The following is a 57,018-nucleotide window of genomic DNA, read 5'->3' as shown; positions in this document are numbered from 1 at the left end:
GGTCGGCCTCGGCATCGAGCTGCCCTTCGAGCAGGGCCTGAACCCCTACGTCGACATCGGCCTCAACTTCCGCTACTTCTTCGTCCGGAAGATGATGTTCGTCAAGTACGCGCAGGGTTTCGTCGTCCTCCCGGGCGGCCTCGGCACCCTGGACGAACTCTTCGAGGCCCTCACCCTCGTCCAGACCCAGAAGGTCACCCGGTTCCCGATCGTCCTCTTCGGCACCGAGTACTGGGGCGGCCTGGTCGACTGGCTCAAGAACACCCTGGTCGCCCAGGGCAAGGCGGCGGAGAGGGACCTGCTGCTCTTCCACGTCACGGACGAGGTCGAGGAAGCGGTGGCCCTGGTGTCGAAGGAAGCGGGCCGCTGACGGTCCGCGCGTGACGGGGGCCGGCGCCCTACGCCAGCCCCCGGCGGGCCACCGCCGGGGGACGGTGACCCGCGATCGACGCCACCATGTCGAGCACCTGACGCGTCTCCGCCACCTCGTGCACCCGGTACACCTGTGCACCCAGCCAGGCGGAGACGGCGGTGGTCGCCAGCGTCCCCACCACCCGTTCCTTCACCGGCTTGTCCAGCGTCTCGCCCACGAAGTCCTTGTTGGACAGCGACACCAGCACCGGCCAGCCCGTGTCGACCATCTCGCCCAGCCGCCGGGTCGCCTCCAGGCTGTGCCGCGTGTTCTTCCCGAAGTCGTGCCCGGGATCGATCAGCACCGACTCCCGGGGCACCCCGAGCGCCACGGCCCGCTCGGCAAGACCCAGGGTCACCCGCAGGATGTCGGCCATGACGTCGTCGTACGACACCCGGTGCGGACGGGTCCGCGGCTGCGCGCCCCCCGCGTGCGTGCACACCAGCCCCGCCTTGTACCGGGCGGCGACCTCCGCGAGCCGGGGATCCACCCCGCCCCACGCGTCGTTCAGCAGATCGGCGCCCGCCTCGCACACGGCCTCGCCGACCTCCGCCCGCCAGGTGTCCACGCTGATCACGACGTCCGGGAAGCGCCGACGGACCTCCGCCACGAACCCGACGGTCCGGCGGGCCTCCTCCGCGGCGCTCACCTCGTCACCGGGCCCGGCCTTCACACCGCCGATGTCGATGATCGCGGCCCCCTCCGCCACCGCGTGCTCCACGCGCGCGAGGGCGGGCTCGTCGCGGAAGGTCGCCCCCTGGTCGTAGAAGGAGTCCGGGGTCCGGTTCACGATCGCCATGACCACCGGCTCGTGCGCCTCGAACTCCCGCCTGCCCAGCCTGAGCATCCGCTGTGACCTCTCCTAGTACGACCTGGGTGTTCCGGCCTTTCGGCCGCCTGTGACCCTAACTGTCAGAGTCGCATGGCACGATCGGACCCTGACACATCCAGCTTCCGTACATCGAGCATGGGGACCACAGCGATGGTTATGTTCTTGTTCCTCGTCGTCGCTCTCGCCGTCGTGGTCGCCGCGGTGACACTGGCCGTGGTGGGCGGCGGGGAGGGCGACGGACCGCTGCCCGAGGTGGCCCCCGAGCGGCTGCAGGACCCCCTGCCGCCGGACCGCCCGGTCGACCGCGCGGACGTCGACGCGCTCCGCTTCCCGCTCGCCGCGCGCGGCTACCGGATGGCGGACGTCGACGACGCCCTCAACCGCCTCGCCGCCGAACTCGCCGAGCGGGACGCCCGGATCGCCGACCTGGAGTCCGCGCTGGCGGGCGCGCAGGCGGCGGCCCACCACGTCTCCATGGAGAAGCCGGGGCACGGTCAGGAGGGCCACCAGTGACCGACGGCGCCGCCATCACCGGCCCGGACGGAGCGCTGCGCTGCCCCTGGGCCCTGTCCACCGAGGACTACGTGGCCTACCACGACGAGGAGTGGGGCCGCCCGGTCCACGGCGACGACGCGCTCTACGAACGCCTCAGCCTGGAGGCCTTCCAGTCCGGCCTGTCCTGGATCACCATCCTGCGCCGCCGGCCCGGCTTCCGGGCCGCCTTCGCCGACTTCAGGATCGAGAAGGTCGCCGCCTTCACGGAGACGGACCGCGCCCGCCTCCTCACCGACCCGGGCATCATCCGCAACAGGGCCAAGATCGACGCGACGCTCGCCAACGCGCGGGTGCTGGCGGAGTGGGCGCCGGGCGAGCTGGACGGCCTGATCTGGTCCCACGCTCCGGAGCCCGGACCGGTGCCGAAGACCCTGTCGGACGTCCCGCCGGTCACCCCGGAGTCGACGGCCCTGTCCAAGGCGCTGAAGAAGAGAGGCCTGCGTTTCGTGGGACCGACCACGGCGTACGCCCTGATGCAGGCGTGCGGCCTGGTCAACGACCATCTTCAGACGTGTGTCGCGAGACAGGGCTGATCCTCAGCGGCCCAGGTACTTCGGCTTCTCCTTGTTGACGAACGCCTGCACCGCGATCATGTGGTCCTCGGAGGACCCGGCCCGGGTCTGCAGCTCGTCCTCCTTGTCCAGCGTCTCGTCGAGGGAGTGCGTCAGGCCGTACGCCATGGCCTCCCTGATGGCCGCGTAGGCGACCGTCGGCCCCTCGGCCAGCGCCCGCGCCACCTTCGCCGCCTCGGCGTGCAGCTCTCCCGCCGGCACGAGACGGTTGGCGATCCCCAGCTCGTACGCCTCCTGGGCCTTGATGCTGCGCGGGAAGAGCAGCAGGTCGGCGGCCCGGCCCGGCCCCACGACCCGCGGCAGCGTCCAGGACATGCCCGAGTCCGCGGTCAGGGCGACCCCGGCGAACGACGTGTTGAAGGCGGCGGTGTCGGCCACGATCCGGTAGTCGGCTACCAGCGCCAGCCCGAATCCCGCCCCCGCCGCGACCCCGTTCACCCCGGCCACGACGGGCTTCGCCATCCCGGCCAGGGCCCGCACGATCGGGTTGTAGTGCTCACGCACCGTGCTCATCGTGTGCCCGGATCCGGTCTCCCGGTCCTGCGCCAGCAGCCCGATGTGCTCCTTGAGGTCCTGCCCGACACAGAACGCCCGCTCCCCGGCGGCCGTCAGCAGCACGGCCCGTACGGCCCCGTCGCCCGCCGCCTCCTGGACCGCCTCCCGCAGCGCGACCTTCGTCGCGATGTTCAACGCGTTCATCGCCTCGGGCCGGTTCAGGGTGATCGTCGCGAGCCCGTCGGCCACCTCGTAGAGCACGGTGTCGGCCATGGTCTGTCCCCTCCGTTGGTACGACCGGTCAGTACGCCATCGTTACGTAGGACAGCATGACGGAGATCGCCGCTCACGCACCGGACCGGACGTGTGACCTGCGTCAAAGAATTCCCGTCGGTTTCCGGTGCGCGGAAGTCCGTGCGGCCGCGCAGTATCGCAGTCACATCGCCGAATTGGGTGGTTTTGCTCGCGCGCGTTGCCCAAGCGATGCCGACTGATGTTGGTCATCGGGTCCTGAGATGCGGGATAATGGCTTGGAAGCAATGTGTTCGATGCCGGTGTCGCGTGTCCAAGTCCCACGCCTGGACCGCGCGTGCCCTCCAGGGCCGTCGGCTTTGACGATGAGCTGGTTTCAGGAAGGGGAACGAGCATGGCGGCCATGAAGCCGCGAACGGGTGATGGCCCGCTCGAGGTGACCAAGGAGGGGCGGGGCATCGTCATGCGCGTTCCGCTCGAAGGCGGCGGTCGGCTCGTCGTCGAGCTGACCCCTGACGAGGCCGACGCGCTCGGCGACGCCCTCAAGAAGGTCGTCGGCTGACGCGGAAGCGACCATACCCTTTCGGCAACCCCGGCATCCAAGTGGTGCCGGGGTTGCTCTGTGTGGGCCTCGTCACCGCCCCGGCGGCGTCACCGTCAGTGGCCGGTCAGCGCTTCACGGCGCACAGCAGCCCGTCGCCCACCGGCAGCAGCGACGGCAGCAGCTCCTGGCTCTCCCGCACCGCCCGCAGCAGCTCCCGCAGCCGCAGCACCTCCGTCGGCTGGGGTCCCGAATCGACCGTGCGGCCGTTCGCGAAGACCCCCTCGAAGACCACCAGCCCCCCCGGACGGAGCAGCCGCAACGATTCAGCGAGGTAGTCCATGACCTCCTGCCGGTCGCCGTCGCAGAAGACCAGGTCGTAGCCGGCGTCCGCGAGGCGGGGCAGCACGTCCAGGGCGCGGCCCGGGATGAAGCGGGCGCGGTTGCTGGCGAAGCCGGAGGCGCGGAAGGCCTGACGGGCGAACTGCTGGTGCTCCGGTTCGGGGTCGACGGTGGTCAGGACGCCGTCCGGGCGCATCCCGTGCAGGAGGTGGATACCGGAGACGCCGGTGCCGGTGCCGATCTCGGCCACCGCCTTCGCGTCCACGGAGGCCGCCAGCAACCGCAGCGCGGAGCCCGTGCCGGGCGACACCGAGCGCAGCCCCGCCTCACGGGCCCGGTCGCGGGCCCAGCGCAGCGCTTCGTCCTCGGCGGCATAGGCGTCGGCGAACGCCCAGCTTGCCTGCCGGTTGCCGGTAATGACCCTCTCCTGTCCCCGTGGTTGCCTGGGCGTGACTGTATCCGTTGGGCCCGGGAACCCGCAGATGGGACCGGGCGTTTAGAGGGGTGGAGACGACGGCGGGGGGACACAGTTGGATCACGACGACGATCGGGTGCTCGAGGAACCGCGGACGCGGCGGCACGAGCCCCGACAGCCCAGATCAAATTCTCGTAAAACCGCTTATCCGGTCCTAACGGGCGAGGTGGCTATGGTAGGGGCTCCACTGGACACCACCAGAGATGACAGGGGAGGTGCGGCCGCGCCCAACGGGGACCGGGCTGGAGTGCTGCGGCGCTTCCTCGGATCAGCGGGCAGGCCGAAATCCGTGAACGACACCGCTGCTGACCCCGGCCACGCCGCTGGCCACGCCCAGACCGCGACTTTCTCCACCGACGCGGACGGGCAGGCGTGGACTCCGCCCACCTGGGAGGAGATCGTCAGCATGCACAGTGGCCGCGTCTACCGGCTGGCGTACCGCCTGACCGGTAACCAGCACGACGCCGAGGACCTCACCCAGGAGGTCTTCGTCCGCGTCTTCCGCTCCCTGTCGACCTACACGCCGGGCACCTTCGAGGGCTGGCTGCACCGCATCACCACCAACCTCTTCCTCGACATGGTCCGCCGCAAGCAGCGCATCCGCTTCGACGCCCTCGGCGAGGACGCGGCCGAGCGTCTGCCCAGCCGCGAACCCACCCCGCAGCAGGCCTTCAACGACGCCCACTTCGACGCGGACGTCCAGCAGGCCCTCGACACCCTCGCGCCCGAGTTCCGCGCCGCGGTCGTCCTGTGCGACATCGAAGGACTGTCGTACGAGGAGATCGCCGCGACCCTCGGCGTCAAGCTCGGCACGGTCCGCTCCCGGATCCACCGCGGCCGCTCCCAGCTGCGCAAGGCCCTCGCGCACCGCGCGCCGCAGACCCGGACCTCCGAGCGCCGCTCCTTCGTGCCCCGGGTGGCCGCTCTGGGAGGAGGGGGCGCGACCGCGTGAGTGGATCACGACCCGACCCCGTCGAACGGCGCCTCGCCGAGCAGCATCTGGGAGACCGACTCTCCGCCCTGGTGGACGGTGAACTCGGTCATGAGACGCGTGAGCGAGTCCTCGCCCACCTGGCGACCTGCGCCAAGTGCAAGGCGGAGGCCGACGCGCAGCGGGAGTTGAAGAGCGTCTTCGCGGAGGCGGCCCCGCCGCCCCCCTCCGAGAGCTTCCTCGCGCGGCTCCAGGGGCTGCCCGGGGGAGGTGATCCGGACGGCGATGGCTCGCCGTTCGGCGGGGGAGGATTCGCCGGCCTGTCCCCAAGACCCGGCGCCTCCGCCCTCCCCGGGGTCTTCGGCCTGAAACGCCCCGAGCGCTTCGCCTTCGACTACAGCCCCGCCGCGCCGCACACCGCCCCCACCCCGGCCCTCCCGGCCTCCGACCACGGCTTCCGCATCCATGACGTCCGCCGGCCCGAGACCGACCGCTCCGCCTCGCGCGGGAAGCGGTTCGCGTTCGTCGCCGCCGGGGCGGTCTCGCTCGCCGCGATCGCGCTCGGCGGGGTCACGACCGGCGCGGTGACGGACACGGCCGCGGACGCCCGTGGGGGCTCCGGCGCGGGCAGCAATGTGACGCCGGCGCGTACGCCGGGGACGGGGGCCGCGGCGCCCGAGAACCAGCGGCGCCGTGGCACGGGGCCCCTGCTCAGCCAGGGGCAGGGCGGTCGCACCCTCGGGGACACCCCGGTGGCCCCGACCCAGGTGTCCGCACCGCTGCTGCCGGGTGTACCCAGCCCTGCCGGGGCGGACCAGACCATGCACACGCTGACGGCACCCGTCGTGGCCGGTGCCGCGGTGATGTCCCCGCTCATACGTCCGCTCAGCATGACCTCCCCGCTGACGCCGACCTCAGGATCGGCGCAGCCGGAGGCCACGACGCCACTCCTCGCCACACCTCTCCCCGACGCGACCCCCACCGACCCCACTCGCTGACCGGCCCCTGCGCCTCGGCCCGGGAACCTGGTTGAATCCACGGTGAACCGCGTCTGCGCACTGCGTCGCGGTCACCTGTGGGGAGATCATGAACGAGGGGAAGCCCACACGGCCGAAGTGGTGGCACCGAGGGGTTCGCGAGACGGGCCCCGGCCACACGGAACCGACGCCGACACTGGCGGAGCCGGAAGGCCATGGGGACGCCGAGGGCGACTTCCGGCTGGCGCCGCCGGCCCAGGACCGTGATCACGCTGCGGCGCTCGCCAAGGGTGACTTCGAGCTGCCGCGCCCGGTGGAGGTGGGGACAGTCGACGCTCCCGCCGCGGGTACGGCCGACGCGCCTCGAGCGGCCTCCGCCGACGGCGACTATGAACTGAGCGCTCCCCGGACAGCGACCGACACGGCGGCGGCTCCGCGGGAGACGGGCGGACCGCAGCCGGAGGCGCCGGGTGAGGCCGAGGCGCAGGCGGATGCGGCAGACCCGACACTCGCCGCCCGCCCGGCCCCCCTCCACGACCCCGACCCGTACGGCACCCCGCCCTACGGCGAACCCGGCCCCTGGGCTCCAGCACCCCCGGTCCAACACCCTGCCGTCACACCGACGCAGGACACAGCGATACCGCCCTCGCAGGACACGCCGGCCTCCCACCTCGCGCCCCCGGCCGACCTCAACCCGCCACCCCCAGCCGACCCCGCCTCCACCCCCACCCCTTCACTCGAGCCCACCCCCGCCCCCACCCCCAACCCCTGGCAGAACTACGACCCCTGGGCCCCCGCCCCCTTCCAGCAGCGCGGTGTCGGTGTTGAGGACAAGGACACGCGGCGTCGGCGGGTGCGTAGGGCGCTTGTCGGGGGAGCGGTCGTGCTGGCGCTGGTTTCCGGTGGGGTCGGTGGGGTCATTGGGGCATATTTGGAGCGGGACGGGGGGATCGGGGCCGTGACGCTGCCGCAGGCCGGGAAGGAGCCTGCGGGGCGGGCGCCGGACAGTGTGGCCGGCATCGCCGCGCGGGCCCTGCCCAGCGTGGTCACCCTGCACGTCACCGGCGTCGAGGAGTCCGGCACCGGCACCGGCTTCGTCCTGGACGACCTCGGGCACATCCTCACCAACAACCACGTCGTCGAGCCCGCCGGGTCCAGCGGCAAGATAACCGTCACCTTCAACAGCGGCGACACCGCCAAGGCCACCGTCGTGGGCCGGGACAGCGGCTACGACCTCGCCGTCGTGAAGGTGACCGGAGTGCGCGGGCTCAAGCCCCTGCCGCTCGGCAACTCCGACAACGTCCAGGTCGGCGACCCCGTCGTCGCCATCGGCGCCCCCTTCGACCTGGCCGGCACCGTCACCTCCGGCATCATCAGCGCCAAGGAGCGCCCGATCACCGCCGGCGGCGACAGCACGGACGGGAGCGACGTGTCGTACGTGGACGCGCTGCAGACGGACGCGCCCATCAACCCCGGCAATTCCGGCGGCCCCCTCCTCGACTCCCGGGGCCGGGTCATCGGCATCAACTCCGCGATCCGGTCCGCCGACGACGGCTCGGACTCCGGAAGCGGTCAGGCCGGTTCCATCGGCCTCGGCTTCGCGATCCCCGTCAACCAGGCCAGGCGCGTCGCCGAGGAACTGATCAACACCGGCAGGGCCACCCACCCGGTCATCGGCGTCACCCTCGACATGAACTACACCGGCGACGGCGCCCGCGTCGGCAAGAAGGCCGCCGACGGAGGCCCCGCCGTCACCGCGGGCGGCCCCGGGGCCAAGGCCGGCATCAAGGCGGGCGACGTCATCACCGCGGTCGACGGCGTACGCGTGCACTCCGGCGAGGAACTGATCGTCAGGACGCGCGCCCACCGCCCCGGCGACCGCCTGCGGCTCACCGTGCGCCGGGGCGGCGGCGAGCGGACGATCTCGCTGGTGCTCGGGTCCTCGGACAGCAACTGACCCCGGACAGCGACTGACCTCGGACAGCAACTGACAGGAAGCTCACAGACGGGTTCCAAACTCCTGCCCCGCAAGGCAAACATCCCGGAAAACCACCACCCGGACGCACTCGGAACCCTCGGGACAGTACCGGTCGTACGGGATCGCCGGGTACCGTGGATCCGGCCCGGACCACGGAAGACCCGCACAGACCGCCGAGGGCCGAGGACCGAGGACATCGCAAGGAGCTTCAGGTGTTCAATGACATAGGACCGCTCGAGCTGCTGACGATCATTGTGCTCGCCGTGCTCGTCTTCGGTCCGGACAAGCTCCCGAAGGTCATCCAGGACGTCATGCGGACGATCCGGAAGATCCGAGAGTTCTCAGAGAGCGCCAAGGCGGACATCCGGCAGGAACTGGGCCCGGAGTTCAAGGACTTCGAGTTCGAGGACCTCAACCCCAAGACCTTCATCCGCAAGCACCTGGACAGCGATGACCTGGGGCTGAAGGAGATCCGCAACGGCTTCGACCTGAAGAAGGAGATGGCCGAGGTCACCGAGGCGGTCCAGAGCTACGACACCGACGCTCCGTCCTCGTCCTCCTCGTCGTCCGCCTCGGCCACCTCGTCCTCCTCGTCTTCCGGCGGCCGCGTCGACATGACGAAGAAGCCCGAGGAAGACGACCGGCCGCCCTTCGACGCGGACGCCACCTGAGCCGTACGGCGCGTGGCAGCCGGGAGCGCCGAAACCGTCGTACGTGACGCGTTTCATACTCCGTCGCGCCCTCGCACGGCCTGAAGCCGCCCCCCTATACGACCCACGCGCCGGTAGGTTTCCCGGCTGCCCGGAGCGGGGTGGCTATGCTGCCGAGTTGTTGTGCGGACCGGACGAGTCAGCCCGAAGGGGGGCGGGCCGCTCCGGTCCGACGAGAGCGAGGAGGCGTCCGGGCAATGGAGACGACGAGTCGGGCAGTCGCGCAGGCGCCGGCCGCGGAGGGCGGACAACAGGTCCCCTCCGCCCGGCGCACGGTCGACGGCTACCTGCAGGCGCCCTTCCCGTGGTACGGCCTCGACGAGGCCTTCACGGGGCCGCGCTGGCTGATGCAGGTCGGAACGGCGGCCGACGGTGCCGTCGAACACGGGTCGGTCGGGCACGGCGACGAGCCCTCGGTGAAGAACGAGATCGGCTCCACCGGTGAGCCGCGGGAGAAGTTCGCGGTCGTGGTGACGGTCGCGGCGAACCCCTCCCGCAGGAGCGCCGACGGCACGGGGCTGCTGGAGGCCACCTCGGTCTCCTCGGCGGCGTGGCTGGCCGGGGTGGGGCTGCTGTCGTTCACCTGGCCCGGGCAGATGGACCACAGCCTCCGGGACGACTGGCTGGAGCAGCAGACGGAGACGGCGTGGGCGCTGGCCGACGATCTCGCCGGCCCCGAGTGGTCGACGCTCTCCCTGCCGGTGGACGGCGTGCCCACTCCCTTCCACTACCGCGAGTCCGAGTTCGGCTGGGTGCTCGCGGGGTCCACGCAGGCAGGGGTGCACGTGGGGGCGTACGGGAGAGGGATGAGCGCCTACGGGCTCGGCTTCGCCATGATCAAGGACATCGGCGAGTACGCCTGACAACGACAGCCTGACGACGGCAGCCTGACGACGACAATGGGGCGACGACAATGGGGCACTGTCCCACCGGACGGCGCCCCACAGTCGTACGAAGGCCTGGAACCGGCCTAGAACTTGTTCTTCGGGGTGATCCCCAGGGACAGCCCCGAAAGGCCGCGCTGCCGTCCGCCCAGCTTGCCCGCGATGCCCCGCAGGGCCGCGCCCGCCGGGCTCTCCGGGTCGGTCAGCACCACCGGCTTGCCCTCGTCGCCGCCCTCGCGCAGGCGCACGTCGATCGGGATGGAGCCGAGGACGGGGACCGTCGCGCCCGTCGTGCGGGTGAGGCCGTCCGCGACCGTCTGCCCGCCGCCCGTGCCGAAGACGTCGACCATCTCGCCGCAGTGCGGGCAGGGCAGCCCGGACATGTTCTCGACCACGCCCACGATCTTCTGGTGGGTCTGCACGGCGATGGAGCCGGCCCGCTCGGCGACCTCCGCCGCTGCCTGCTGAGGCGTCGTCACGACCAGGATCTCGGCGTTCGGGACCAGCTGGGCGACCGAGATCGCGATGTCACCGGTGCCGGGCGGCAGGTCCAGGAGGAGGACGTCCAGGTCGCCCCAGTACACGTCCGCGAGGAACTGCTGCAGCGCCCGGTGCAGCATCGGGCCGCGCCACACCACCGGCGCGTTGCCCGGGGTGAACATGCCGATGGAGATGACCTTCACGCCGTTCGCCGACGGCGGCATGATCATGTTCTCGACCTGGGTGGGACTGCCGTCCGCGCCGAGCATGCGCGGCACGCTGTGGCCGTAGATGTCGGCGTCGACGACACCGACCTTCAGGCCGTCCGCGGCCATCGCCGTCGCCAGGTTCACCGTCACGGACGACTTGCCGACGCCGCCCTTGCCGGACGCGACCGCGTACACCCGGGTGAGCGAGCCGGGCTTGGCGAAGGGGATCTCCCGCTCGGCCTGGCCGCCGCGCAGGGCGTTGGCCAGCTCCTTGCGCTGCTCGTCGCTCATCACGTCGAGCGAGACGTCGACGCGGGTGACCCCCTCGACCCGGGAGACCGCCTCGGTCACGCGCTGGGTGATGGTCTCGCGCATGGGGCAGCCGGAGACCGTCAGGTAGACGGTCACCGCGACCGCCCCGTCCGCGCCGATGTCGACCGATTTGACCATCCCGAGCTCGGTGATGGGTCGGTTGATCTCGGGGTCGTTCACCGTCGCCAGTGCCTCGCGCACCGCGTCTTCGCTAGCCATAAGGACGATGGTACGGCTCGGTAGCCTGGCCCCGGTAAGCCCGTCACCGGTCGTCTACGTCACGTCCCCGGGACCGTTCCGCCGGGAATACGGCGTGTTCGTGGTGCCCGTCCTTGCGGTACTCCAGCTCCTTCATCAGGTCCTGCAGCTCGGAGCGGATCCAGTCGCGGGTGGCGACCTCGCCGAGGCCGATGCGCAGGGCGGCGACCTCCCGGGTCAGGTACTCGGTGTCGGCGATGGACCGCTCGTTCTGCTTGCGGTCCTGTTCGAGGTTGACCCGGTCCCGGTCGTCCTGCCGGTTCTGCGCGAGCAGGATCAGCGGGGCCGCGTAGGAGGCCTGCAGGGACAGCATCAGGGTCAGGAAGATGAACGGGTAGTTGTCGAAGCGCAGGTCCTTCGGCGCGAAGACGTTCCACGCCACCCACAGGATGATGACGACCGTCATCCAGACGATGAACCGTCCGGTGCCGAGGAAGCGCGCGATGCGCTCCGACAGCCGCCCGAAGGCCTCCGGGTCCCACTCGGGCAGCAGCCGCCGCCGCGGCGCGCGCGGCTGGTCCAGGCGCACCCGGGTGCGGGTGGTCGCCGTCGCGCCCGCCGGGGTGCGCTCACGGGTGCTCTCACGCTCAGGCGTCATGAGCGGCCACCCCCCTGGTGTCCTCGTCGCCGGCGTTCTCGCCGCCGGTCTTCCCGTCCTCGGCGTCCTCGTTCAGGTGGAACTCGGTCTCCCGCCAGTCCTCGGGCAGCATGTGGTCCAGTACGTCGTCCACGGTCACCGCGCCGAGCAGCGACCCGGCCTCGTCCACCACGGGCGCCGCGACCATGTCGTACGTCGCGAAGAACCCGGCGACGACGGGCAGCGCCGCGTCGGGGTCGAGCGGCTGCAGGTCGTCGTCGATGATCGAACTGACCAGGGTGTACGGGGGGTCGCGCAGCAGCCGCTGGAAGTGGACCGTGCCCAGGTACTTGCCGGTCGGTGTCTCGTCCGGCGGGCGGCAGACGTAGACCTGGGCGGCGAGGGCCGGGGAGAGGTCCCGGTTGCGGACGCGGGCGAGCGCGTCGGCGACGGTGGCGTCCGGCCGCAGCACGATCGGCTCGGTGGTCATCAGACCGCCCGCGGTGTGCTCCTCGTACGACATCAGGCGCCGCATGTCGGCCGCGTCGGAGGGCTGCATCAGGCTCAGCAGCCGCTCCTTGTCCTCCTCCGGCAGTTCGGAGAGCAGGTCGGCCGCGTCGTCGGGGTCCATGGCCTCCAGGACGTCGGCGGCCCGCTCCTCCTTCAGCTTGCCGAGGATCTCGATCTGGTCGTCCTCCGGGAGCTCCTCGAGGACGTCGGCCAGCCGGTCGTCGTCGAGGGCGGCGGCGACCTCGGCGCGCCGCTTGGCGGAGAGGTGGTGCAGGACGTTCGCCAGGTCCGCCGGGCGCAGCTGCTCGAAGGTGGCCAGGAGGCTCTCCGCGCCCTGTCCGTGCTCCTCCAGGGAGAACCCGGTGACGGCGGACCACTCGACGGTCAGCTGCTCGCCCTTGGCCCGCCGGAAGGCGCCGCCCTTGCGGCCCTTGCGGACGAAGACGCGGTCGACCTCCCACTCCCGGCGGGCCGGCAGCTGCTGCACGGACACGTCGAGGACGGTGACCTCCTCGCCGGTCTCGACGAGGGTGACCCGGCGGTCCAGGAGCTCCCCGAAGGCCAGCCGTTCGGTGGGGCGTTGCTCGAAGCGGCGGACGTTGAGCACTCCGGTGGCGATGACCTGGCCGGACTCGATGCTGGTGACCCGGGTCATCTGCAGGAAGATGCGGCGCCGGGTGGGCAGTTCGACGACGAGGCCGAGCACGCGCGGAGGCCGGCGGCCGACGCGCAGCATCACGACCAGGTCGCGCACGCGGCCCACCTGGTCGCCGTTGGGGTCGAAGACGGGGACGCCGGAGAGGTGCGAGACGAAGATCCGGGGGGCGGCGCCTGCCATGGTCGTGCTTCCTTTTCGTGCGGGGTTCGTAGGGCTGTGCTGTTCCGAATTGCCCGCTCGGGTGGGCTTCAGGCTAGCCCGTCCCGATCGGATATGCCCTGGTGGACGGTCCGGACGGACCGGCTCCGCCGGTGGCCGCCGACCCCTGTAGGGTGCCGAGCACCGTTCAGTGCAGCCGTTCAGAAAGGCAGCCGTGTCTGTGACTGCGAGGCCGCAGGGCCGTACTCGTCGGGCGGTGGTGACCGGGGCCGTGTGTGCGCTGGTCGTGACGGGGAGCGGGTTGCTGACGGGGTGCGGTGAGGACCCCGACGCGGGCACGAACGGGGTCGGCAAGCTGTCCGCCGGCACGATCCAGTCCAGGACGCGTACGGCCGCGCGGTCCGCGGCCGCCGTACGGCTCGCCGGAGACGTCGTCACCAATGGCCGTACGTACCGGCTCGACATGCGGTTGAAGCCCGAGGGGGCGGCCGGGTCGGTCACCTCCAAGGGGGTGGCCTTCGGGCTGCTGCGGATCGGCGAGCGGCTGTACCTGAAGGCCGGCGCGGGCTTCTGGAACCACGCCGACGGGGACCACGGCACGTCGGCGGCGGGCAAGCTCGACGGCAAGTACGTGAAGGTGCCGCAGGGCGACCCCGCGTACAAGAAGTTCAGCGGTTTCACGGACAAGGACGTCCTCCTCGAAGGGCTGCTGACCCTGCACGGTTCGCTGGCGACGGACGGGCACCACGAGCAGGCGGGTACCCGGACCGTCCGCATCACGGGTGACAAGGGCTCAGGGGGCACGCTGGACGTGTCCCTGGAGGGCAGGCCGTATCCGCTGCGCCTGCAGCGCGCGGGCGGCGCGGGCACGCTGACCTTCTCGGCCTGGGACAAGGACTTCACCCTGGCCGAGCCGGGCAAGGACGAGACGGTGGACTACGGCAAGCAGCTGCCGGCGTCCTGAGGGCTCATCGGCGTGGCTTCTTCTTTTTCAGCAGCAGCCGGGGCAGCCCCGCGGGGACGGGCCGGCGGGTCGTGGCCGGCGTCGGCAGGGGCGCCTCGGCCAGGCTGTCGTCGGGCAACGGCGTTGTCGCCCCGGTCGGTTCGAGCCGCAGCACCCGGCAGGTGCGGGCCCATCGCTCGGTCATCGCCTCTGCGTCGGGCGCGTTGAGCCGCTTGCCCTTCAGCTCGGCGACCGTCGCCTCCCACGCCTCCGTGCCGGACGTGAGCTCGACGACCTTCGCGGACCAGGAGACCAGCCGGCCCCCCTTGTCCTTGCTGCGCACGGTGACCTCGGCGGTCGTGCCGTCGGCCAGTCCCGGCAGCGGCTGCTCGCCCGGTCCGTCGCCGACGACACACGCGGCACCCTCGTGCCACACGTGCCACAGCGCGCGGGCCGGCCCGCCCGGGCCCCGGACCCACACGAGGCCGGACTTCTTGGTGGCCTCCTCGACGAGGGCCTGGCCGAGCAGCTCGCTTGTCATGGACTGAAGCCTATCCAGACGGCTCACAGCCAGCCGTTGCGCTTCAGCGCCCGGTGGATGCCGACACAGAGCACGACCGTGAGGCCGAGGACGGTCGGGTAGCCGTAACGCCAGTGCAGTTCGGGCATGTGGTCGAAGTTCATGCCGTAGACCCCGGTCACCATCGTCGGTACGGCGATGATGGCGGCCCACGCGGTGATCTTCCGCATGTCCTCGTTCTGCGCGACGGACGCCTGCGCGAGGTTGGCCTGGAGGATCGAGTTGAGCAGTTCGTCGAAGCCGACGACCTGCTCCTGCACGCGGGCGAGGTGGTCGGCGACGTCCCGGAAGTACTTCTGGATGTCGGGGTCGACCAGCCGCATCGGCCGCTCGCTCAGCAGCTGCAGCGGCCGCAGCAGCGGCGCCACCGCCCGCTTGAACTCCAGCACCTCGCGCTTGAGCTGGTAGATCCGCGCCGAGTCCACACCGCGCGCGACGCCGCCGCGGCCCGGCGAGAAGACCTCGGTCTCCACCTCGTCGATGTCGTCCTGCATGGCGTCGGCGACCGCGAGATAGCCGTCCACGACATGGTCGGCGATCGCGTGCAGCACCGCCGAGGGGCCCTTGGCGAGCAGCTCGGGGTCGTCCTGCAGCCGGTGGCGCAGGGCGCGCAGGGAGCCCTGGCCGCCGTGCCGGACGGTGATGAAGAAGTCCCGTCCGGTGAAGCACATGACCTCGCCGGTCTCGACGATCTCGCTGTTGGCGGTGAGCTCGTCGTGCTCCACGTAGTGGATGGTCTTGAAGACGGTGAACAGGGAGTCGTCGTAGCGCTCCAGCTTGGGCCGCTGGTGGGCTTGGACGGCGTCCTCCACGGCCAGCGGGTGCAGCCCGAACTCGCTCGCGATGCCGGAGAATTCGGCCTCGGTCGGCTCGTGCAGACCGATCCAGACGAAGCCTCCGTCGCGGCGCACCTGGCGCATGGCCTCGTGCGGGGTGAGCGCCTGCGGTGTCTGGACGCGGGCCCCGTCCCGGTACACGGCGCAGTCGACGACGGCCGAGGGCGTCCCGGGGGCGCGTGTCGTGTCGTACACGCCGGTGTCCTTGCGCAGGGAGATGCGGGACGGGCGGACCGCGGCACGCAGGTCACGGATCATCGACATGGCTGGCTCCTTCGTGGCAGGCAACGAAAGGGCGCCGACGACGGCTGGAACTGCCCGGAATGGGGACGTCCTGACTTCGGATGTTTGGCACGTCCACAAAGCGGGGAGCACCGCACCGTCGCGGTGGCCGGCTTCGCTGCTGGTTCAGATCAGACAGATCAGGCACAACAAGACGAAGTGCTCTTCCGCGCGAGGACGTGAGCGTGAAAGGCGGCGGTCAGCCCAGGCCGGATCAGCTGTATCAGCGGCGGGAAGAGCGAGTGGTACTGCACGGGTGACTTCGATCCATGACAGCCCCACCTCCTCCGGCCGGTCCCTCGTAAGGGACGTTCCATTCCCGTAAGGGAGTCCAACTGGTGTCGGGACTCGGTCGCGACGCCATCGCGTGCTGCCCGAACGACCGGGCCAGACTACCAGTCGCCCAAACTGTCAAGGCGCTGCTTTGCCCGGTACTGACGAGTTCTATGCTCGCCGCATGGTTGATGTTCTTCCTCTGGTCGAGGCAAGGTTGCGCACCGCGCTGGGCGAACCGGACGCCCGCGCGGCGGTCACGTTCCTCGGCACGGACCGCGTCGAGGTGCTCCGCTTCCACGAGGGCGACATCGTCCGCTACGCCACGCTCGGCATGTCCGCGCAGCCGATGAGCGACCCCACGGCGATGCTCGCAGACCCGGTGAAGGGACCTCGCGCGGAGCTGGTCCTCTCGGTGCGCGCGGGCCTCGCCGACACCGACAAGGCGCTGCGTCCGCTCGCCGTGCTCGCCGCGTCTCCGCAGGTCGAGGGGGTGATCGTGGCCCCGGGCGCGTCCCTCGACCTCGGTGAGCCGCTGTGGCCGGGCGCCCCGTTCAGCTCCGTGCTGGTAGCCGAGCCCGGCGGCCTGGTCGAGGACCTGACCCTCGACGAGCCGCTCGACCCGGTCCGCTTCCTGCCGGTGCTGCCCATGACGGCGAACGAGGCCGCCTGGAAGCGCGTCCACGGCGCCCAGGCCCTCCAGGAGCGCTGGCTGACGCAGGGGACGGACCTGAGGGATCCGTCCCGCGCGTCGGTCTCCCTGGCGTGAGCAAGCTCACCAACGGACGGCCGGCTCGCGTCAGTTGGCGAAGACGGTGACACCGTCCTCGGACGCGTGCTTCGTCTCCAGTTCCTCAGCGTCGTGGGTGAGCGCGTTCCGCCGTACGAGGACCACCAGCGCACCCGCCACGGCGGTCACGGCGGCCACCACGAACGGGATGTGGATGTCGGTCCACTCCTCGATCTTCGGCGCGAAGTAGGGAGCCGCGGCCGCCGCGAACCAGCGCACGAAGTTGTAGCCCGCGCTCGCCACCGGACGCGGGGCGTCCGAGACGCCGAGCGCCAGTTCCGTGTACACCGTGTTGTTCACGCCGATGAAGGCGCCGGACAGGACGGTGCAGACGACGGCCGCGGTGTGGTCGCCGTAGCCGAGGACGAGCACGTCGACGGCGAGCAGCACCAGCGAGCCGCCGAGCACCTTCAGCGAACCGAACCGCTTCTGCAGGCGCGGCGCCACGATCACCGAGAAGACGGCGAGCAGCACGCCCCAGCAGAAGAACACGGCACCCGACTTGTAGGGCGTCATGTTCAGCACGAACGGGGTGAAGGCCAGCACGGTGAAGAACGTGTAGTTGTAGAAGAACGCCGACGCGGCCGCCGAGGCCAGCCCGCTGTGGCCGAGCGCCCTGACGGGGTCGAGCAGCGAGGTCTTCCGCGCGGGCTTCGGCTGATCCTTCAGGAACGCGGTGATGCACAGGAAGCCGACCGCCATCAGGAAGGCCGTGCCGAAGAACGGGTAGCGCCAGCTCTGGTTGCCGAGCAGCGCGCCCAGCAGCGGGCCGCAGGCCATGCCGAGGCCCAGGGCCGACTCGTACAGCAGGATCGCCGCCGCGCTGCCGCCCGCCGCCGCGCCGACGATGACCGCGAGGGCGGTGGAGACGAACAGCGCGTTGCCGAGGCCCCAGCCCGCGCGGAAGCCGACGAGTTCGGCGACCGAGCCCGAGGTGCCGGCCAGGCCCGCGAAGACGACGACGAAGGCGAGCCCGAGCAGCAGGGTCCTGCGCCCGCCGATCCGGCTCGAGACGAAGCCGGTCACCAGCATCGCCACGGCCGTGATCAGGAAGTACGAGGTGAAGAGCAGGGAGACCTGGCTGGCGGTGGCGTTCAGGCCCTTGGCGATCGACGGCAGGATCGGGTCGACGAGTCCGATGCCCATGAAGGCCACGACGGACGCGCCGGCCGTCGCCCACACTGCCTTCGGCTGCCGCAGGATGCCGCCCGCTCCCGCGTCGAAGGGGTCGTCCATGCTTCCTCCACTCCGGGTCGATTTAGTTGCTGTATGCACATAGTAAGTTAGGGCGGCTAATAGATGCAAGTAGCATCTAGTTGGGCCGGTGCGGAATCAGGTGAGGGTTCCGTCCGGTCGGGTGATCGTCCTTGACGTGAGGGTGCCGGGGTAGGACCGTGGGGCCCTATGAGGGGCGAACCCAGTTGCCCGAAGTGTGGTGGCCGGGTCAGGGCTCCCGGACTCTTCGCCGATTCGTGGCAGTGCGATGAGCACGGCACCGTGCACCCGGTGCAGCCCGTGGTCCCGCCCAGCGTCGAGGCCCTCAGCGTCGTGGTGCACCGCACCAAGGTGCCCGTGTGGATGCCGTGGCCCCTCCCCGTGGGCTGGCTGTTCACGGGCGTGGCCTGCGCCGGCGACGACCGGCACGGCGGCCGTGCCACCGCGGTGGCCTGCTCGGGGCCGGGGCCGCTCGGGGGCATGGGGGAGCTGATCCTGGTCTCCGAGGAACTGGGCGTCGGCCTCGGCGCGCGGTACGCGGGCATCGCCGGGCCGGACCCGGGGCCGTACATGAGCGTCGAGAAGCCGCCCCAGGCCAAGGTCCTGGCGGGCGGCCGCCCCACCCCCCTCTGGCATGTCGCCGCCACCCCCGACGACCGCGCGGTCTTCGCGGGCGAGGCCCGCGGGCTGTGGCTGTGGGCCGTGGTCTGGCCCGAGCAGTCCGGGCTGCTGATGTACGACGAGCTGGTGCTCACGGATCTGCGTGAGGCGGGGGCGGAAGTGGAGCTGGTTCCCTGCGGGGCGTTGTCGCCGCGCTTGCTTGAGCCGTAGCGCGCCCACCGGGGGTGCGGGTGCTGTCTCGTCGGCGGCCGCGGCTCCCCCTGGGCCGGTCGCGCGGTTCCCCGCGCTCCTTTCCGGCGTTGCTGTAGGGGGCGATCGCGAAGTTCGGCTGTGACAGGCACCCCCGCGTGCCAGTTATCCTTGAGCGTCCCCTCCGTCCCGTCCCGCCCTGGAGTTCGCGTCGTGCGTGTCGATCTGCACTGCCACTCCACCGCTTCCGACGGTACGGACACCCCCGCCGAGCTGGTGCGGAACGCAGCCGCGGCCGGGCTGGACGTCGTCGCGCTGACCGACCACGACACCACCCGCGGGTACGCCGAGGCGATCGCCGCGCTGCCCGCCGGGCTGACCCTCGTCACCGGCGCCGAGCTGTCCTGCCGCATCGACGGCATCTCGATGCACATGCTCGCCTACCTCTTCGACCCCGAGGAGCCGGAGCTGCTCGCCGAGCGCGAGCTGGTGCGCGACGACCGGGTGCCGCGGGCGCGCGCCATGGTCGACCAGCTGCGGGATCTGGGCGTGCCGGTCACCTGGGAGCAGGTGGCACGGATCGCCGGGGACGGGTCGGTCGGCCGGCCCCACGTCGCCACCGCGCTGGTCGAGCTGGGCGTCGTGCGGAGCGTGGACGAGGCGTTCACCGCCGACTGGCTGGCCGACGGCGGACGGGCCTATGTGCCGAAGCACGAGACGGACCCGTTCGAGGCGATCCGGCTGGTCAAGGCGGCCGGCGGCGTGACGGTGTTCGCGCATCCCGGGGCGAGCAAGCGTGGACGTACCGTGCCGGAGTCTGCGATCGCCGAGATGGCCGCCGCCGGGCTCGACGGCATCGAGGTCGACCACATGGACCACGACCCGGAGACCCGGGCGCGGCTGCGGGGACTGGCCGGGGAGCTGGGGCTGCTGACCACCGGGTCCAGCGACTACCACGGCAGCCGCAAGACCTGCGTGCTCGGGGAGTACACCACGGACCCCGAGGTGTACGGCGAGATCACGCGCCGGGCGACCGGGGCGTTCCCGGTGCCGGGGACCGGCGGAGCCTGACGCCCCGCCCACGCCACCCCGCTCACCCCTCCTCCCGCAAGGCCCTCATGTTCGACGCCGCCGTTTTCGGCTCCCTCTTCCTCACCCTGTTCGTCATCATGGATCCCCCCGGGATCACCCCGATCTTCCTCGCCCTCACCGCCGGACGCCCCGGCAAGGTGCAGAAGCGGATGGCCTTCCAGGCCGTGTGCGTGGCGTGCGGGGTGATCACCGTCTTCGGGCTCCTGGGCCACCAGATCCTCGACTACCTGCACGTCTCCGTGCCCGCGCTGATGATCGCGGGCGGACTGCTGCTCCTGCTGATCGCCCTCGACCTGCTCACCGGCAAGACCGACGAGCCGAAGCAGACCAAGGACGTCAACGTGGCGCTCGTACCGCTGGGCATGCCGCTGCTGGCCGGTCCGGGCGCGATCGTGTCCGTCATCCTCGCCGTGCAGAAGGCCGACAGCGCGGCCACGCAGGTGTCGGTGTGGTGCGCGATCCTCGCCATCCACGTCGTGCTGTGGCTGGTGATGCGCTACTCGCTGCTGATCATCCGGATCATCAAGGACGGCGGTGTCGTCCTGGTGACCCGCCTCGCCGGCATGATGCTCTCGGCGATCGCCGTGCAGCAGATCATCAACGGCGTCACCCAGGTGATCCGGACGGGCTGAGCCGACAAGCGCAGAGCCCCCGTACGGCGTCCGTGCCGTACGGGGGCTCTGAAGCTTCGGCGGTGATCCGCGTCTGTGTCGGTTACGCGGCCGTGTTCTCGGCCGGTCGGATCCACAGGCGCTGCCCGATGGCGGCGGCCTGCTGCACGATCCGGTTGACGGAGGCGGCGTCCACGACAGTGCTGTCCACGGTCGTCCCGTCGACCTCGTCGAGTCGCATGATTTCGAAGCGCATGGCCTCTCCCTTCGTCTCGTGGTTCTGATCCAAGTCAACGACCTGCGTGTTACAAACATTCCCTACGCTAAAGAAATTTTTCGAACGCCTAATTACTGAGCGGTAAGAGGTGCGCGAGATGTGTGAATGAGACTGACCGGGACCGGTTGTGTTCGCAGCGTGACCACCGGGACAATGGAGGCGATGAACGACGACTTCCCGGCCCTCAGCGCCCGCATCGACCGCACGAACGAGCTGCTCCAGCGCATGCTCGCCGAGGTGGCCAAGACGCCCTCGACCCATGCGATCTTCGTCGATGCCGGGTACCTCTACGCGGCCGCGGGGCGGCTCGTGGCGGGCACCGAGGACCGGCGCGCCTTCGACCTGGACGCCGAAGGCCTGATCGAGGCGCTCATCGACCGGGCCCGCACCATCTTCGCGGACAGCAGACTCCTGCGGGTGTACTGGTACGACGGCGCGAGACGCCGTATCCACACCGCCGAGCAGCAGTCGATCGCCGAACTCCCGGACGTCAAGGTCCGGTTGGGCAACCTGAACGCCAACAACCAGCAGAAGGGCGTCGACTCCCTCATCCGCAGCGACCTCGAGTCCCTGGCCCGCCACCGCGCCATCAGCGACGCGGCCCTGCTCGGCGGTGACGAGGACCTGGTCTCGGCGGTCGAGGCCGCCCAGGGGTACGGCGCCCGGGTCCACCTCTGGGGCATCGAGGCCCCCGAGGGCCGCAACCAGGCGGAACCCCTCCTCTGGGAGGTCGACAGCCAGCGCACCTTCGACCTCGACTTCTTCAAGCCCTACGTCGCCCGGCGCACCGCCCCCGGCTACGAGGTCGGCGCCGCCCGGCCCACCCGGGAGGACGTCCGCTTCGTCGGCGCGCAGATCGCGGCGAAGTGGCTGGCGGCGCGGGGACGCGAGTCGCTGGTCGAGCTGCTGCCCGGGCATCCCTACCTCCCGGGCTCGGTCGACCAGGACCTGCTGGTGGAGGCGGAGGGCCTGCTGCAGTACTCCCTGCGCGGACAGTCGGATCTGCGCCGGGCGCTGCGGGACGGGTTCTGGGAGCACTTGCAGACGCAGTACTGAGCGCTCACCTCACCCGCGGTGGGTGCGGTCGGTGCGGTCGGTGCGGTCGGTGCGGTCGGTGCGGTCCCAGAAGTCGGCGAAGGCGCGCGCCGTTTCCAGGGGGTTGTCGGTGTTGGGGGAGTGCTCGGCGCCCTGGACGACCGTGCAGTGGGCGCGCAGCCGCAGGGCCATGTCGTCCAGCAGCGGCACCGGCCAGGTGTCGTCGCGCGAGCCCGAGAGGACATGGAAGGGCAGCGGTACGGCGGCGAGTTCGGCCACGCGGTCCGGCTCGACGCACAACTGGCGTCCCGTGGCCAGGAGTTGGGCCGGCTTGTTGCCCAGCCAGCGGCGCCGCAGGTCCTCCCGGTCGGCCAGCCCCTCGTCGAGATCACCGGCGTCGGTGTCCTCGGGCGGCTCCATGGCCTGGATCGCCTCCCAGACCTCGGCCATCGTCATCACGGCGAGCGCGTCCTGGAGCAGCTTGACGCGCTGCTGCTGGGGGACGGAGATCTGGGCGGGGCCGGAGGCCATGAGGGTGAGCGAGAGGAAGGGGGAGTGGTCGAGCAGGACGGCGGCACGGGCGATCTGGCCGCCGAGGGAGTGCCCGACGAGATGCACCGGCGTGCCGACGGCTTCCGCCTGCGCGAGGACGTCCCTCGCCAACTCCTCCTGGGCGTAGGCCGACTCATCCAGCTCCGGCCCGTCGGACTCGTACTGCCCGCGTCCGTCCAGGGCGACGACCCGGTATCCGCGGGCCGTGAGGTGCGTGTGCAGGGGGTTGAAGTCCTCCTTGCTGCCGGTGAACCCGGGCAGCATCAACGCGGTCCCCTTCACCTCCACAGCGCCCCCCACGACCGACTCCACAGCCGCGAACTCCCCACGCGCGGTACGGATCGTGTGAACACGGGCTCCTGGAGGCGGGGCGAAGGTCGGCGGTCGGCTCATGGGGGCGAGGGTACCGGGTGGAGGTTTCGGGGGTGGGATGGGGCGGGCGACCGGGTGGCGACGCCCGCCACCTTCATGGGGGAGCACGGCGTACGCCGACGGCCCGGCCCACCTGGGGTGGGCCGGGCCGTCCGGGCTGTGCGTGCGGCTTCCGCGTCAGGCGTCCGTGGACTCCGTCGCGGCGACCGCCTTGCGGGTCCGCCGCGCCTTCGGCGCGGCCTCGGCCGTACCGTCCGCGACCTCGGCGGCTGCCGTGGCCTTGCGCGTACGACGGCGCGGGGTGGCGTCCGGCTCGTCGGCGGCCTGCGCCGGGATGGCGACGGCGGTGTTCCCGGCCGTCGTACCGGCCGCGGTCTTCCGCGTGCGGCGCGGCTTGGACTCCGTGCCCTCCGCCGTGTCCGCCGCGGCTTCGGCGGTCGCGGCCGTCTTCCGGGCGCGGCGGGGCTTCGCCTCGGTGGCCTCGGCAGCGACCTCGCCGGTCCCGGCGGGGGCTGCCTCGGCCGCCTTGCGCGTACGACGCGCCTTCGGCTTCGCCTCGGTGCCCTCGGCGGTGTCGACCGCCGACTCGGCCGTGGCGGCCGCCTTGCGGGTGCGGCGCGGCGCGGCGACGGCGGATTCGTCGGCCGTGGCGGCGGCCGCGGTCTTCCGCGTGCGGCGCGGCTTGGCCTCCGGGGCCTCGGTGGTGTCCACCGGGGTCTCGGTCGGGGCCGTCGTCTTGCGGGTACGGGTACGCGGCTGCGCCTCGGCTCCCTCCGCCGTTTCGACGGCTGCCGCCGTCTTGCGCGTGCGGCGCGGCTTGGCCTCGGTGGCCTCGGCGGTGTCCACAGCGGCTTCCGCGGCCGTTGCTGCCGTCTTGCGGGTGCGCGTGCGGGGCTTGGTCTCCGTGGCCTCCGCCGTGTCGGCGGCGGTCTCGGCGGCGGCCGTCGCCTTGCGCGTGCGGCGCGGCTTGGCTTCCGTGCCTTCGGCCGTGTCGACCGCGGCTTCGGCTGCTGCGGCGGTCTTGCGGGTACGGCGCGGCTTGGCCTCGGTCGCCTCCGGGGCCTCGACGACCACCGTGGGCTCAGCGGCCTTGCGGGTGCGGCGGGGCTTGGGCTCCGGGGCCTCGGTGTCCACCGGGGTCTCGGTCGGAGCCGCCGTCTTGCGGGTACGGGTACGCGGCTGGGCCTCGGCTCCCTCCGCCGTCTCGACGGCTGCCGCCGTCTTGCGCGTGCGGCGCGGCTTGGCCTCGGTGGCCTCGGCGGTGTCCACAGCGGCTTCCGCGGCCGTTGCTGCCGTCTTGCGGGTGCGCGTGCGGGGCTTGGTCTCCGTGGCCTCCGCCGTGTCGGCAGCGGCCTCCGCTGTCGCCGTCGTCTTGCGGGTACGGCGGCGCGGGGCGGTGGCCTCGGACTCGGCGGCTTCCTCAGCGACCGGAGCCTCCGTGACCGACGGAGCCTGCGTGACCGCCGGAGCCTCCGTGACCGACGGAGCCTCCGTGACGACCGGAGCCTCGGTGGCGACCGGAGCCTCGGGCGTGACCGGCGTCTGCGTGGCGGCCGGTGTCTCCGTCGTGGCCGGTGTCTGCGTCGCCGTCAGGTCCGCTGACCTGCGGGTGCGTCGGCGGCGCGGCTTGGCGGCGGCTGCCGGCTCGGCGTCCAGGGTCGGACCCTCGGCCGTCTCGACGGCGGCCTCCGCGGAACGCACCGGCGTCACCTGCTCGGACGGGGCACCCGCCCGGGTGCGGCGACGGCGACGCGGCGTGCGGGTGGCCGTCGCCTCCTCCGCCGAGGTGACCTCGGACGCGACGGCGGGAGCGGTCGTACCGTCCGTCGGGGAGCCGCCGCGCGTGCGGCGTCGGCGGCGCGGCGTACGGGACGAGCGCTCCTGGTCGCCGGTGCGGGAGTCGGACCGGCCGTTACGGTCGCCCCGGCCACCGCGCCCGCGTCCACCGCGGCCGCCGGTCTCGCCCAGGTCCTCCAGCTCCTCCGCGTCCAGCCCCGCGCGCGTGCGCTCGGCGCGCGGCAGGACACCCTTGGTGCCCGCGGGGATGTTCAGCTCCTCGAAGAGGTGCGGGGAGGTGGAGTACGTCTCCGGCGGGTCGTTGAAGCTCAGCTCCAGCGCCTTGTTGATCAGCTGCCAGCGCGGGATGTCGTCCCAGTCGACCAGCGTGATCGCGATGCCCTTGTTGCCGGCACGGCCGGTGCGGCCGATGCGGTGGAGGTAGGTCTTCTCCTCCTCCGGCGACTGGTAGTTGATGACGTGCGTGACGCCCTCGACGTCGATGCCGCGCGCGGCGACGTCGGTGCAGACCAGGACGTCCACCTTGCCGTTGCGGAAGGCGCGCAGCGCCTGCTCACGGGCGCCCTGGCCGAGGTCGCCGTGGACCGCGCCGGAGGCGAAACCGCGCTGCTTGAGCTGGTCGGCGAGATCGGCCGCCGTACGCTTCGTACGGCAGAAGATCATCGCCAGCCCGCGGCCCTCGGCCTGCAGGATGCGCGCGACCATCTCGGGCTTGTCCATGTTGTGCGCGCGGTACACGTGCTGCGAGATGTTCGCGACCGTCACGCCCTCGTCGTCCGGCGCGGTGGCACGGATGTGCGTGGGCTGCGACATGTAGCGGCGGGCGAGACCGATGACCGCGCCCGGCATGGTCGCCGAGAACAGCATGGTCTGCCGCTTCACCGGCAGCATGTCGATGATCTTCTCGACGTCGGGCAGGAAGCCCAGGTCGAGCATCTCGTCGGCCTCGTCCAGGACCAGGCACTTCACGTGCTTGAGGTTGAGCTTCTTCTGGCCCGCCAGGTCGAGGAGCCGGCCGGGCGTGCCGACGACCACGTCGACGCCCTGCTTCAGGGCCTCTACCTGGGGCTCGTAGGCCCGGCCGCCGTAGATGGCGAGGACGCGTACGTTGCGCACCTTGCCCGCGGTCAGCAGGTCGTTGGTGACCTGCGTGCACAGCTCGCGCGTGGGGACGACGACGAGCGCCTGCGGGGTGTCGGTGAGGTCCTCGGGCTTCGCGCGGCCCGCCTCCACGTCCGCGGGGACGGTGACGCGCTCGAGGAGCGGGAGGCCGAAGCCGAGCGTCTTTCCGGTGCCGGTCTTGGCCTGGCCGATGACGTCCGTGCCGGAGAGGGCGACGGGGAGGGTCATCTCCTGGATGGGGAAGGGGGTGATGATGCCGACGGCCTCGAGGGCCTCGGCGGTCTCGGGAAGGATTCCGAGATCTCTGAACGTCGTAGTCAGGGTGCTGCCTCTTCTGTGTGGCGCGGTGCGAGGCGAGCGCGGGGGTCTTTGACGGACCGTGCCGGGGACGTCGGCTGCCTTACGGGCTTGCCGTAGGGCACGGGACCACTGCCGACGCTCTAGCGCTCGTACCGCTGAGGGTGTCCCTCCGGGCGCCGTACGCAATGTGCCGTACGGTGTGGAGGGCTGTCGGGTCGGAGCCGATCGGGCCACCGACCGGGCATCCTCATACGTGCGGCCCGTCGAGTACTCGGCAGGCGCATTACCACCATACCCCGGAATCACGCACACGCGATGGCCGATTTGGTCACGTAGCCGTCATCACACTGATTGACCAGGGCTTCCCCAGCTCGACGAGCGGACTATTGTGCGCTGCATGACGACGCCTGACAACACCTCTGACGCATCCGCCGAGCACACCGGAGTGGCCGCCCAGGACTGGGACCGGTCCTCTTCGGACCCCCAGTACCGGGCCGCGGTCATCGACCTGCTCGGCGCGCTCGCGTACGGCGAGCTCGCGGCGTTCGAGCGGCTCGCGGAGGACGCCAAGCTGGCGCCCACGCTGGCGGACAAGGCGGAGCTGGCGAAGATGGCGTCGGCCGAGTTCCACCACTTCGAGCGGCTGCGGAACCGGCTGACGGAGATCGGGGAGGAGCCGACGCGCGCGATGGAGCCGTTCGTCGCGGCGCTGGACGGCTTCCACAAGCAGACCGCACCGTCGGACTGGCTGGAGGGGCTGGTCAAGGCGTACGTCGGCGACTCGATCGCCAGTGACTTCTACCGGGAGGTCGCGGCCCGGCTCGACTCGGACACGCGCGAGCTGGTGCTGGCGGTGCTGGACGACACGGGCCACGCGGGCTTCGCGGTGGAGAAGGTACGGGCCGCCATCGACGCCGATCCGCGGGTCGGCGGGCGACTCGCGCTGTGGGCACGGCGGTTGATGGGCGAGGCGCTGTCCCAGTCCCAGCGGGTCGTGGCGGACCGCGACGCGCTGTCCACGATGCTCGTGGGCGGGGTCGCCGACGGGTTCGATCTCGCCGAGGTGGGGCGGATGTTCTCGCGGATCACCGAGGCGCACACCAAGCGGATGGCCGCGCTGGGGCTGGCCGCCTAGCGGTCCGCCACGGCCCTGCGGCCCGCGGCCCTCAAGGGCGTTGCCCCGCTGCCGTCATTCAGGTGGTCGTCGTCCCTTGGGACGTCTCTTCGGTCGTTGTCCCTGGAGACGTCCCTCGAGACGTCCCTTGAGACGGGGCTCGGGTCGGGTCTTGGGTCGTCTCCCGGGGCGTACTCCCTTGAGGCTCTTGAGACTTCCGAGTCGCTGCCGCAGTGTCACGCCGGCGCCTGGCGCCGGCGGAGTCGCCCCGACGGGCGCAGGAGCAGCGACACGGAGGCCGCCGAGACGATGGCCGCGCCGAGCAGGACGAGGAGGACGTTGCCGGGGTCGAAGGCGCTGTCGGTGACGAAGGCGCCGAACAGGGCTCCGGCGACACCGGTCGCGAGGACCAGGGAACGGGCCGGCAGGCGATGGCCGAGGCGGCGGTCCGCCGCCCACGCCAGGACCAGGCCGAGCAGGGCGGAGCCGAGTGCTTCGAACAACATCATGGGGGTCCCTCCCACACGGCCACACTGCCCATCACGGTCGTAGCCCGTCATACCCGTGACCTGCGGAATGCAATCCTCCTCTGTGCGGCACTTGTGTTCCGGATGTGGAGGAAAAAGGGGCCCGGCGACCTGTCGGCCGCCGGGCCCCTTCGTGCCGTCTTCCAGCTGTCGTCCGTGCTGTCTTCCTACAGCGCGCCGAAGCCCACCTTGCGCGGGGCCGGCTCGCCCAGCTCGACATAGGCGAGACGCTCCGCCGGGACGAGGACCTTGCGGCCGTGCTCGTCCACGAGGGTCAGCAGCTGCGACTTCCCGGCCAGCGCCTCGGCCACGATCTGCTCGACCTCCTCGGCACTCTGACCGCTCTCCAGAACGATCTCGCGGGGCGCGTGCTGCACGCCGATCTTGACCTCCACGGCTATGTCCCTCCGACGGTCAGTGAAGTGCGCGACCTTTACGCGCCGTACCCAGCACACATTAGCCCGGTGAGGGGACGTGCACGCTCCGCCCGGGAACGCCAAGAGCGAACAGCGACCGGGAACAAACGTCCCCCGGCCCGCCTTCGTCGGCGCGTTGCTTCCGGGCGGCGCCGCCCTCAGTGGTGCTGTTCGACGCCGTGCAGCGGGAACCCCGCGATACCGCGCCAGGCCAGCGAGGTCAGCAGCTGCACCGCCTGGTCGCGCGGGACGCTGCGGTCGCTGTGCAGCCAGGAGCGGGCCACGACCTGGGCGAGGCCGCCGAGACCGGAGGCCAGCAGCATCGACTCCGCGCGCGAGAGGCCGGTGTCCTCGGCGATCACTTCGCAGATCGCCTCCGCGCACTCGGTCGTGACCTTGTCGACGCGCTCGCGCACCGCGGGCTCGTTGGTCAGGTCCGACTCGAAGACCAGCCGGAAGGCGCCGCCGTCGTCCTCGACGTACGCGAAGTAGGCGTCCATGGTCGCCCGTACGCGCTGCTTGTTGTCGGTTGTCGACGCGAGCGCGCCGCGTACCGCCTGGATCAGCGACTCGCAGTGCTGGTCCAGAAGAGCCAGGTAGAGGTCGAGCTTGCCCGGGAAGTGCTGGTAGAGCACCGGCTTGCTGACGCCGGCGCGCTCGGCGATGTCGTCCATCGCGGCCGCGTGGTAGCCCTGCGCCACGAAGACTTCCTGGGCGGCGCCCAGCAGCTGGTTCCGTCGGGCACGGCGCGGCAGGCGCGTCCCCCGCGGGCGTGCCGCCTCTGTCTGCTCGATGGCTGTCACGCCGCCTCCCAATGTCGTCCACATGCGGTGTGCGCCGCGCGGCCATCGTACTTTTCGGTAACCCTGGTGTGCGCGGTGAGAGCGCAGAATTTCACGGACCGGACGGCGACGAAAGCCGCGCAGAAGGTTTCAAACCGGGCGAGAGCGGGCAGGGTGTGCCCCCTTTCCAGCTCAGCGGCACCCTCCGGCGCGCGGAGGTCCCCCGTCGGCGGTCGATGTCGCCCGTCAGCGGTAATCGTCCTCGTCGATGGAGACGACGCGACGCTGTTCGATGAGGTCGGCCTCGTCCGCCCGGCCGGGGTCGACGTCCTCCAGGGGGTCGTCGCGGTCCGGGGTGAGCGGGGCGTACTGCTCCGCGGCGTCGTTCTCCGGAGCCTCGACGTCGATCTCCGGCGCCGTCTCGGCGTCGTCGTCGGCGAACGTCTCGGGGTCGGTGGGGTCGATGGCCATGGTGGGCTCCCTTCCTACGTCTCCTACTTCCCACGCCTGTGAGTCCACGTGAATCTCGCTGAAAGAAGCAGGGGTCACACGCGGGTGCCCTCTTTATGAGCCTAGGAGACCCGCGGAGCGGACGCTATCGGGTGTACGGGTGTGTGTACGGGGCGTGTGCATGCGGGTGCCCACGTGGTGCCCGCGCCGTCTGTGACGGCGAACACAGCGGTCTCCGCGTGATCGTCTCGTAACATTGCCGCATGTCTTCGACCGAGCTGCCGTCCGTACCGGCGTCCAATGTGCTCCCGAAGGTGGCGCCCGTCAGGGTCGCCGAGGGTGAGCGGCTCAGGTCGGTGGGTTTGCCGGGGATCACGCTGACCGTCCGTTCGAGGCCCCCCGCGCGCGAGGGACTGCCGCCGGCGCTGTACGTCCACGGGCTCGGCGGTTCCTCGCAGAACTGGTCGGCGCTGATGCAGGAGCTGGAGGGCGTCGTCGACGGCGAGGCCGTCGACCTGCCGGGCTTCGGCGACTCCCCGCCGCCGGACGACGGGGACTACTCCGTCACCGGGCACGCGCGCGCGGTGATCCGTTACCTCGACTCGGCCGGGCGCGGCCCTGTGCACCTGTTCGGCAACTCGCTGGGCGGCGCGGTCTGCACGCGGGTCGCGGCGCTGCGGCCCGACCTCGTGCGCACCCTCACGCTCGTGTCGCCGGCCCTGCCCGAGCTCCTCGTCCAGCGCAGCGCCGTGCCCACGGCCCTGCTGGCGCTGCCCGGGGTTGCCGGGCTCTTCACCCGCTACACCAAGGAGTGGACGGCGGAGCAGCGGGTCCGCGGCGTCCTGATGCTCTGCTACGGCGATCCCGGGCGGGTGACGCCGGAAGGGTTCCGCAACGCGGTCGAGGAGATGGAGCGGCGGCTGCGACTGACGTACTTCTGGGACGCGATGACGCGGTCCGCGCGCGGGATCGTCAACGCGTACACGCTGGGCGGCCAGCACGGGCTCTGGCGCCAGGCCGAGCGCGTCCTGGCGCCGACGCTGCTCGTGTACGGCGGCCGTGACCAGCTGGTCGGCTTCCGCATGGCCCGCCGGGCGGCCCGCGCCTTCCGCGACTCCCGCCTGCTGACCCTGCCGGACGCGGGCCACGTGGCGATGATGGAGTACCCCGACACGGTGGCCCGAGCCTTCGTCGAACTCCTCGTGGACAAGGGCGAGTTGCCAGAGGGGGCAACGGTCGGGCCGGTACGTCCGGGTGCCCCCGGGACGCCGGAAGGCGTGGCTGCCGCTGGTGACGAGATGGAGGGCGGCGCGAAGGGCACGGCTACCGCCGACGCGGACGGCCGTGGCCCTGCGGCGGGTGGCGCGGCTCCGGCTGAGGGTCGCAGTTCCGCCGCGGGCGGCGAGACTCCGGCCGAGAGTAACGGTCGTGGTTCCGCCGCGGGCGGCGAGGTTGCGGCCGACGGCCGTGGTCCTGCGGCGGGTGGCGCGGCTCCGGCTGACGGCAACGGCCTTGGTTCCGCTGCGGGGAATGCACATCCGGCAGAGGGCCGTGGTCCTGCTGGAGATGGCACGACTTCCGCCGATGAGCGAGGCTCCGCCGGCGGTGGCACGGCTTCTGCCAACGGTGACGGTCGCAGTTCCGGCGACGGTGGCGCGGTCGTCGCGGGTGACGGTGAATCCGGTGCCGAGAGCGCGGGGAGCTGAGGGGCGACGTGGGACGCCACAGCCGCCGCGGACGCACGGACGCGGCGAAGGGTGACGCGGGGGACATACAGCCCGGGTCCGGGCCGAAGGCTCGGGGATCGCGAGGCTCCGGTGCAGCCGGGCCGGCGGACGGGGCTGGGGGATCCGGGCGCGGAAGGGCGGCCGGGTCTGGGGGAGCCGACGGTCGAGCCGGACGGGCGGCCGGGTCTGGGGGAGCCGACGGTCGAGCCGGACGGGCGGCCGGGTCTCGGGGAGCCGACGGTCGAGCCGGACGGGCGGCCGGGCCCGAGGGAGATGGGCGAGCTGGGGCGGCTGACGGCACTGCCGCGCGTGGGGTGCCGCGCTTTGGGGACGGCACGCCCGCACAAAGTGAGCCGCGCCTGCCAGACGGCACTCCCGCGCGCGGGGTGCCGCGTTTGGCTGGGGGCACACCTGCGCGTGGCTTTCCAACCCCGTCGGAGGGGACTCCCGCGCGTGGGGTTCCCCGGTTGCCGGACGGCACACCGGCTCAGGGAGTGCCCCGTCGGCCTGACGGCGCCCCCGCGCGAGGGGTGTCGCGTTTCGCGGACGGCACTCCTGCGCACGGCATGCCCCGGTTTCCCGAGGGGACGCCTGCGGCCGGAACCCCTCGCTATTCCGGTGGTACTCCCGCGCAGGGTGTTCCTCGGATGTCGGACGGCACTCCCGCGCGTGGTGTTCCTCGGATGTCGGACGGCACTCCCGCGCGTGGTGTTCCTCGGATGTCGGACGGCACTCCCGCGCGTGGTGTTCCTCGCAGGTCCGACGGCACTCCCGCGCACGGCAATCCGCGAGTGCGTGGGGGGCATCCGGAGCAGCGGGAAGTCGGGGGTGGCTGGGGGGAGTTGACGCGTGAGCGGGGCGGGGGCGGGCGGGGGCCCTCCGCCGGGCCCGGCGTGAGTATTCCGCGGCAGCGGCAGGCGCCCCCTGGTGGGCCCGGACCCCGGCAGGATTACCTGGACGCCTTCGACGAGGACGGCGACGTCTTCTCGCCCCGTGCCGGTGCCTCCGCACACCCCGCCGATCCGTACGGCTCCGATACCGACTGGGATCGCACCGGCGTCGGAGTCCCGTCCGATGCCGACGCCGGCGCCGACGGCGACGACGCGCCGCCCACCGGTGTGCCCGCGCAGGCGAAGGGGGCCAAGGGGCGGACGTTCACCGGCATCGCGGCCGCCGCCGTCACCACCGTGCTGGCCGTCGTCGTCGCCGGTCAGGTCACGCACGGCCGCGACGACACCACCGCGGGCACGCGGTCGGCCACCGACCAGGCGCGGGACGCCCGCGCCTCGGGCGGTACCGCGTCGGCGGCGCCCTCCTCCTCGCCGAGTACGGCCACACTGACGTACGCGCAGGCCATGGACACCAAGTACCCGCTCAGCGCCACGCTCAAGGGACCGGGCAAGTTCGACGCGATCCCCGGGGTCGACAAGGCGCCGGGGAAGGGGCAGAAGTACACCTACCGGGTCGATGTCGAACAGGGCCTCGGACTGGACGGCAAGCTCTTCGCCGAGGCGGTCCAGGCGACGCTCAACGACAAGCGCAGCTGGGCCCACGACGGCGCCCGCACCTTCGAGCGGACCGACTCCGGCAAACCCGACTTCGTGATCACCCTCGCCAGCCCCGGCACGACCGCGAAGTGGTGCGCCAAGTCCGACCTCGACACCAGCGAGGAGAACGTCTCCTGCGACTCGGCCGCCACCGAACGCGTCATGATCAACGCGTACAGATGGGCACAGGGATCGAAGACCTATGGTGCGGACATCCATGCGTACCGCCAGATGTTGATCAACCATGAGGTCGGTCATCGACTCGGCTACAGCCACGTCGAGTGCACCAAGAACGGCCAACTCGCGCCGGTCATGCAGCAGCAGACCAAGTTCCTCGACCACGACGGGATCCACTGCCTGCCCAACCCCTGGCCGTATCCCCGGAGTTGACAGCGGCCACATATGTCACATTGACATGCGCAGAAAGTTCATACATATTTCTGGCATGTCGACCCCCCACGCCCTCCGTCGCGCCGCCATCGAGCTGGCGCTCATCGGCGTGACCCCCATCTGCGTGGCCGACATTCACTGTCGCTGACGTCCGCCTCCAGGCGTTCGCGTCGCGATCCTGCTTCTTCGCCGTGACCACGTCACGACCGTGACCTCTCACGACCGTGACCTCGGCACGCACTTTCCGACGGCCTGACGCCCGGGCAGACGTCTGTTCACTTTCGTCTCACTCCTCGTCCATCCGTCTCACCATTCGAGAGGTCGTCCATCCGATGCGTCATCCGTCCCCCACAGCCCGCCGTGTGGCCGCGGCATCCGTAGGCCTGGTCCTGGCAGCGGGCGCTGCCGCCTGCGGGCCGAAGGACAACGATGCCAAGGGCTCCGGTGGCGACTCCACCCCCCACAAGGGCGGCACCCTGACGGTGCTGAACTCCAGCCCCCAGGAGAACTTCGACCCCGCCCGCCTCTACACCTCCGGCGGCGGAAACGTCCCCTCCCTGGTCTTCCGTACGCTCACCACTCGCAACCGCGAGAACGGCGCGGCCGGCGCCAAGGTCGTCCCCGACCTCGCCACCGACACCGGGCGCCCCAACAAGGACGCGACCGTGTGGACGTACACCCTGAAGAAGGGCCTCAAGTACGAGGACGGCACGCCGATCACGTCCGCCGACATCAAGTACGGCATCGAGCGCTCCTTCGCGCCCGAACTCTCCGGCGGCGCCCCCTACTTGCGGGACTGGCTGGTCGGCGCCGCGAACTACCAGGGCCCGTACAAGGACAAGAAGGGCCTGTCGGCGATCGAGACGCCGGACGCGCGGACCATCGTCTTCCATCTGAACAAGCCCGAGGGCGAGTTCCCGTACCTGGCCACGCAGACGCAGTTCACGCCCGTGCCCCAGAGCAAGGACACGGGGACGAAGTACGCCGAGCACCCGATCTCGTCAGGGCCGTACAAGGTCGTCGAGAACGACAACAACGGTGAGCACATCGTCCTGGAGCGCAACACCTACTGGTCGGCGGCGACGGACGCCGAGCGCAAGGCGTACCCGGACAAGGTCGACGTGAAGTCGGGGCTCGACTCGTCCGTGATCAACCAGCGGCTGTCGGCGTCCCAGGGCACGGACGCGGCCGCCGTCACGACGGACACCAACCTCGGCCCCGCCGAGCTCGCCAAGGTCACCGGCGACAAGGAACTCGCGTCCCGCGTCGGCACCGGCCACTTCGGCTACACGAACTACATAGCGTTCAACCCGACGGTCAAGCCGTTCAACAACGTCAAGGTGCGCCAGGCGATCTCGTACGCCATCGACCGGTCGTCCGTGATCAACGCGGCCGGCGGCAGCGCGCTCGCCGAGGCCGCGACCACCTTCCTGCCCAACCAGAAGTCCTTCGGCTACGAGCCGTACGACCTCTTCCCGGCGGGTGCGACCGGCAACCCGGCCAAGGCCAAGGAACTGCTGAAGGAGGCCGGTTACCCGGGCGGGCTCACCGTCACCCTGACCCACTCCAACGCCAAGGACTTCGAGACCAGCCCGGAGATCGCCACCGCGATCCAGGACGCCCTCAAGAAGGCCGGCATCACCGTCAAGCTGCAGGGTCTGGAGGACAACGACTACTCCGACACGATCCACAGCGTGAAGACCGAGCCCGGATTCTTCCTCGCCCACTGGGGCGCCGACTGGCCCTCCGGCGGCCCCTTCCTCGCGCCGATCTTCGACGGCCGGCAGATCGTCAGGGACGGCGCCAACTTCAACACGGGCCTGCTCAACGACAAGTCGGTCAATGCCGAGATTGACGCGATCAACAAGTTGACGGATCTTGACGCCGCCGCCAAGAGGTGGGGCGCGCTGGACAAGAAGATCGGCGAGCAGGCGCTGACCGTGCCGCTGTTCCACCCCGTCTACAAGCGACTGGTCGGAAAGGACATCAGGAACGTCGTGATCAGCGACTGGACCGGTGTCCTGGACATCTCGCAGGTCGCGGTGAAGTAGCGCCGTGAGCGAGGCACTTGTCGCCGCCGAGATCCCCGAGGCGTCCGCTTCGGGGATCTCGGGGGCCCGTCAGTTCTGGCGGCGGCTGCGAGCGCAGCGCGCCGCCCTCGTCGCGGCGGCCGTCGTCGCGCTGCTGGTCCTCGCCGCGCTCGCCGCGCCGCTGCTCACGGCCATCGAGGGCCAGGACCCGACCACCTACCACCCGTCCCTCGTCGACTCAGCGCGCGGAGGTGTGCCGATCGGCTCCTTCGGCGGGATCGGCGCCGACCACTGGCTGGGCGTGGAACCGCAGACCGGGCGGGACCTGTTCGCCCGGCTGGTGTACGGCGCCCGGGTGTCGCTGGGCGTCGCGCTGGGAGCCACCGCCGTACAGGTCTTCCTCGGTGTCGTCGTCGGCATCGCGACGGCACTGGGCAACCGATGGGTTGATCAACTGTTGAGCCGCATCAGCGACATCATCGTGGCCATGCCGCTGATGATCATGGCGTTGGCCCTGCTGGCCATCGTCCCCGGCAGCTTCCCGAGGCCGGTCCTGGTCGCCCTCATCATCGGCTTCGTCGCCTGGGGCACCATCGCCAAGATCACCCGCGCGGCGACGCTCACCCTCAAGGAACTCGACTACGTCGCCGCCGCCCGGCTCAGCGGCTGGTCCACCCTGAGGATCGCCCGACGCGAGCTGCTCCCCGGTCTGGCCGCTCCCGTGATCACGTACGCCGCGCTCATGGTGCCCGTCAACATCGGCATCGAGGCATCCCTGTCCTTCCTCGGCGTCGGCGTGAAACCGCCCACCCCGTCCTGGGGACAGATGCTCACCTCGGCCAACGTCTGGTACCAGGCCGCCCCGCAGTACCTGCTGCTGCCCGCGGGCGCGCTCTTCGTGACCGTCCTCGCCCTCACCGTCCTCGGCGACGGCGTACGCACCGCCCTCGACCCGCGCGCGGCCTCGCGTCTGCGCGTCGGCACCGGTCGCAAGGGGGAGGCGAAGGCATGACCGGCTTCCCCGGATTCGCCCTGCGCCGCGCCGTGGGCGCGATCGTCACTCTGCTCGCCATCTCGGTGATCGTCTACGTGGTCTTCTACGCCACCCCCGGCAACGTCGCCCAGATCACCTGCGGTCCGCGCTGCTCGCCCGAACAGGTCCACCAGGTCGCCCAGCAGCTCAAGCTCGACGACCCGCTGTACCTGCGCTACTGGCACTTCCTGCAGGGCATCGTCGTCGGCCAGGACTACTCGACCGGCACGTCCGTGGAGCACTGCTCGGCGCCCTGCCTCGGGCTGTCGTACCAGAGCGACCAGCAGGTCATGCAGATCATCCTGGGCAAGCTCCCCGTCAGCCTCTCGCTGGTGCTCGGCGCGATGGTGCTCTGGCTGCTGCTGGGCGTCGGCACCGGCGTGCTCTCCGCCTGGCGGCGCGGCCGGCTGACCGAGCGAGCCCTGACCGGTGTGACCCTCGCGGGCGTCGCCACACCGTCCTTCGTCATCGGCCTCGTCCTGATGATCGTGGTCTGCGGGCAGCTGGAACTGCTTCCCTTCCCGGAGTACGTCTCCTTCTCCGACGATCCCGAGCAGTGGATGTGGAACCTGCTGCTGCCCTGGCTGACCCTCGCCCTCGGTGAGGCGGCCTACTTCGCCCGGCTGACCCGGGCGTCGATGCTGGAGACGCTCGCGGAGGACCACATCCGCACCTTCCGCGCCTACGGCGTCGGCGAGCGGTCGATCGTCGGCCGCCACGCCCTGCGCGGCGCCCTCGCGCCGATCATCGCGCTGAACGCCAACGACGTCGGCGCGATGGTGGGCGGCGCGGTGCTGACCGAGACCCTCTTCGGCCTGCCCGGCATCGGCCAGGAACTCGTCCACGCGGTCAATGTGGTCGACCTGCCGGTCGTCGTCGGGATGGTCCTGGTCATCGGGTTCTTCGTGGTCTTCGCCAACGCCGTCGCGGACGTGCTGTACGCGGTGGCAGACCGACGGGTGGTACTGACGTGAGTCTCGTCCAAGTCACGGATCTGACGGTCGAGTTCGGCGACCTCAGGGCCGTCGACGGCCTCTCCTTCACGCTGGCGCGGGGCGCCGCCCTGGCCCTGGTCGGCGAGTCCGGCTCCGGCAAGTCCACCGTCGCGTCGGCCCTGCTGGGCCTGCACCGCGGCACCGGAGCGCGGGTCGGCGGCTCGGTCGAGGTCGCCGGCGTCGACGTACGGACCGCGCCCGACGAGGAGTTGCGGCGGCTGCGCGGTGCGAAGGCCGCGATGGTCTTCCAGGACCCGCTGTCGTCCCTCGACCCCTACTACGCGATCGGCGACCAGATCGCCGAGGTGTACCGCGTGCACACGCGCGTGTCGCGACGAGCGGCACGCGCGCGTGCCGTGGAGGTGCTGGACCGGGTGGGGATTCCGGACGCACAACGCCGGTCCCGTTCCCGACCGCACGAGTTCAGCGGTGGCATGCGCCAGCGCGCGCTCATCGCCATGGCGCTGTCCTGCGAGCCCGACCTGTTGATCGCCGACGAGCCGACCACCGCGCTCGACGTGACCGTCCAGGCCCAGATCCTCGACCTGCTGCACACCCTGCGCGAGGAGACCGGGATGGGGCTGCTGCTTGTCACCCACGACGTGGGCGTGGCCGCCGAGAGCGTCGACGAGGTGCTGGTCATGCGGCACGGACGCGTGGTCGAGCACGGCCCCGTGGCGGACGTGCTCGGGGCGCCCGCGCAGACGTACACGCGCGAACTGCTGGCCGCGGTCCCGCGCGTGGACGCGCCACGCGCGGAGCTCCCGGCGCGGGAGGCCCGGGGCGGCGCCTCCCCCGAGGGCCCCACACAGACCGGCCCTGACCAGCCGCCCGCCGCCCAGGACGTCGTCCTGGAGGCCGTCGGGCTACGACGTGAATTCGGGCGCGGCAAGCGGGCGTTCACCGCCGTGGACGATGTGTCGTTGACCGTACGCCGGGGCGAGACCCTCGGGGTCGTCGGCGAGAGCGGCAGCGGCAAGACGACCCTGGGCCGGATGCTGGTCGGGCTGCTGAAGCCGACCGCGGGCGAGGTCCGCGACGACGGCCACGCGCGCGTGGGGGTGAATCCGGCGGTGCAGATGGTCTTCCAGGACCCGGTCTCGTCCCTCAACCCCCGCCGCAGCGTGGGCGAGTCGATAGCCGACCCGCTCCGGGCGCGGGGCGAGCGCGACGAGAAACGCATCCGGGGGCGCGTGACGGAACTGCTGGAGCGCGTGGGGCTCGAAGGTGCGCACTACGACCGCTACCCGCACGAGTTCAGCGGCGGCCAGCGCCAGCGCGTGGGCATCGCGCGGGCGCTCGCGGCCGACCCGCGCGTCATCGTCTGCGACGAGCCGGTCTCCGCGCTCGACGTGACCACTCAGGCCCAGGTCGTCGCCCTGCTCGCCGAACTCCAGCGTGAACTCGGCCTCGCCCTGGTCTTCGTCGCGCACGACCTCGCCGTGGTCCGCCAGGTCAGCGATCGGGTCGCGGTGATGCGCCACGGCCGGGTCGTCGAGTCCGGGACCGCCGACGAGGTGTACGACACCCCCCAGGACCCGTACACCAGGCAGCTCCTGGCCGCCGTACCCGCCCTCGACCCCGAGGTCGCGGCCCGGCGCAGAGCGGCCCGACGAGAGCTGGCCGCGGCCTGACATCAGGTAATCAAGTGATCTCGTAGCGCGATCGAACGCGACTCGCACGGGAAAGTTACGACCGTTCACCCCTTTTGGTGGCGCGACGGACAACCGTCCGTCGCGCCACCGCCTTGTCCGCATACGTTCTTCCCGCTGCGAGCCGCCGGGTCAACGGCGGCTCCCCATACGGGAGATCGGGGGTGCACTCGTGCGCATCGGACTGCTTACGGAGGGTGGCTATCCGTATGTGAGCGGTGACGCCAGGCTCTGGTGCGACCGGCTCGTGCGCGGGCTCGGGCAGCACGAGTTCGACCTCTACGCGCTCAGCCGCAGCGAGCGCCAGGAGGACGAGGGCTGGATCCCGCTGCCGCCGCAGGTCAGCCGGGTGCGGACGGCTCCGCTGTGGACGGCGCGGGACGACGGCGTCGTCCACGGGCGGCGGGCGCGGCGTCGGTTCGCCGAGTGCTACGGCGAACTGGCCGCCGTGATCTGCGGCTCCTCCGCGGAGACGCCGACCGCCGAGGCGGACCGTTTCCGCAGCGCGCTGTACGGGCTCGCCGAACTCGCCCGCGACGAGGGCGGGCTGGTGGGAGCGCTCCGCTCCGAGGGCGCCGTACGCGCCCTGGAGCGCGCCTGTCGTGCGCCGGGTGCGCTGCGGACGGCGCGCGAGGCCCGCGTGCCCGAGCTGCTCACCGTGGCCGGGCACCTCGAACGTGCCCTGCGCCCCCTCTCGCTCGACTGGTACGAGGACGACGGACTCGGCGCCGTCGACCTCTGCCACGCGACCTCCGGCGGCCCCGCCGCCCTTCCCGCCCTGCTCGCCCACCACTTCTTCGGCGTACCGCTGCTGCTGACCGAGTACGGCGTGCGGCTGCGCACGCACTACCTCGCCGCGACGGACGCCCCGCCCGCCGTCCGGTCCCTGCTCGCCGCCTTCCACGGCCGCCTCGCCGCCGAGACCTACGACCGCGCCGCGGTCGTCACACCCGGCAACGCGCACGCCCGCCGCTGGCAGGAGCGCTGCGGCGCCGACCGCGCCAAGATCCGTACGGTCTACCCGGGCATGGACGCGTCCCCCTTCGCGGAGGTGGGCGAGTCCACGGAGGGCGCCGAGCCCGACACCCTGGTCTGGGTCGGCCGCGTCGAACCCGCCAAGGACCTGGTGTCGCTGCTGCACGCCTTCGCCGAGATCCGCAAGGACGAGCCGAAGACCCGGCTGCGGATCGTCGGCGCCCCGGCCGGCCCCGAGGGCGAGGCCTACCTGGGGCACTGCCGGGCGCTCGCCGCCCAGCTCTTCCCCGACGAGGCCGAGGGCCCGCACTCCGTCGGCGACAACCCGGTCTCCTTCGAGGAGATCGGCGGCCCGGAACTGCCGACCCTGGCCGACGCGTACGCGGCCGGCGCCGTGACCCTGCTGTCCAGCGTCGTGGAGGGCTTCCCGGTCAGTCTGGTCGAGGCCATGCTCTGCGGGCGCGCCACGGTGTCCACCGACGTCGGCGCTGTCGTCGAGGTCATCGGCGGCACGGGGCTCGTCGTACCGCCACGCAACCCCCGGGCGCTCGCGGAGGCGTGCGTGGCGCTGTTGCGCGACCCCGAGCGCCGCGCGCGCCTCGGCGCGGCCGCACGCGCGCGTGCGCTCGAACTGTTCACCGTCGAGCAGAACGTCACGGCATTTCACGGCATTTACCTGGAGATCGTCTCGCGCACGCCGGTGCGCAGGGTCGTCCTGGACGACGCCGGAGAACCACTGCCCTTCGCCGCCCCGGCCGAGGCCCACGTCCCCGGCCGCTGGACCCACACCGCCACGCGCGTGGTGGCACGCGGCGGCCCCTCCTGGGCGGTACGGCCCACGCCACCACTGCCGGCAGCCGAGGGGGCACGATGAGCGGCCTGGGAGAACTGGACCACCCGGGCACGCCGGAGAGCCCCGGCGCCTGGGACGAACGGTCACAGCAGCGGATGACGACGGCCGAAACGACCTCGGCCCGCCAGGAACCCACCACACCCCGCCGTACCACCGCCGACCCCGTGCGAGCGCTGATGCACCGTCACCGGGACCTGTGCGAAGGAGCCGTGGACCCCTTGGAGATCGCCGCCGGCCTGGAGGCGCACGGCGTCACCGACCGCACCGCGGCCCGCTTCCGCCACCGGGACGTGTTCTCCCTGGCGGAGGAGATGTTCGCCCGCGCCGCGCACGACGAGGACCCCCAGCGCCGGACCACCCCCCTCGCCACGCCCCGGGTACGAGCCGACTGGATCCTGCTCACGCTCCTCCCGGGCACCATCGCCACGGCGACCACGGCAGCCCTGCGCCTCACCCACGGCCAAACCCGCCTGACCCTGGCCGCAGCAGGCACCCTCGCCCTGGCCCTCAGCGCCCGAGCCGCCCTCTCCCGCGGGCCCCTGGCCACAATCCGCCCCCTTTCCCTCACCCGCACGGGCCCTTGGACGTACTGGCTCATCACCTACACCGTCCTAGGCGACGGCCTCCTCCACGCGGCCATCACCGGCGGCCCCGACGCCCCACCGACCACCACGGCCTGGCCCCTCACCACGGCCCCCGTCCTCGCCCTCGCCTGGTCACTCGCCCCCGCGTCCTGGACCACCCACCTCTTCACCACCCGAGCCCGCCACAGACTGCCCACAAGCCGCGGCCTACAGGACTTCGCCACCGCCGTACGCCCGTTGCTCCTGGGCACCTTCGCCCTCTACCTCTCCACCCTCACCGCCCTCCTCATCCTCTGCACCACCACCCTCCCCGAACCCCCCGCCTACGCCCAGACCCTCCCCCTGGGCGCCCTCCTGCTCCTCGCCCGCCTCCTCACCATCCACGGCTTCCCCCGAGCCCCCAGGCTCGCCCTGGCCGCCGCAGCCGCAGCCGAGGCAACGGCCCTGGCAACCTCCTTCGCGGCCCGCCTCCCCGGCTGCGCCTTCCTGGCCACCCCCGTAGAGACCCTCGTCGACACCTGGGGCCCCGCCGCCGTCCCGGCCCTCACCTGCACGGCGGCCGCACTGCCCCTCCTGATCCATGCGACCCGCACCCTCACCAGAGCCTCGGCCCATGCCCCCACGGAGCCCCAGTGCTGAGCCGCAGCCGCCCACGGCGCGGAGGGGACGTGGCGGGGGATGTCCACCCGCAGCGGCGGGCGTCAACACCGCGCACCGCTGCACCAACGGCACCGCCCGACCGAGGACGGACACCCCCCCACCGCGGCCCCGTCCCACCCACCGTTCAGGCGCGACGCGCACCCCCACCGCCCAGCCGCAGGCGCCGCAGGCACGTCCCCCCACACAGCCGCAGGCAGGCGTGACCCTCGGGGTGCAGCCACGTCCCCCCGCGCAGCCGCGGCCGCAGCCGCAGCCGCAGAAGCAGCCGCCCACCCCCCGAGCCCCGCCCCCGGCGCCCCCAACCCAGCGCCGGCCAAAGCGCCGCAGGCACCCGCACGCGCCCTGTCCCCGAAGGAGAACCCCAGATGATCACCTCCCGACCCGAAGCCTCGGCCCCGGGAGCCGCCCGATGAGAGTCCTGCTGATCGGAGCCAACGGCTACCTCGGCCGCTTCGTCGCCGACCGCCTGCTCGCCGACCCGGCCGTCCAGCTCACCGCCCTCGGCCGCGGCGACGACGCAGACGTCCGCTTCGACCTCGCCGCGGGCAGCCCCGGCGCCCTCACCCGGTTCCTCGACGCGGTCCACCCCGGCGTCGTCATCAACTGCGCCGGTGCCACGCGCGGCGGCGCCCGGGAACTCACCCGCCACAACACCGTCGCCGTGGCCACCGTCTGCGAGGCCCTCCGCCGCAGCGGCTGCGGCGCCCGGCTCGTCCAGATCGGCTGCGGCGCGGAGTACGGGCCGAGCCAGCCCGGCTCCTCCACCGCGGAGGACGCCGTGCCCCGCCCCGGCGGCCCGTACGGCGTCAGCAAGCTCGCCGCCACCGAACTGGTCCTCGGCTCCGGCCTGGACGCGGTCGTGCTCCGCGTCTTCTCCCCGGCCGGCCCCGGTACGCCCGCCGGATCGCCGCTCGGCCGCCTCGCGGAGGCCATGCGCCGCGCCATGCAGTCCGGCGACGGCGAACTCAAGCTCGGCGGCCTCGGCGCGCAGCGCGACTTCGTCGACGTACGCGACGTGGCCCGCGCGGTCCACGCCGCGAGCCTCTCCGCCGCCCAGGGCGTCATCAACATCGGCTCGGGCCGTGCGGTCCGTCTGCGCGACGCCGCCGCCACCCTCGCCCGCGTGGCCGGATACGGCGGCGCACTGCACGAGCTCGACGGCCCGCCCGGACCGCTGCGCGCCACTATCGGCCACCCGCGCGCGGACTCCGACCACGCGGCCCCGGTCGCGTACCCGTACCCCGACGGCTGCGGCAGCTGGCAGCAGGCCGATGTGCGCACCGCGCGCGACCGGCTCGGCTGGCGGCCCCGGATCAACCTCGAAGAGTCCCTCGCCGACATCTGGATGGAGGCGGCATGCCGCATCTGACCAGCACCACAGCAGGCACCACGAGCACTGACGTCCGCACCGGCTTCGGCGTCCCCGGCTACGCCCACCCCCTTCTCGCCCCCACCGAGTGGGGCGAACTCGCCCGCCCGGGAACTCCGCTGCACTGGGTCGTCCTCAACGTCGCCGACGGCCCCGGCAGCCGCCCCGACCCGCACTGCCTGGAGGCGGCCGGACGCCTGCGCAACGCGGGCGTCCGCGTCCTCGGCCGTCTCGAGGCCGTCCGCGGAGCCCGCGGCTTCGGCGAACTGGTCCGGGACGCGAACCGCTACCTCGACTGGTACCAGGTCGACGGTTTCCTCCTGGACCGCTGCCCGAGCGAGCACGTCTGTCTGCCGGAGGTCCGCCGCATCGTCACCACCCTGCGCGCGGTCCGTGACAACGCCCACATCGTCCTCGGCCACGGCACCCATCCACACCCCGGTTACGCCGAGTGCGCCGACCAACTGGTGACGTACTCCGGACCCTGGAGCGACTACCGCTGGTCGCAGGTGGCGGAGTGGACCGCCGACCACCCGCCCGAGCGCTTCTGCCACCTCGTCCACGGAGTGCCCCGCCCGCACCTGGAGGAGGCGTTGCGCATCGCCCGCTGGCAGGGCGCGGCGACCGTCTGGTTCACCGACCGCACGGACCACGGCGGCCGCGGCGACCCCTGGGAGACCATGCCCGGCTACTGGGACGAAATCGTCTCGCGGATCGGGACGGGTGTCTCGGAATGAAGAAGGCCGTGGCAGTGTTACAGGGAGAACAACTGTAGTGATTGACCGATCAACGGAGTCCCCGTGTCGCTGCCACCCCTGGTCGAGCCAGCCTCTGAGCTCACCGTAGACGAGGTCCGCAGGTACTCCCGCCACCTGATCATCCCGGACGTCGGGATGGACGGGCAGAAGCGGCTGAAGAACGCCAAGGTGCTCTGTGTCGGCGCCGGCGGCCTGGGCTCGCCGGCGCTGATGTACCTGGCCGCCGCGGGCGTCGGCACCCTCGGCATCGTGGAGTTCGACGAGGTCGACGAGTCGAACCTGCAGCGCCAGATCATCCACAGCCAGGCCGACATCGGCCGCTCCAAGGCCGAGTCCGCCCGTGACTCCGTCCTCGGCATCAACCCGTACGTGAACGTGATCCTTCACGAGGAGCGGCTCGAGGCCGACAACGTGATGGACATCTTCAGCCAGTACGACCTGATCGTCGACGGCACGGACAACTTCGCCACCCGCTACCTGGTCAACGACGCGTGCGTGCTGCTGAACAAGCCGTACGTGTGGGGCTCGATCTACCGCTTCGACGGTCAGGCCTCCGTCTTCTGGTCCGAGCACGGCCCCTGCTACCGCTGCCTCTACCCCGAGCCCCCGCCGCCGGGCATGGTCCCCTCCTGCGCCGAGGGCGGCGTCCTGGGCGTGCTGTGCGCGTCCATCGGCTCCATCCAGGTCACCGAGGCCATCAAGGTCCTCACCGGCACCGGCGAGCCGCTGGTCGGCCGACTGATGATCTACGACGCCCTGGAGATGCAGTACCGCCAGGTCAAGGTCCGCAAGGACCCGAACTGCGCGGTCTGCGGCGAGAACCCGACCGTCACCGAGCTCATCGACTACGAGGCCTTCTGCGGCGTCGTCTCCGAGGAGGCCCAGGAGGCGGCGGCCGGCTCGACGATCACTCCCAAGCAGCTCAAGGAGTGGATCGACGACGGCGAGAACATCGAGATCATCGACGTCCGCGAGATCAACGAGTACGAGATCGTCTCGATCCCCGGCGCCAGGCTGATCCCGAAGAACGAGTTCCTCATGGGCACCGCCCTGGAGGCCCTCCCGCAGGACAAGAGGATCGTCCTGCACTGCAAGACGGGTGTCCGCAGTGCGGAAGTCCTCGCGGTCCTGAAGTCCGCCGGCTTCTCCGACGCCGTCCACGTGGGCGGCGGCGTGATCGGCTGGGTCAACCAGATCGAACCGCACAAGCCGGTCTACTAGACACAGGCTTTCCCGGAAGGGGCTCGGCACCGCGCGTGCCGGGCCCCTTTCCGTCGCCCGGGGGAGAAGCGCCCCAGGTGCCGGAGTCCGGGCTGCCCCAGGTGCCGGAGCCCCGGCTACGAGGCGCAGACCTTCCCGTCCCGCGGCACCTTCCCGTCCAGCAGGTACGCGTTCACCGTCGAGTCGACGCAGTCGCTCCCGCTCCCGTACGCCCCGTGTCCCTCGCCCTTCCAGGTGAGCTCCACACCGACGCCCTTGCCCAGCTCGTCGGCCATCTTCCGGGCGCCCTCGTACGGTGTCGCCGGGTCGCCGGTGTTGCCGACCACCAGGATCGGCGCCGCACCTGCCGCGCTCACCTCCGGGGTGTCGTACTGCCCGGCCACCGGCCAGTCGTGGCACCAGCCTGCTGTGTCCCAGCCGAGGAAGTCCCCGAACACCGGCGAGATCTTCTCGAACGTCGGCAGCAGCTTCCGGGTCTGCTCGGCGGTCGGCCGCTGCTTGTCGTCCAGGCACGATATGACCCGTTGGGAGTGGGTCGTCGTGCCGTAGTGCCCGGAGGCGTCGCGTTCGTTGTAGCCGTCGGCGAGTTGCAGCAGCTCCGAGCCGTCGCCCTGTTGTGCCGCGTCCAGGGCGCTGGTCAGGGTCGGCCAGCCGGACTTGCTGTAGAGCGGCAGGACGATGCCGGTGAGGGCGAGCGACTGGGTCAGCTTGCGTCCGGACGACGTCGGCAGTGGGGCCGCGTCGAGCCGCTTCACCAGATCCGCGATCTTCTCGGTGCCCTGCTTCGGGTCCTGGCCGGTCGACTTCAGATAGTCGTCCAGGGCCCGCTGGAACCCCCTGGCCTGGTTCTCCGCGTGTCCCACGGAGTCGGCGGTCGGGTCCACGACCGCGTCCAGGATCAGCCGTCCCACGTGCTGCGGGAACACATGGGCATAGACACCGCCCAGCTCGGTGCCGTACGAGATGCCGAAGTAGTGCGTCTTCGTGTCGCCGAGGACCTGACGCATCAGGTCCATGTCGCGGGCGGTGTCGGTCGTCGACACGTGCGCCAGCAGACTTCCGGCGGCCTTCTGGCAGCCCTTGCCGAAGGACACGGCGTCCTGGAAGTACGCGTTCTCCTCGGCCGCGGTGTCGGGGGTGGCGTCGATGTCCTCCGCGGCCTGGATGGCCTTGTCGCTGCGGCAGCGCACCCCCTCGCTGGCCGCCACCCCGCGCGGGTCCCAGCTCACCAGGTCGTACCGCTCGCGCAGCTTGGACACCGTGGCCGCGTACTGCGGCATCACGGACACGCCCGAGCCGCCCGGGCCGCCGAAGTTGAACAGCAGCGAGCCGATGCGCTTGCCGCCGTTCGCCCGGGCGCGGATGAGGGCGAGGTCGATCGTGCGGCCGTCCGGCTTCGACCAGTCCAGCGGGGCCTTGAGGGTCGCGCACTGCCAGTCGCTGCCGGGGGCGGGGGAGTCCGCGGTGGCCTTGCAGCGCCCCCAGGCGAGCTTCTGCGCGGTCAGAGAGGACGGCAGCGCGGTGGTCGTACTCGAGGAGCCGTCCGACGGCGAGGCGGCCGCGCTCGTCCTTCCGCCTCCCTTGTCACTCTTGTCGTCGGACGACGAACCGCCGCCACATCCGGCCAACAGCAGTGCGGCGGCGGCCCCGAACGCCGTCCACCGTACGAATCGCGCCATGTGCGTTCCCCCCTGAAGGGCCGTCCGCACCGTGCGGCGAACGGCTGTCCGGCCATGGTAGGCGGATCGCGTCGGACCCGCGCAGCCCTGTGGATAACCTTCTGACCTGCGCATTCAACCGGAATCCGGTCGGCCGTCAGGAGCAGACGGTTCCGGCCGGCGGCACCTTGCCGTCCAGCAGATAGCCGTTCACCGCGCTCTGCACGCACTTGTTCTTGCTGTCGTACGCGCCGTGCCCCTGGCCCTTGTACGTCAGCTCGACACCGACACCCTTCCCCAGCGCGTCCACCATCCTGCGGGCGCCCTCGTACGGCGTGGCCGGGTCGCCGGTGTTGCCCACGACCAGGACCGGCGGGGCGCCGGGCGCGCTCACGTCGGGGTGGTCGGCCGCGCCGGCGACCGCCCAGTCGGTGCAGCTGACCATGCCCCAGGCGAGGAAGTCCCCGAACAGCGGCGAGGCGGCCTGGAACTCGGGCAGCTTCCCCTCCACGTACCCGGGGCTGTAGCGGGGCTTCTCGTCGGCGCAGTTGATGGAGATGTTGGCCGCGGTGATGTTGCTGTACTCGCCGTTCTGGCTGCGGCCGTTCATCGAGTCGGACAGCAGCATCAGGACCTTGCCGTCGCCCAGGTACGCCTGCTCCAGGCCCTCGGTGAGGTACTGCCAGAAGTCCTTCGAGTACAGGGCCTGCGCGATGCCGTTGGTGGCGGCGGTCTGGGTCAGCCGGCGGGGAAGGATGCCGGGGATCGGCTTGCTGTCGAGGTTCCTCAGCAGGGTGGCGATACGGTTCTTCACGTCCTGCGCGCTGTCGCCGACCGGGCACGGCTCGGGCTTCGACGTGCAGTCCTCGGCGTAGTTGTCGAGCGCCAGCTGGAAGCCCTTGGCCTGGCCGAGCGAGGCCTGCTCCGGGTTCTGCGTCGGGTCGACGACCGCGTCGAAGACGGCCCGGCCCACGTGCCGGGGGAAGAGGTGGGCGTAGACACCGCCGAGTTCGGTGCCGTAGGAGATGCCGAAGTAGTACAGCTTCTTGTCGCCCAGGACCTGGCGCATCAGGTCCATGTCACGGGCCGCGTCCGTGGTCCGCACATGGGGCAGCACCTTCTTGGAGTGCTTCTCGCAGGCCGCGTTGAACTTCTTGGTGTTGTCCAGGTACACGGTGCGCTCGCCGGCGTCGTCGGGGGTCGCGTCCTGCTGGAAGTAGGCGTCGAGCTGCTGGTCGTTCTCGCACGTCACGGGCGCGCTGCGGCCGACTCCGCGCGGGTCGAAGCTGACCAGGTCGTAGCGGGTGCGCAGTTTCGCGTAGTCCGCGCCGAAGGCGGGCAGTGTGGTGACGCCGGAACCGCCGGGGCCGCCGAAGTTGAACACGAGCGAGCCGATGCGCCTGTCCGCGGCGCCGCTCGTCCTCGCCCGGATCAGCGCGATGCCGATGGTGTCGCCCTTGGGCTTGTTCCAGTCGAGAGGCGCCTTCATGGTGGCGCACTGCCAGGTGCCGCCGTTGGGCAGCGGGGAGGGGGTGTCGCCGCCGCCCTCCGCGGCGTTCGGGGCCGGACAGTCCTTCCAGTCCAGTTTCTGCGCCGACAGGTCCCCGTCATCGGTGTCTCCGCCGGTACAGCCGACCAGCACGGAGGACAGCAGCACGGCGGTGGCGGTCAGCGCAGCGGCACGCGCGCGGGGAGACTTCGGCATGTCTCCATCCTGCGACCGGGCCGGGTCCGGCGCTCGGGGCACGGGCCGTATGAGGTACGCGCGCGTACAGCCGTCGTACCGCCTGCTCTCGTACTACAGCGCGCCCTTGCGGGAGAGCTGGTTGAAGGCCAGCCAACCCGGCAGGACCGGCAGCCACAGCGTCAGCAGCCGGAACAGCAGCACGGCCGGGGCGGCGACCTCCTTGGGCAGGCCCACGGCGATCAGACCGACCGTCAGGGTCGCCTCCACCGCGCCGACGCCACCGGGGGTCGGGGCCGCCGAGCCGAGCGCGTTGCCGGCGAGGAAGACCACGGCGACGCTGGCGATGCTGAGCGAGGTTCCCTGCTGGCCGAAGGCGCGGATCGAGGCGTCCAGGCACATCACGAAGCAGGCTGTCAGCAGCAGCATGCCGCCGATGCCGGTGACCAGCTTCTGCGGGCGCTGCAGCACGTCCAGCATGCGCGGCACGACACCCGCGAAGAGCGAGCGCACGCGCGTGACGACGAACTTCCGCAGGAACGGCACGGAGGTGGCCACGAGGACGAGAACCGCCACGGTGAGCAGGCCCGCGATGACCGTGCGGGACGGCGACAGCGACGGCGTCTTCTCGGTGCCGGTCAGATAGCCGAACGACAGCAGCATCAGGATGTGGCAGCCGAGCCCGAACAGCTGCGAGGCGCCCACGCTGGCGACCGCGAGACCGGGCCGCACGCCCGCGCGTTGCAGGAAGCGGGTGTTGAGCGCGACACCGCCCACCGCGGCCGGCGCGACGATCTTGACGAACGACCCGGCGACCTGCGCCCCCACGGCCCGCAGGAACGGCACCCGCTCCGGCACGAACCCCAGCAGCGCCATCGCCGCCGCGAAGTAGCTGCCCGCCGAGAACACCACGGCCGCCAGCACCCAGCCCCACTGCGCGTTCTCGATCAGCGGCCCGAACTCGATGTGCGTGAGCTGCGTCAGCAGGAAGTACGCGCCGATGGCGCCCGCGATGAAACTGATCAGGGTGCGCGGCCGCACCCGCTCCAGCCGGGCCGGCTCGACCGGCGCCTGCGGTCTGATGAGGAGCACCTGGTGCCGGATCTGGGTCAGCAGATCCTCCTCACGCGCTTCCTCGATGGCCTCGTCGATGGCCCGCTTCTCGGCCCGCTGCTCCGCCCGCACGGCCTTCTTGTCGGGTTTCTCGAGCGCGGCGCGGGTGTGCTCCTCGGCCGCCTCCAGACGGGCCTGCTTGGCCTGCCGGGAGGCCTCCAGGACCGCCTCCCGCTCGCGCTGGGCCCGCTCCCTGGCCAGCCTGCGCAGGGTCGCGCGGGAGGTGCGGCTGAGCGCGATGGGCTGCAGCATCGGCAGACAGTCGGCCACGGCGTCCGGGCCGAGCACACCCACCGCCGACGCCACCGCCCGCTCCGCGCCCACCCGCAGGCCGAGCGTCACCAGGAGCTGCGAGACGTCCATGCGCAGCAGCAGATCGCCGGCCGCGATCTCGCCGACCCGCAGGTCGGTCAGGATGACCGTGCCGGAACGATCCACCAGAATCGCGTCGCCCACCAGCCTGCGGTGCGCGATCCGCCGGGACTGCAGCGCCCGTACCTGGTGCCAGGTGTCGTGCAGCAGTGCGTCGGTGATCTCGTCGTCCGCCAGAGAGTCGAGCGTGCGCCCGCCGGTGTGCTCGTAGACCAGCATCACCGCGTCGGGACCGAGTTCGGAGGTCGCGATCAGCTTGGGGGCGTTGGCGCCGGCCGCGATGGCCGCGTACGCCAGCAGCGCCTCCTGCTCCAGGGCCTGGCGCAGCGACTGAAGGCTGCTGCGGGTGGCGAAGCCGCGCAGGGTCAGGTTGCGCCACGCGCGGTAGAAGAAGCCCTGTGCCTGCTGCTCCCGGTCGACCACCGTGACGTCCAGCGGCGGACCGTCCTCGAGGGTGACGAAGTAGCGCCGGCCCCGGTCGCCGGTCTCCGGGTTCTCCGGCATCTCCTCGCGGGACGCCGTCACCGGACGGAACCCCACGTGCCGCAGGCCCGCCATCAGCGTCCGCCCGGTGGGGCGGACGTTGGGCGAGCCGACCGCGTAGAGCGTGCCGTAGGCGATGGTCCAGCCGATCAGCACCGTCAGGATGATCGAGAACGGTGTCGTGTAACCCGTGACGAGCATCGAGAACGCGTCGAGGAGCAGCACGATCCACAGCACCGCGCGCCAGCGCGGCCGCCGGGACATGCCGACGGCGGTCATGTACGCGATGACCGGGGCGAGATAGCCGTGCACCGGGTCGGTCAGCGCGTGGATGTCGCCGGGGGAGGGCTGGGTGAGCGCCTCCTGGATGGAGTTCGGGGCGGCCTTGGCCACCCACAGGTCGGTCGCGAGCGTCACGCCGTGTGCCAGGACCGCCGCGAGCACACCGTCGGCGATGCGCAGCCCGTCGCGCTTGATGAGCCGCTCGATCGCGAACGCGACCGGCACCAGCAGGATCGCGATGCTGGAGGCCAGTCCGGCGATCTTGATGAGCAGGTCGGGCGCCTGACCGGTGCCCTTGTTGATGTCCTGTTCGAGCCCCGAGGTGGTGCCGTGCGCGAACGCGGCGATCGCGAGGAGCAGGATGATCCCGAGCAGCCCCACCAGAAGGCGCATCAGGTCGGAGGGCCGGTGCACGCGCGCGGGCAGGAGCGGTTCGTCGCCCTCCACCTCGTCGATGTGCGCCTCTTCGACGAACTGCGCGTCGTCCCCGCCGGCGTCCTTCCCGGAGGCGCTCTCGGCGTCGGGGTCGGTGTCCGGACGCGACGAAGCGCCGGACGCGCTCTGCGCGTCCTCCGGGTGCACACCCTGTTGCTTCATCGTCTCTTCTTGATCTCGTATCACCGCTCACCGCCCGCATGATGGTGGCATGCCCCACCGACACACGGGGGCGTCAGGGTGCGGACGCGGGGGCGCACAGTCTGCCCCAAGTCCCACGCGGGGGCGAGGGATACGCACAGTGGCCGGCCGATCACACTGTCGGTGGAGTGCGGCAGGATGGGCCGGATGAGTGAGGAGAGCCTGCCGCCCGAGGACGGTCCGGACGCGCTGCCGGAGTACGCCGAGCGCGTCCTGGAGGCCGAACTGATCCCGCGCGGGCGTGTCATGACCTACGGCGACGTCGCCGAGTGGCTGGAGGAGGGCGGCCCGCGCCAGGTGGGACGGGTGATGGCCCTCTACGGGGGAGCGGTGCCGTGGTGGCGCGTGGTCCGCGCGGACGGCGTCCTGCTCCCGGGACACGAACTGCGCGCGCTTGACCACTACCGCGTAGAGGGCACACCGCTGAAGGAGGCGAGCAGGGCAACCGAGGGCCATCTGCCGCACCTCGACATGAAGCGGGCGCGGTGGGACGGCGGCGGACGGGCGGAGACTCACACCTGACAGCTTCCGCCATCGGGCGAACCCGTGTGTGACCCGTGATCCGTACGGGGGAAGCGGGGCACGTCCGTGCCATGACGTACGTTCGTGGGGCGAGGGGCGTACGTGTCGAGAGTGGCCGGAGGGAAGAAGCGGAAGCTCTGCTTCCGAGTCGTCCGTCGGCGTAGCGTCGGCTGAGCGTTCCCCCCTCACCCCCCGATCACCGTCCTGCACGCACGGTGGTCCGACAACCAGCACACCCACCAGGACCGGCGAACCACGTGAGCTCCTCTTCCTCCACCAGGCGCCTGGCGCACCCCCAGGTGCGCCAGGGGAACCGTGGCGCTTACCGACTGGTGCGTACCCCGCCCGCCCGGCCGGCCCCCCCTCGTCTGGACGCCGCACAGCGCTCCGTGGTTGACCACACCGGTGGTCCGCTGCTCGTCCTGGCAGGTCCGGGCACCGGGAAGACCACCACGCTCGTCGAGTCGGTGGCGGCGCGAATCGCCCGTGGCGGTGACCCCGAGCGCATCCTGGTGCTGACGTTCAGCCGCAAGGCCGCCGTCGAACTGCGCGACCGCATGGCGCTGCGCGTGGGGGCCGCCCGCGCGCCCCGGGCGACCACCTTCCACTCGTTCTGCTACGCCCTGGTCCGCGCCCACCAGGACAGCGACCTCTTCGTGGAGCCGCTGCGGCTGCTGTCCGGTCCCGAGCAGGACGTCGCCGTCCGTGAACTGCTCGCCGGGCAGCCCGACCTGCAGCGGCTGGGTCTCGCGCACGTGCGCTGGCCCGACGAACTGCGCGCCTGTCTGACCACCCGGGGCTTCGCCGACGAGGTCCGGGCCGTCCTCGCCCGCAGCCGTGAACTGGGCCTCGGCCCGGGCGCCCTGGACGCCTTCGCCCGCCGTACCGGGCGCCCCGACTGGCGTGCCGCGGCCGCCTTCCTCGCCGAGTACCTGGACGTGCTCGACCTGCAGGGCGTGCTCGACTACGCGGAACTGGTCCATCGCGCGGTCCTCCTCGCCCGCCGCCCCGAGGTCGCCGAACGGCTGGCGGCGCAGTACGACGCCGTACTCGTCGACGAGTACCAGGACACCGACGCGGCGCAGGTACGGCTGCTGCACGCCCTCGCGGGCGGCGGCCGCACCCTGGTCGCCTTCGGCGACCCCGACCAGTCGATCTACGCGTTCCGCGGCGCCGACGTCAACGGCATCCTGGAGTTCCCGGAGACCTTCCCGCGCGCAGACGGCCGTCCGGCGCCCGTGGAGGTCCTGCGCACCTCCCGTCGCTCCGGCGCCGCCCTGCTCACCGCGACCCGTCTGCTCACCCAGCGCATGCCCCTGACCCGCCTCCCGGCGGAGAAGGTACGCGCGCACCGCGAACTCGCCCCCGTACGGGACGGCGGCCGCGTCGAGGTCTTCACCTGTCCGACGCCCGGTACGGAACTCGACAACATCGCCGACATCCTGCGCCGGGCCCACCTGGAGGACGGCGTGCCCTGGGGCGAGATGGCCGTCCTGGTCCGCGCCGGCTCCCGCACCATCCCGACGGTCCGCCGAGCCCTCACCGCGGCCGGCGTCCCCCTGGACATCGACGGCGACGACCTCCCCCTGCGCCACGAACCGGCGGTGGCCCCCCTGCTCACGGCCCTACGGGCGGTGGCGACGGCGGAGTCGGGCTCGGCGGTGGCCGACGGGGACGTGCGGGGTGACGACGAGGACGGGAGCGAACCCTGCTGGCTCGACACCGAAACCGCTCTCAGCCTCCTCGCCTCACCCCTCGCCGGCATGGACGCCGCCGACCTGCGCCGTCTCGGCCGTGCTCTGCGCGACGAGGAGCGGGCCGGGGGCAACCCCCTGCCGCCGCCGTCCGACGAACTGCTCACGCGGGCGCTCGCCGAGCCCGAGCGCCTGGCCGTGCACGACCCCGCGTACGCGCGCGGCGCCCAGCGGCTCGGCGCGCTGCTGCGCAAGGCCCGGGAGCGCCTCGCGGGCGGCGGTACGGCCGAAGAGGCGCTGTGGGACCTGTGGGAGGGCACACCCTGGCCCGCGCGCCTGGAGCGGTCCGCCCGGCGCGGCGGCGCGGCCGGACGCAACGCCGACCGCGACCTCGACGCCGTCTGCGCGCTGTTCGCGACCGCCGCGCGCGCGGAGGAGCGCACCGGCGGCCGGGGCGCCCTCAACTTCCTGGAGGAGACCGACGCCGAGGACATCGCCGCCGACACCCTCACACGACGCGCGGTACGTCCCGACGCCGTACGCCTGATGACCGCGCACCGCTCCAAGGGACTGGAGTGGCGCCTGGTCGTCGTCGCCGGTGTCCAGGAGGGGCTGTGGCCCGACCTGCGCCGCCGCGGCTCGCTGCTGGAGGCCGACCGCATCGGACGCGACGGACTCGCCGAACCGCTCACCCCGGGCGCGCTGCTCGCGGAAGAGCGCCGCCTGTTCTACGTCGCCGCCACACGCGCGCGTGAACGACTCGTCGTCACCGCCGTGAAGGCCGCCGCCGACGACGGCGACCAGCCCTCCCGCTTCCTCACCGAACTCGGCGTCGAACCCAGGGACGTGACCGGTCGCCCCCGCCGCCCGCTCTCCGTCGCCGCGCTCGTCGCCGAACTGCGCGCCACGACGGTCGACCCGCGCGTCTCGGACACCCTCCGAGAGGCCGCCGCCCACCGATTGGCCCGTCTCGCCGCGCTCGCCGACGAGGACGGCCGCCCGCTCGTCCCCTCCGCCCACCCCTACCGCTGGTGGGGCATGTACGAGCCGACCGAGAGCAAGGTCCCCCTGCGCGACCGCGACCAGCCCGTCGTGCTCTCCGGCAGCGCCCTCGACCAGCTCGCCAACACCTGCGCCCTGCAGTGGTTCCTGGGCCGTGAGGTGAAGGCCGACGCACCGGCGACGGCCGCCCAGGGCTTCGGCAACGTCGTGCACGTCCTCGCCGACGAGGTCGCCTCCGGGCACACCCCCGCAGACCTCGCCGTCCTGATGGAGCGCCTCGACTCCGTGTGGAACGCGCTCGCCTTCGACGCGCCGTGGAAGTCGGCGCAGGAGAAGGAGAACGCGCGCGTGGCGCTCGAACGCTTCCTGAAATGGCACGTCATGGACCGCACCGGCCGCAGCCCCGTGGCCAGCGAGCACGACTTCGACGTCACCCTCGAAGCGGGCGACTACGAGGTCCGCATCCGCGGCCAGATGGACCGCGTGGAGAGGGACGGCGAAGGGCGGGCCTACGTCGTCGACTTCAAGACCGGCAAACAGCCCCTCAGCAAGGCCGAGGTGGCCCGCCACCCCCAGCTCGCCGTCTACCAGCTCGCCGTCCGCGAGGGCGCCGTGGACGAGGCGTTCGACGGGGCCCGCCCCGAGCCCGGCGGCGCCGAACTGGTCCAGCTGCGCCAGGGCGCCGCCCAGCGCGACGGCGGCGAGACCCTGCCCAGGGTGCAGGCCCAGGAACCACTCGAAGGGGAGTGGGTCGGCGAACTGCTGGCCACGGCCGCCGGGAAGGTGCTCGACGAACGGTTCACGCCCGCCACCGGACAACACTGCGCACACTGCGCGTTCCAGGCGTCCTGCAGCGCCCGGCCAGAGGGACGGCACGTCGTCGAGTAACCCGGGTGATCGACGACACCACGCGTGCTGACCTGCGTTTTCCCCCGGCTCCGGCGGCGATCCGGCCTCCGCTGTCAGTGACCGCCGCTAGCCTCTGTGACGTGCCGCCCCGTATCACCGATCCCGATCAGCTCAAGGAACTCCTCGGGATCCCGTTCACCCCGGAGCAGACGGCCTGCATCATCGCGCCGCCCGCCCCGCAGGTGATCGTGGCCGGAGCCGGCTCGGGCAAGACGACGGTGATGGCGGCCCGCGTGGTCTGGCTGGTCGGCACCGGCCAGGTCGCCCCCGAGCAGGTCCTCGGCCTCACCTTCACCAACAAGGCGGCCGGCGAACTCGCCGAACGCGTGCGCAAGGCGCTGATCAAGGCGGGCGTCACCGACCCGGACGTCATCGACCCCGACAACCCGCCGGGCGAGCCGGTGATCTCCACCTACCACGCCTTCGCGGGCCGCCTGCTGACCGACCACGGCCTGCGCATCGGCCTGGAGCCGACCTCCCGGCTGCTCGCCGACGCCACCCGTTTCCAGCTCGCCGCGCGCGTGCTGAGGGAGGCCCCCGGCCCCTACCCCGCGCTCACCCGCTCCTTCGCCGACCTCGTCAGCGACCTGCTCGCCCTCGACGCCGAACTCGCCGAGCACCTCGTACGACCCGAGGACGCGCGGTCCTACGACGCCGGACTGCTCGCCACCCTGGACGGTGTCCGGCTCAGCAACGACGCCCTGCGGCAGGTCCCCAAGGCCGCCGCCGCCCGCCGGGAACTCGCCGACCTGGTGGTCCGCTACCGCGCCGCCAAACGCGACCGCGACCTGCTCGACTTCGGCGACCAGATCGCCCTGTCCGCGCGACTCGCGCGGATCCCCGAGGTGGGCCGGATCCTGCGCGACGAGTTCCGGGTGGTCCTCCTCGACGAGTACCAGGACACCTCGGTGGCCCAACGCGTCCTCCTCGCAGGCCTGTTCGGCGACGGCACCGGCCACCCGGTGACCGCCGTCGGCGACCCCTGCCAGGCGATCTACGGCTGGCGCGGCGCCTCCGTCGCCAACCTGGACGACTTCCCGGAGCACTTCGCGCACCCCGACGGCCGCCCCGCGACCCGTCAGGCGCTCAGCGAGAACCGCCGCAGCGGCGGCCGCCTCCTCGACCTCGCCAACGGCCTCGCCGAACCCCTGCGGGCCATGCACGCGGGCGTGCAGGCCCTGCGTCCCGCCCCGGGCGCCGAACGCGACGGCATGGTCCGCTGCGCCCTGCTCGCCACCCATGCCGAGGAGATCGAGTGGGTCGCCGACTCCATCGCCCACCTCGTGCGCACCGGCAAGGCGCCCGGCGAGATCGCCGTCCTGTGCCGTACGGCCACCGACTTCGCCGAGATCCAGGGCGCCCTGGTCGCCCGGGACGTCCCCGTCGAGGTCGTCGGCCTGTCCGGGCTGCTGCACCTGCCCGAGATCGCCGACCTGGTCGCCGTCTGCGAGGTCCTCCAGGACCCCGGCGCCAACGCCTCCCTGGTACGTCTGCTGACCGGCCCGCGCTGGCGCATCGGCCCGCGCGACCTCGCCCTCCTGGGGCGCCGCGCCCGCTTTCTCGTCGCCCACGCG

The 57,018-nt window shown here is 71.8% G+C and carries 49 protein-coding genes and 1 pseudogene (2 of these 50 running past the window's edge); 31 read left to right on the top strand and 19 right to left on the bottom strand.

Annotated features, from left to right (window positions below; genetic code table 11):
* Window positions 1–370, top strand: the final stretch of a protein-coding gene (locus MKW14_RS13480) for an LOG family protein (RefSeq protein WP_240862523.1). Its footprint begins 389 nt before the window's first position; the window shows 370 of its 759 coding nt (coding positions 390–759); the start codon falls outside the window, past its left edge; its stop codon occupies window positions 368–370.
* 28 nt (window positions 371–398) lie between these two features.
* Here MKW14_RS13480 and folP read toward each other — a convergent pair whose 3' ends face one another.
* The gene (gene folP / locus MKW14_RS13475; protein ID WP_240862520.1) at window positions 399–1,259 is read right to left on the bottom strand and encodes a dihydropteroate synthase; all 861 of its coding nucleotides are present in this window, start codon (window positions 1,257–1,259) and stop codon (window positions 399–401) included.
* Between the two features lie 141 nt (window positions 1,260–1,400).
* Here folP and MKW14_RS13470 point away from each other — a divergent pair, with 141 nt between their 5' ends.
* Both MKW14_RS13470 and MKW14_RS13465 read left to right on the top strand, forming a co-directional pair.
* The gene (locus tag MKW14_RS13470) at window positions 1,401–1,757 is read left to right on the top strand and encodes a DivIVA domain-containing protein (RefSeq protein ID WP_240862856.1); all 357 of its coding nucleotides are present in this window, start codon (window positions 1,401–1,403) and stop codon (window positions 1,755–1,757) included.
* Complete coding sequence (locus tag MKW14_RS13465) at window positions 1,754–2,332, top strand: DNA-3-methyladenine glycosylase I (RefSeq protein ID WP_308314598.1); 579 nt, start codon at window positions 1,754–1,756, stop codon at window positions 2,330–2,332. Before MKW14_RS13470 ends, MKW14_RS13465 begins: the two co-directional genes overlap by 4 nt.
* Before the next feature lie 3 nt (window positions 2,333–2,335).
* Here the strand turns inward: MKW14_RS13465 and chcB are convergent, their stop codons facing one another.
* On the bottom strand, window positions 2,336–3,139 hold the full coding sequence (chcB, locus tag MKW14_RS13460) for a 2-cyclohexenylcarbonyl CoA isomerase (protein ID WP_240862518.1): 804 nt from the start codon (window positions 3,137–3,139) through the stop codon (window positions 2,336–2,338).
* Between the two features lie 373 nt (window positions 3,140–3,512).
* On the opposite strand from chcB, the gene MKW14_RS13455 reads away from it, so the two are divergent.
* Entirely contained in the window at window positions 3,513–3,680 is a 168-nt protein-coding gene (locus MKW14_RS13455; RefSeq protein ID WP_003966491.1) for a DUF3117 domain-containing protein, read from the top strand.
* 106 nt (window positions 3,681–3,786) lie between these two features.
* On the opposite strand, the gene MKW14_RS13450 is transcribed toward MKW14_RS13455, so the two are convergent.
* Window positions 3,787–4,485, bottom strand: a complete 699-nt coding sequence (locus tag MKW14_RS13450) for an O-methyltransferase (RefSeq protein WP_133044473.1) — start codon at window positions 4,483–4,485, stop codon at window positions 3,787–3,789.
* Window positions 4,486–4,723: 238 nt separating this feature from the next.
* Here MKW14_RS13450 and sigE point away from each other — a divergent pair, with 238 nt between their 5' ends.
* The 5 genes from sigE to MKW14_RS13425 all read left to right on the top strand — a co-directional run bounded on the left by sigE (window position 4,724) and on the right by MKW14_RS13425 (window position 9,935).
* Window positions 4,724–5,428, top strand: a complete 705-nt coding sequence (sigE, locus tag MKW14_RS13445; protein WP_240862515.1) for an RNA polymerase sigma factor SigE — start codon at window positions 4,724–4,726, stop codon at window positions 5,426–5,428.
* Window positions 5,425–6,405 carry an anti-sigma factor family protein gene (locus MKW14_RS13440; RefSeq protein WP_240862514.1) on the top strand — a complete coding sequence of 327 codons (981 nt, stop codon included), beginning with the start codon at window positions 5,425–5,427 and terminating at the stop codon, window positions 6,403–6,405. The genes sigE and MKW14_RS13440 overlap by 4 nt, the downstream gene beginning before the upstream one ends.
* A gap of 88 nt (window positions 6,406–6,493) precedes the next feature.
* A complete protein-coding gene (locus tag MKW14_RS13435; protein ID WP_240862512.1) occupies window positions 6,494–8,341 on the top strand; it encodes a trypsin-like peptidase domain-containing protein in 1,848 nt (615 codons plus the stop codon).
* A gap of 233 nt (window positions 8,342–8,574) precedes the next feature.
* Window positions 8,575–9,033 (top strand): sec-independent translocase, encoded by a 459-nt coding sequence (locus MKW14_RS13430; RefSeq protein ID WP_240862510.1) that lies wholly within the window; start codon window positions 8,575–8,577, stop codon window positions 9,031–9,033.
* Window positions 9,034–9,269: 236 nt separating this feature from the next.
* Complete coding sequence (locus MKW14_RS13425) at window positions 9,270–9,935, top strand: hypothetical protein (RefSeq protein ID WP_240862508.1); 666 nt, start codon at window positions 9,270–9,272, stop codon at window positions 9,933–9,935.
* Window positions 9,936–10,042: 107 nt separating this feature from the next.
* Here MKW14_RS13425 and MKW14_RS13420 read toward each other — a convergent pair whose 3' ends face one another.
* From MKW14_RS13420 to MKW14_RS13410, 3 genes are read right to left on the bottom strand one after another with little or no spacing between them, the layout of a single operon-like run.
* Window positions 10,043–11,176, bottom strand: a complete 1,134-nt coding sequence (locus tag MKW14_RS13420; RefSeq protein ID WP_240862507.1) for an Mrp/NBP35 family ATP-binding protein — start codon at window positions 11,174–11,176, stop codon at window positions 10,043–10,045.
* Window positions 11,177–11,219: 43 nt separating this feature from the next.
* Window positions 11,220–11,813, bottom strand: a complete 594-nt coding sequence (locus tag MKW14_RS13415) for a DUF1003 domain-containing protein (RefSeq protein ID WP_240862505.1) — start codon at window positions 11,811–11,813, stop codon at window positions 11,220–11,222.
* Window positions 11,803–13,140, bottom strand: a complete 1,338-nt coding sequence (locus tag MKW14_RS13410) for a magnesium transporter MgtE N-terminal domain-containing protein (RefSeq protein WP_240862503.1) — start codon at window positions 13,138–13,140, stop codon at window positions 11,803–11,805. The genes MKW14_RS13415 and MKW14_RS13410 overlap by 11 nt, the downstream gene beginning before the upstream one ends.
* Window positions 13,141–13,339: 199 nt before the next feature.
* Between MKW14_RS13410 and MKW14_RS13405 the strand changes: the two genes are divergently transcribed.
* Entirely contained in the window at window positions 13,340–14,083 is a 744-nt protein-coding gene (locus MKW14_RS13405) for a hypothetical protein (RefSeq protein WP_240862852.1), read from the top strand.
* 4 nt (window positions 14,084–14,087) lie between these two features.
* On the opposite strand, the gene MKW14_RS13400 is transcribed toward MKW14_RS13405, so the two are convergent.
* Both MKW14_RS13400 and MKW14_RS13395 read right to left on the bottom strand, forming a co-directional pair.
* Complete coding sequence (locus MKW14_RS13400) at window positions 14,088–14,603, bottom strand: hypothetical protein (protein WP_240862501.1); 516 nt, start codon at window positions 14,601–14,603, stop codon at window positions 14,088–14,090.
* A gap of 23 nt (window positions 14,604–14,626) precedes the next feature.
* On the bottom strand, window positions 14,627–15,742 hold the full coding sequence (locus tag MKW14_RS13395; RefSeq protein WP_240862499.1) for a magnesium and cobalt transport protein CorA: 1,116 nt from the start codon (window positions 15,740–15,742) through the stop codon (window positions 14,627–14,629).
* Between the two features lie 475 nt (window positions 15,743–16,217).
* On the opposite strand from MKW14_RS13395, the gene MKW14_RS13390 reads away from it, so the two are divergent.
* On the top strand, window positions 16,218–16,802 hold the full coding sequence (locus MKW14_RS13390; protein ID WP_240862496.1) for a suppressor of fused domain protein: 585 nt from the start codon (window positions 16,218–16,220) through the stop codon (window positions 16,800–16,802).
* A gap of 30 nt (window positions 16,803–16,832) precedes the next feature.
* Here MKW14_RS13390 and MKW14_RS13385 read toward each other — a convergent pair whose 3' ends face one another.
* Window positions 16,833–18,059 carry an MFS transporter gene (locus MKW14_RS13385; RefSeq protein WP_240862495.1) on the bottom strand — a complete coding sequence of 409 codons (1,227 nt, stop codon included), beginning with the start codon at window positions 18,057–18,059 and terminating at the stop codon, window positions 16,833–16,835.
* Window positions 18,060–18,227: 168 nt separating this feature from the next.
* Between MKW14_RS13385 and MKW14_RS13380 the strand changes: the two genes are divergently transcribed.
* The 3 genes from MKW14_RS13380 (at window position 18,228) to MKW14_RS13370 (ending at window position 20,572) form a co-directional block, all read left to right on the top strand.
* Window positions 18,228–18,869: a DUF6758 family protein gene (locus tag MKW14_RS13380; protein WP_240862493.1), complete on the top strand. Its 642-nt coding sequence runs from the start codon at window positions 18,228–18,230 to the stop codon at window positions 18,867–18,869.
* Window positions 18,870–19,061: 192 nt separating this feature from the next.
* Window positions 19,062–19,919 carry a PHP domain-containing protein gene (locus MKW14_RS13375; RefSeq protein WP_240862492.1) on the top strand — a complete coding sequence of 286 codons (858 nt, stop codon included), beginning with the start codon at window positions 19,062–19,064 and terminating at the stop codon, window positions 19,917–19,919.
* A 47-nt stretch (window positions 19,920–19,966) separates the two neighbouring features.
* The gene (locus tag MKW14_RS13370; protein ID WP_240862490.1) at window positions 19,967–20,572 is read left to right on the top strand and encodes a MarC family protein; all 606 of its coding nucleotides are present in this window, start codon (window positions 19,967–19,969) and stop codon (window positions 20,570–20,572) included.
* A gap of 82 nt (window positions 20,573–20,654) precedes the next feature.
* Here the strand turns inward: MKW14_RS13370 and MKW14_RS13365 are convergent, their stop codons facing one another.
* The gene (locus MKW14_RS13365) at window positions 20,655–20,807 is read right to left on the bottom strand and encodes a DUF8834 family protein (RefSeq protein WP_240862487.1); all 153 of its coding nucleotides are present in this window, start codon (window positions 20,805–20,807) and stop codon (window positions 20,655–20,657) included.
* Window positions 20,808–20,990: 183 nt separating this feature from the next.
* Between MKW14_RS13365 and MKW14_RS13360 the strand changes: the two genes are divergently transcribed.
* The gene (locus MKW14_RS13360; protein ID WP_240862850.1) at window positions 20,991–21,884 is read left to right on the top strand and encodes an NYN domain-containing protein; all 894 of its coding nucleotides are present in this window, start codon (window positions 20,991–20,993) and stop codon (window positions 21,882–21,884) included.
* A gap of 9 nt (window positions 21,885–21,893) precedes the next feature.
* Here MKW14_RS13360 and MKW14_RS13355 read toward each other — a convergent pair whose 3' ends face one another.
* Window positions 21,894–22,808, bottom strand: a complete 915-nt coding sequence (locus MKW14_RS13355; RefSeq protein ID WP_240862485.1) for an alpha/beta fold hydrolase — start codon at window positions 22,806–22,808, stop codon at window positions 21,894–21,896.
* Window positions 22,809–22,964: 156 nt separating this feature from the next.
* A complete protein-coding gene (locus MKW14_RS13350) occupies window positions 22,965–25,934 on the bottom strand; it encodes a DEAD/DEAH box helicase (protein ID WP_240862483.1) in 2,970 nt (989 codons plus the stop codon).
* Between the two features lie 469 nt (window positions 25,935–26,403).
* Here MKW14_RS13350 and MKW14_RS13345 point away from each other — a divergent pair, with 469 nt between their 5' ends.
* Window positions 26,404–27,141 carry a ferritin-like fold-containing protein gene (locus MKW14_RS13345; RefSeq protein ID WP_240862481.1) on the top strand — a complete coding sequence of 246 codons (738 nt, stop codon included), beginning with the start codon at window positions 26,404–26,406 and terminating at the stop codon, window positions 27,139–27,141.
* A 215-nt stretch (window positions 27,142–27,356) separates the two neighbouring features.
* On the opposite strand, the gene MKW14_RS13340 is transcribed toward MKW14_RS13345, so the two are convergent.
* From MKW14_RS13340 to MKW14_RS13325, 4 genes are all read right to left on the bottom strand, one after another.
* Entirely contained in the window at window positions 27,357–27,629 is a 273-nt protein-coding gene (locus MKW14_RS13340) for a hypothetical protein (RefSeq protein WP_208779906.1), read from the bottom strand.
* A 185-nt stretch (window positions 27,630–27,814) separates the two neighbouring features.
* Window positions 27,815–28,042 carry a DUF3107 domain-containing protein gene (locus tag MKW14_RS13335; protein WP_133044496.1) on the bottom strand — a complete coding sequence of 76 codons (228 nt, stop codon included), beginning with the start codon at window positions 28,040–28,042 and terminating at the stop codon, window positions 27,815–27,817.
* 179 nt (window positions 28,043–28,221) lie between these two features.
* Window positions 28,222–28,866: a TetR/AcrR family transcriptional regulator gene (locus tag MKW14_RS13330; protein WP_240862479.1), complete on the bottom strand. Its 645-nt coding sequence runs from the start codon at window positions 28,864–28,866 to the stop codon at window positions 28,222–28,224.
* Between the two features lie 225 nt (window positions 28,867–29,091).
* Window positions 29,092–29,316 (bottom strand): Rv3202a family protein, encoded by a 225-nt coding sequence (locus MKW14_RS13325; protein WP_240862477.1) that lies wholly within the window; start codon window positions 29,314–29,316, stop codon window positions 29,092–29,094.
* A 242-nt stretch (window positions 29,317–29,558) separates the two neighbouring features.
* Between MKW14_RS13325 and MKW14_RS13320 the strand changes: the two are divergent.
* The 12 genes and pseudogenes from MKW14_RS13320 to moeZ all read left to right on the top strand — a co-directional run.
* Window positions 29,559–30,512 (top strand): annotated as a pseudogene (locus MKW14_RS13320) (alpha/beta fold hydrolase); the annotation flags it as partial.
* A gap of 1,403 nt (window positions 30,513–31,915) precedes the next feature.
* Window positions 31,916–32,959 (top strand): DUF3152 domain-containing protein, encoded by a 1,044-nt coding sequence (locus MKW14_RS13315; protein WP_441349307.1) that lies wholly within the window; start codon window positions 31,916–31,918, stop codon window positions 32,957–32,959.
* A 55-nt stretch (window positions 32,960–33,014) separates the two neighbouring features.
* Window positions 33,015–33,107, top strand: a complete 93-nt coding sequence (locus tag MKW14_RS41545; protein WP_358594159.1) for an Ms4533A family Cys-rich leader peptide — start codon at window positions 33,015–33,017, stop codon at window positions 33,105–33,107.
* A gap of 184 nt (window positions 33,108–33,291) precedes the next feature.
* Window positions 33,292–35,010: an ABC transporter substrate-binding protein gene (locus MKW14_RS13310; protein WP_240862474.1), complete on the top strand. Its 1,719-nt coding sequence runs from the start codon at window positions 33,292–33,294 to the stop codon at window positions 35,008–35,010.
* A gap of 4 nt (window positions 35,011–35,014) precedes the next feature.
* Window positions 35,015–36,001 carry an ABC transporter permease gene (locus MKW14_RS13305; protein ID WP_240862472.1) on the top strand — a complete coding sequence of 329 codons (987 nt, stop codon included), beginning with the start codon at window positions 35,015–35,017 and terminating at the stop codon, window positions 35,999–36,001.
* A complete protein-coding gene (locus tag MKW14_RS13300) occupies window positions 35,998–36,996 on the top strand; it encodes an ABC transporter permease (protein WP_240862470.1) in 999 nt (332 codons plus the stop codon). The genes MKW14_RS13305 and MKW14_RS13300 overlap by 4 nt, the downstream gene beginning before the upstream one ends.
* Window positions 36,993–38,651 (top strand): dipeptide ABC transporter ATP-binding protein, encoded by a 1,659-nt coding sequence (locus MKW14_RS13295; protein ID WP_308314596.1) that lies wholly within the window; start codon window positions 36,993–36,995, stop codon window positions 38,649–38,651. Before MKW14_RS13300 ends, MKW14_RS13295 begins: the two co-directional genes overlap by 4 nt.
* Window positions 38,652–38,841: 190 nt before the next feature.
* Window positions 38,842–40,518 carry a DUF3492 domain-containing protein gene (locus MKW14_RS13285; protein ID WP_240862469.1) on the top strand — a complete coding sequence of 559 codons (1,677 nt, stop codon included), beginning with the start codon at window positions 38,842–38,844 and terminating at the stop codon, window positions 40,516–40,518.
* A complete protein-coding gene (locus MKW14_RS13280) occupies window positions 40,515–41,720 on the top strand; it encodes a hypothetical protein (protein WP_240862466.1) in 1,206 nt (401 codons plus the stop codon). Before MKW14_RS13285 ends, MKW14_RS13280 begins: the two co-directional genes overlap by 4 nt.
* Window positions 41,721–42,150: 430 nt before the next feature.
* A complete protein-coding gene (locus MKW14_RS13275; protein WP_240862464.1) occupies window positions 42,151–43,110 on the top strand; it encodes an NAD-dependent epimerase/dehydratase family protein in 960 nt (319 codons plus the stop codon).
* Window positions 43,098–43,847 (top strand): spherulation-specific family 4 protein, encoded by a 750-nt coding sequence (locus MKW14_RS13270; RefSeq protein ID WP_240862463.1) that lies wholly within the window; start codon window positions 43,098–43,100, stop codon window positions 43,845–43,847. The genes MKW14_RS13275 and MKW14_RS13270 overlap by 13 nt, the downstream gene beginning before the upstream one ends.
* A gap of 63 nt (window positions 43,848–43,910) precedes the next feature.
* Window positions 43,911–45,089 (top strand): adenylyltransferase/sulfurtransferase MoeZ, encoded by a 1,179-nt coding sequence (gene moeZ, locus MKW14_RS13265; RefSeq protein WP_240862461.1) that lies wholly within the window; start codon window positions 43,911–43,913, stop codon window positions 45,087–45,089.
* 116 nt (window positions 45,090–45,205) lie between these two features.
* Here the strand turns inward: moeZ and MKW14_RS13260 are convergent, their stop codons facing one another.
* From MKW14_RS13260 to MKW14_RS13250, 3 genes are all read right to left on the bottom strand, one after another.
* The gene (locus MKW14_RS13260; protein ID WP_240862459.1) at window positions 45,206–46,768 is read right to left on the bottom strand and encodes an alpha/beta hydrolase; all 1,563 of its coding nucleotides are present in this window, start codon (window positions 46,766–46,768) and stop codon (window positions 45,206–45,208) included.
* A 136-nt stretch (window positions 46,769–46,904) separates the two neighbouring features.
* A complete protein-coding gene (locus MKW14_RS13255; protein WP_240862457.1) occupies window positions 46,905–48,452 on the bottom strand; it encodes an alpha/beta hydrolase in 1,548 nt (515 codons plus the stop codon).
* Window positions 48,453–48,545: 93 nt separating this feature from the next.
* On the bottom strand, window positions 48,546–51,278 hold the full coding sequence (locus MKW14_RS13250; protein ID WP_240862455.1) for a lysylphosphatidylglycerol synthase domain-containing protein: 2,733 nt from the start codon (window positions 51,276–51,278) through the stop codon (window positions 48,546–48,548).
* 186 nt (window positions 51,279–51,464) lie between these two features.
* Between MKW14_RS13250 and MKW14_RS13245 the strand changes: the two genes are divergently transcribed.
* The 3 genes from MKW14_RS13245 to MKW14_RS13235 all read left to right on the top strand — a co-directional run.
* Entirely contained in the window at window positions 51,465–51,839 is a 375-nt protein-coding gene (locus MKW14_RS13245; RefSeq protein ID WP_240862452.1) for an MGMT family protein, read from the top strand.
* A gap of 257 nt (window positions 51,840–52,096) precedes the next feature.
* Entirely contained in the window at window positions 52,097–55,423 is a 3,327-nt protein-coding gene (locus tag MKW14_RS13240) for an ATP-dependent helicase (RefSeq protein ID WP_240862451.1), read from the top strand.
* Between the two features lie 101 nt (window positions 55,424–55,524).
* Window positions 55,525–57,018 carry the 5' end (the start) of an ATP-dependent helicase gene (locus MKW14_RS13235; RefSeq protein ID WP_240862449.1) on the top strand. 2,055 nt of this gene lie beyond the right edge of the window, so the window shows 1,494 of its 3,549 coding nt (coding positions 1–1,494); it begins with the start codon at window positions 55,525–55,527; its stop codon lies off the right edge, out of view.

It is taken from the genome of Streptomyces gilvus (assembly GCF_022513565.1).
Taxonomy (GTDB): domain Bacteria; phylum Actinomycetota; class Actinomycetes; order Streptomycetales; family Streptomycetaceae; genus Streptomyces; species Streptomyces gilvus.
The sequence above is the reverse complement of the archived record's forward strand: the minus strand, read 5'-3'. Positions and strand labels throughout refer to the sequence as shown.

What these genes read in the sequence shown, in the direction of transcription:
- MKW14_RS13345 (WP_240862481.1), top strand. Translation starts at nt 26,404, where the DNA reads ATGACGACGCCTGACAACACCTCTGACGCATCCGCCGAGCACACCGGA.
- MKW14_RS13340 (WP_208779906.1), bottom strand. Translation starts at nt 27,629, where the DNA reads ATGATGTTGTTCGAAGCACTCGGCTCCGCCCTGCTCGGCCTGGTCCTG.
- MKW14_RS13355 (WP_240862485.1), bottom strand. Translation starts at nt 22,808, where the DNA reads ATGAGCCGACCGCCGACCTTCGCCCCGCCTCCAGGAGCCCGTGTTCAC.
- MKW14_RS13270 (WP_240862463.1), top strand. Translation starts at nt 43,098, where the DNA reads ATGCCGCATCTGACCAGCACCACAGCAGGCACCACGAGCACTGACGTC.
- folP (WP_240862520.1), bottom strand. Translation starts at nt 1,259, where the DNA reads ATGCTCAGGCTGGGCAGGCGGGAGTTCGAGGCGCACGAGCCGGTGGTC.
- MKW14_RS13425 (WP_240862508.1), top strand. Translation starts at nt 9,270, where the DNA reads ATGGAGACGACGAGTCGGGCAGTCGCGCAGGCGCCGGCCGCGGAGGGC.
- MKW14_RS13360 (WP_240862850.1), top strand. Translation starts at nt 20,991, where the DNA reads ATGAACGACGACTTCCCGGCCCTCAGCGCCCGCATCGACCGCACGAAC.
- MKW14_RS13395 (WP_240862499.1), bottom strand. Translation starts at nt 15,742, where the DNA reads ATGTCGATGATCCGTGACCTGCGTGCCGCGGTCCGCCCGTCCCGCATC.
- MKW14_RS13300 (WP_240862470.1), top strand. Translation starts at nt 35,998, where the DNA reads ATGACCGGCTTCCCCGGATTCGCCCTGCGCCGCGCCGTGGGCGCGATC.
- MKW14_RS13325 (WP_240862477.1), bottom strand. Translation starts at nt 29,316, where the DNA reads ATGGCCATCGACCCCACCGACCCCGAGACGTTCGCCGACGACGACGCC.
- MKW14_RS13350 (WP_240862483.1), bottom strand. Translation starts at nt 25,934, where the DNA reads ATGACCCTCCCCGTCGCCCTCTCCGGCACGGACGTCATCGGCCAGGCC.
- MKW14_RS13280 (WP_240862466.1), top strand. Translation starts at nt 40,515, where the DNA reads ATGAGCGGCCTGGGAGAACTGGACCACCCGGGCACGCCGGAGAGCCCC.
- MKW14_RS13385 (WP_240862495.1), bottom strand. Translation starts at nt 18,059, where the DNA reads ATGGACGACCCCTTCGACGCGGGAGCGGGCGGCATCCTGCGGCAGCCG.
- MKW14_RS13370 (WP_240862490.1), top strand. Translation starts at nt 19,967, where the DNA reads ATGTTCGACGCCGCCGTTTTCGGCTCCCTCTTCCTCACCCTGTTCGTC.
- MKW14_RS13455 (WP_003966491.1), top strand. Translation starts at nt 3,513, where the DNA reads ATGGCGGCCATGAAGCCGCGAACGGGTGATGGCCCGCTCGAGGTGACC.
- chcB (WP_240862518.1), bottom strand. Translation starts at nt 3,139, where the DNA reads ATGGCCGACACCGTGCTCTACGAGGTGGCCGACGGGCTCGCGACGATC.
- MKW14_RS13250 (WP_240862455.1), bottom strand. Translation starts at nt 51,278, where the DNA reads ATGAAGCAACAGGGTGTGCACCCGGAGGACGCGCAGAGCGCGTCCGGC.
- MKW14_RS13410 (WP_240862503.1), bottom strand. Translation starts at nt 13,140, where the DNA reads ATGGCAGGCGCCGCCCCCCGGATCTTCGTCTCGCACCTCTCCGGCGTC.
- MKW14_RS13380 (WP_240862493.1), top strand. Translation starts at nt 18,228, where the DNA reads ATGAGGGGCGAACCCAGTTGCCCGAAGTGTGGTGGCCGGGTCAGGGCT.
- MKW14_RS13245 (WP_240862452.1), top strand. Translation starts at nt 51,465, where the DNA reads ATGAGTGAGGAGAGCCTGCCGCCCGAGGACGGTCCGGACGCGCTGCCG.
- MKW14_RS13260 (WP_240862459.1), bottom strand. Translation starts at nt 46,768, where the DNA reads ATGGCGCGATTCGTACGGTGGACGGCGTTCGGGGCCGCCGCCGCACTG.
- MKW14_RS13435 (WP_240862512.1), top strand. Translation starts at nt 6,494, where the DNA reads ATGAACGAGGGGAAGCCCACACGGCCGAAGTGGTGGCACCGAGGGGTT.
- MKW14_RS41545 (WP_358594159.1), top strand. Translation starts at nt 33,015, where the DNA reads ATGTCGACCCCCCACGCCCTCCGTCGCGCCGCCATCGAGCTGGCGCTC.
- MKW14_RS13365 (WP_240862487.1), bottom strand. Translation starts at nt 20,807, where the DNA reads ATGCGCTTCGAAATCATGCGACTCGACGAGGTCGACGGGACGACCGTG.
- MKW14_RS13310 (WP_240862474.1), top strand. Translation starts at nt 33,292, where the DNA reads ATGCGTCATCCGTCCCCCACAGCCCGCCGTGTGGCCGCGGCATCCGTA.
- MKW14_RS13390 (WP_240862496.1), top strand. Translation starts at nt 16,218, where the DNA reads ATGGTTGATGTTCTTCCTCTGGTCGAGGCAAGGTTGCGCACCGCGCTG.
- MKW14_RS13255 (WP_240862457.1), bottom strand. Translation starts at nt 48,452, where the DNA reads ATGCCGAAGTCTCCCCGCGCGCGTGCCGCTGCGCTGACCGCCACCGCC.
- MKW14_RS13275 (WP_240862464.1), top strand. Translation starts at nt 42,151, where the DNA reads ATGAGAGTCCTGCTGATCGGAGCCAACGGCTACCTCGGCCGCTTCGTC.
- MKW14_RS13415 (WP_240862505.1), bottom strand. Translation starts at nt 11,813, where the DNA reads ATGACGCCTGAGCGTGAGAGCACCCGTGAGCGCACCCCGGCGGGCGCG.
- MKW14_RS13400 (WP_240862501.1), bottom strand. Translation starts at nt 14,603, where the DNA reads ATGACAAGCGAGCTGCTCGGCCAGGCCCTCGTCGAGGAGGCCACCAAG.
- MKW14_RS13470 (WP_240862856.1), top strand. Translation starts at nt 1,401, where the DNA reads ATGTTCTTGTTCCTCGTCGTCGCTCTCGCCGTCGTGGTCGCCGCGGTG.
- MKW14_RS13420 (WP_240862507.1), bottom strand. Translation starts at nt 11,176, where the DNA reads ATGGCTAGCGAAGACGCGGTGCGCGAGGCACTGGCGACGGTGAACGAC.